59 protein-coding genes (1 of these 59 running past the window's edge) are annotated in these 54379 nt (G+C 67.4%); 39 read left to right on the top strand and 20 right to left on the bottom strand.

Going from position 1 to position 54379, the window contains the following annotated elements; all coding sequences use genetic code 11:
- The first annotated feature begins 199 nt into the window (after window positions 1-199).
- The 17 genes from GD429_RS26910 (at window position 200) to GD429_RS26835 (ending at window position 20586) form a co-directional block, all read left to right on the top strand.
- Entirely contained in the window at window positions 200-1117 is a 918-nt protein-coding gene (locus GD429_RS26910) for a universal stress protein (RefSeq protein WP_152861447.1), read from the top strand.
- A gap of 18 nt (window positions 1118-1135) precedes the next feature.
- Window positions 1136-2116 (top strand): quinone oxidoreductase family protein, encoded by a 981-nt coding sequence (locus GD429_RS26905; RefSeq protein ID WP_152861445.1) that lies wholly within the window; start codon window positions 1136-1138, stop codon window positions 2114-2116.
- A 10-nt stretch (window positions 2117-2126) separates the two neighbouring features.
- Window positions 2127-2975, top strand: a complete 849-nt coding sequence (locus tag GD429_RS26900; RefSeq protein WP_152861443.1) for a TauD/TfdA dioxygenase family protein — start codon at window positions 2127-2129, stop codon at window positions 2973-2975.
- A 126-nt stretch (window positions 2976-3101) separates the two neighbouring features.
- Window positions 3102-4157, top strand: a complete 1056-nt coding sequence (locus tag GD429_RS26895; protein ID WP_152861441.1) for a 3-keto-5-aminohexanoate cleavage protein — start codon at window positions 3102-3104, stop codon at window positions 4155-4157.
- A gap of 156 nt (window positions 4158-4313) precedes the next feature.
- The gene (locus tag GD429_RS26890) at window positions 4314-5639 is read left to right on the top strand and encodes an MFS transporter (RefSeq protein ID WP_152861439.1); all 1326 of its coding nucleotides are present in this window, start codon (window positions 4314-4316) and stop codon (window positions 5637-5639) included.
- Window positions 5640-5656: 17 nt separating this feature from the next.
- Window positions 5657-6241, top strand: a complete 585-nt coding sequence (locus tag GD429_RS26885; RefSeq protein WP_152861437.1) for an RBBP9/YdeN family alpha/beta hydrolase — start codon at window positions 5657-5659, stop codon at window positions 6239-6241.
- 128 nt (window positions 6242-6369) lie between these two features.
- Window positions 6370-6543: a hypothetical protein gene (locus GD429_RS40640; protein ID WP_167347848.1), complete on the top strand. Its 174-nt coding sequence runs from the start codon at window positions 6370-6372 to the stop codon at window positions 6541-6543.
- Window position 6544: 1 nt separating this feature from the next.
- The gene (locus GD429_RS26880) at window positions 6545-6931 is read left to right on the top strand and encodes a type II toxin-antitoxin system death-on-curing family toxin (protein WP_152861435.1); all 387 of its coding nucleotides are present in this window, start codon (window positions 6545-6547) and stop codon (window positions 6929-6931) included.
- 372 nt (window positions 6932-7303) lie between these two features.
- Entirely contained in the window at window positions 7304-8479 is a 1176-nt protein-coding gene (locus tag GD429_RS26875) for an ABC transporter substrate-binding protein (RefSeq protein WP_152861433.1), read from the top strand.
- A gap of 49 nt (window positions 8480-8528) precedes the next feature.
- The gene (locus GD429_RS26870) at window positions 8529-9608 is read left to right on the top strand and encodes an ABC transporter ATP-binding protein (protein WP_152861431.1); all 1080 of its coding nucleotides are present in this window, start codon (window positions 8529-8531) and stop codon (window positions 9606-9608) included.
- Between the two features lie 37 nt (window positions 9609-9645).
- Entirely contained in the window at window positions 9646-10515 is an 870-nt protein-coding gene (locus GD429_RS26865; RefSeq protein ID WP_152861429.1) for an ABC transporter permease, read from the top strand.
- Window positions 10515-11438, top strand: coding sequence for an ABC transporter permease (locus tag GD429_RS26860; protein WP_034184196.1), 924 nt, complete (start codon window positions 10515-10517; stop codon window positions 11436-11438). Before GD429_RS26865 ends, GD429_RS26860 begins: the two co-directional genes overlap by 1 nt.
- Window positions 11439-11599: 161 nt before the next feature.
- A complete protein-coding gene (locus GD429_RS26855; protein ID WP_152861427.1) occupies window positions 11600-12037 on the top strand; it encodes a hypothetical protein in 438 nt (145 codons plus the stop codon).
- Between the two features lie 662 nt (window positions 12038-12699).
- Window positions 12700-13839, top strand: a complete 1140-nt coding sequence (locus tag GD429_RS26850) for an ABC transporter substrate-binding protein (RefSeq protein WP_227791752.1) — start codon at window positions 12700-12702, stop codon at window positions 13837-13839.
- A gap of 45 nt (window positions 13840-13884) precedes the next feature.
- Window positions 13885-17565, top strand: a complete 3681-nt coding sequence (locus GD429_RS26845) for a response regulator (protein ID WP_152861423.1) — start codon at window positions 13885-13887, stop codon at window positions 17563-17565.
- Window positions 17566-17622: 57 nt separating this feature from the next.
- On the top strand, window positions 17623-20205 hold the full coding sequence (locus GD429_RS26840; protein WP_152861421.1) for an EAL domain-containing protein: 2583 nt from the start codon (window positions 17623-17625) through the stop codon (window positions 20203-20205).
- 168 nt (window positions 20206-20373) lie between these two features.
- Entirely contained in the window at window positions 20374-20586 is a 213-nt protein-coding gene (locus GD429_RS26835) for a hypothetical protein (protein WP_039354966.1), read from the top strand.
- Between the two features lie 299 nt (window positions 20587-20885).
- On the opposite strand, the gene GD429_RS26830 is transcribed toward GD429_RS26835, so the two are convergent.
- Window positions 20886-21851, bottom strand: a complete 966-nt coding sequence (locus GD429_RS26830; protein ID WP_152861419.1) for a D-2-hydroxyacid dehydrogenase — start codon at window positions 21849-21851, stop codon at window positions 20886-20888.
- A 277-nt stretch (window positions 21852-22128) separates the two neighbouring features.
- On the opposite strand from GD429_RS26830, the gene GD429_RS26825 reads away from it, so the two are divergent.
- The 9 genes from GD429_RS26825 (at window position 22129) to GD429_RS26785 (ending at window position 29300) form a co-directional block, all read left to right on the top strand.
- Window positions 22129-23319 (top strand): CaiB/BaiF CoA transferase family protein, encoded by a 1191-nt coding sequence (locus GD429_RS26825; RefSeq protein WP_152861416.1) that lies wholly within the window; start codon window positions 22129-22131, stop codon window positions 23317-23319.
- 19 nt (window positions 23320-23338) lie between these two features.
- Window positions 23339-24301, top strand: coding sequence for a hydroxymethylglutaryl-CoA lyase (locus GD429_RS26820; RefSeq protein ID WP_152861414.1), 963 nt, complete (start codon window positions 23339-23341; stop codon window positions 24299-24301).
- Between the two features lie 23 nt (window positions 24302-24324).
- Window positions 24325-24708 carry a VOC family protein gene (locus GD429_RS26815; protein ID WP_152861412.1) on the top strand — a complete coding sequence of 128 codons (384 nt, stop codon included), beginning with the start codon at window positions 24325-24327 and terminating at the stop codon, window positions 24706-24708.
- Window positions 24709-24985: 277 nt separating this feature from the next.
- Window positions 24986-25813: an alpha/beta hydrolase gene (locus GD429_RS26810; protein WP_152861410.1), complete on the top strand. Its 828-nt coding sequence runs from the start codon at window positions 24986-24988 to the stop codon at window positions 25811-25813.
- Between the two features lie 95 nt (window positions 25814-25908).
- Window positions 25909-26802, top strand: a complete 894-nt coding sequence (locus GD429_RS26805; protein ID WP_047900702.1) for a LysR family transcriptional regulator — start codon at window positions 25909-25911, stop codon at window positions 26800-26802.
- A gap of 427 nt (window positions 26803-27229) precedes the next feature.
- Window positions 27230-27814, top strand: a complete 585-nt coding sequence (locus GD429_RS26800) for an RNA polymerase sigma factor (RefSeq protein WP_193727200.1) — start codon at window positions 27230-27232, stop codon at window positions 27812-27814.
- A 12-nt stretch (window positions 27815-27826) separates the two neighbouring features.
- Window positions 27827-28135 (top strand): hypothetical protein, encoded by a 309-nt coding sequence (locus tag GD429_RS26795; protein ID WP_152861406.1) that lies wholly within the window; start codon window positions 27827-27829, stop codon window positions 28133-28135.
- A gap of 2 nt (window positions 28136-28137) precedes the next feature.
- The gene (locus GD429_RS26790) at window positions 28138-28434 is read left to right on the top strand and encodes a 4Fe-4S dicluster domain-containing protein (RefSeq protein WP_321574883.1); all 297 of its coding nucleotides are present in this window, start codon (window positions 28138-28140) and stop codon (window positions 28432-28434) included.
- Between the two features lie 104 nt (window positions 28435-28538).
- Window positions 28539-29300, top strand: coding sequence for an O-methyltransferase (locus tag GD429_RS26785; protein WP_152861404.1), 762 nt, complete (start codon window positions 28539-28541; stop codon window positions 29298-29300).
- Window positions 29301-29497: 197 nt separating this feature from the next.
- Here GD429_RS26785 and GD429_RS26780 read toward each other — a convergent pair whose 3' ends face one another.
- A complete protein-coding gene (locus GD429_RS26780; RefSeq protein WP_152861402.1) occupies window positions 29498-30961 on the bottom strand; it encodes an MFS transporter in 1464 nt (487 codons plus the stop codon).
- A 443-nt stretch (window positions 30962-31404) separates the two neighbouring features.
- On the opposite strand from GD429_RS26780, the gene GD429_RS26770 reads away from it, so the two are divergent.
- The 4 genes from GD429_RS26770 (at window position 31405) to GD429_RS26760 (ending at window position 33779) form a co-directional block, all read left to right on the top strand.
- Window positions 31405-32505, top strand: coding sequence for an NAD(P)H-dependent flavin oxidoreductase (locus GD429_RS26770; protein WP_152861398.1), 1101 nt, complete (start codon window positions 31405-31407; stop codon window positions 32503-32505).
- Window positions 32506-32698: 193 nt separating this feature from the next.
- The gene (locus GD429_RS26765; RefSeq protein ID WP_152861396.1) at window positions 32699-33070 is read left to right on the top strand and encodes a GFA family protein; all 372 of its coding nucleotides are present in this window, start codon (window positions 32699-32701) and stop codon (window positions 33068-33070) included.
- Window positions 33067-33195, top strand: a complete 129-nt coding sequence (locus GD429_RS41675) for a hypothetical protein (protein ID WP_265334691.1) — start codon at window positions 33067-33069, stop codon at window positions 33193-33195. The genes GD429_RS26765 and GD429_RS41675 overlap by 4 nt, the downstream gene beginning before the upstream one ends.
- A gap of 128 nt (window positions 33196-33323) precedes the next feature.
- Window positions 33324-33779, top strand: a complete 456-nt coding sequence (locus tag GD429_RS26760) for a MarR family winged helix-turn-helix transcriptional regulator (RefSeq protein WP_034184210.1) — start codon at window positions 33324-33326, stop codon at window positions 33777-33779.
- A 48-nt stretch (window positions 33780-33827) separates the two neighbouring features.
- On the opposite strand, the gene GD429_RS26755 is transcribed toward GD429_RS26760, so the two are convergent.
- The 5 genes from GD429_RS26755 to GD429_RS26735 all read right to left on the bottom strand — a co-directional run bounded on the left by GD429_RS26755 (window position 33828) and on the right by GD429_RS26735 (window position 36738).
- On the bottom strand, window positions 33828-34544 hold the full coding sequence (locus GD429_RS26755) for a GNAT family N-acetyltransferase (RefSeq protein WP_152861394.1): 717 nt from the start codon (window positions 34542-34544) through the stop codon (window positions 33828-33830).
- 246 nt (window positions 34545-34790) lie between these two features.
- Window positions 34791-35120 carry a DUF4148 domain-containing protein gene (locus GD429_RS26750; RefSeq protein ID WP_152861392.1) on the bottom strand — a complete coding sequence of 110 codons (330 nt, stop codon included), beginning with the start codon at window positions 35118-35120 and terminating at the stop codon, window positions 34791-34793.
- Window positions 35121-35193: 73 nt separating this feature from the next.
- Window positions 35194-35520 (bottom strand): DUF4148 domain-containing protein, encoded by a 327-nt coding sequence (locus tag GD429_RS26745; RefSeq protein WP_152861390.1) that lies wholly within the window; start codon window positions 35518-35520, stop codon window positions 35194-35196.
- Between the two features lie 66 nt (window positions 35521-35586).
- Window positions 35587-36006, bottom strand: a complete 420-nt coding sequence (locus tag GD429_RS26740; protein WP_152861388.1) for an organic hydroperoxide resistance protein — start codon at window positions 36004-36006, stop codon at window positions 35587-35589.
- A 267-nt stretch (window positions 36007-36273) separates the two neighbouring features.
- A complete protein-coding gene (locus tag GD429_RS26735; RefSeq protein WP_152861386.1) occupies window positions 36274-36738 on the bottom strand; it encodes a RidA family protein in 465 nt (154 codons plus the stop codon).
- 215 nt (window positions 36739-36953) lie between these two features.
- Between GD429_RS26735 and GD429_RS26730 the strand changes: the two genes are divergently transcribed.
- Window positions 36954-37919, top strand: coding sequence for a LysR family transcriptional regulator (locus GD429_RS26730; RefSeq protein WP_152861384.1), 966 nt, complete (start codon window positions 36954-36956; stop codon window positions 37917-37919).
- A gap of 31 nt (window positions 37920-37950) precedes the next feature.
- Here the strand turns inward: GD429_RS26730 and GD429_RS26725 are convergent, their stop codons facing one another.
- Both GD429_RS26725 and GD429_RS26720 read right to left on the bottom strand, forming a co-directional pair.
- On the bottom strand, window positions 37951-38658 hold the full coding sequence (locus GD429_RS26725) for an SDR family NAD(P)-dependent oxidoreductase (RefSeq protein WP_152861382.1): 708 nt from the start codon (window positions 38656-38658) through the stop codon (window positions 37951-37953).
- Between the two features lie 669 nt (window positions 38659-39327).
- Entirely contained in the window at window positions 39328-40203 is an 876-nt protein-coding gene (locus GD429_RS26720) for a lipid A biosynthesis lauroyl acyltransferase (protein WP_152861380.1), read from the bottom strand.
- A 140-nt stretch (window positions 40204-40343) separates the two neighbouring features.
- Between GD429_RS26720 and GD429_RS42130 the strand changes: the two genes are divergently transcribed.
- From GD429_RS42130 to GD429_RS26700, 4 genes are all read left to right on the top strand, one after another.
- Entirely contained in the window at window positions 40344-40595 is a 252-nt protein-coding gene (locus GD429_RS42130; protein WP_193727199.1) for a hypothetical protein, read from the top strand.
- 351 nt (window positions 40596-40946) lie between these two features.
- A complete protein-coding gene (locus tag GD429_RS26710) occupies window positions 40947-41420 on the top strand; it encodes a universal stress protein (RefSeq protein ID WP_152861461.1) in 474 nt (157 codons plus the stop codon).
- A gap of 49 nt (window positions 41421-41469) precedes the next feature.
- Entirely contained in the window at window positions 41470-41745 is a 276-nt protein-coding gene (locus tag GD429_RS26705) for a DUF1488 domain-containing protein (RefSeq protein WP_152861378.1), read from the top strand.
- 187 nt (window positions 41746-41932) lie between these two features.
- Window positions 41933-42367, top strand: a complete 435-nt coding sequence (locus tag GD429_RS26700; protein ID WP_152861376.1) for an Hsp20/alpha crystallin family protein — start codon at window positions 41933-41935, stop codon at window positions 42365-42367.
- Window positions 42368-42468: 101 nt separating this feature from the next.
- On the opposite strand, the gene GD429_RS26695 is transcribed toward GD429_RS26700, so the two are convergent.
- Window positions 42469-43143: a nitroreductase family protein gene (locus GD429_RS26695; protein ID WP_152861374.1), complete on the bottom strand. Its 675-nt coding sequence runs from the start codon at window positions 43141-43143 to the stop codon at window positions 42469-42471.
- A 230-nt stretch (window positions 43144-43373) separates the two neighbouring features.
- On the opposite strand from GD429_RS26695, the gene GD429_RS26690 reads away from it, so the two are divergent.
- Both GD429_RS26690 and GD429_RS26685 read left to right on the top strand, forming a co-directional pair.
- Entirely contained in the window at window positions 43374-44024 is a 651-nt protein-coding gene (locus tag GD429_RS26690) for a BON domain-containing protein (protein ID WP_152861372.1), read from the top strand.
- A gap of 55 nt (window positions 44025-44079) precedes the next feature.
- Window positions 44080-44319, top strand: a complete 240-nt coding sequence (locus GD429_RS26685) for a hypothetical protein (protein ID WP_152861370.1) — start codon at window positions 44080-44082, stop codon at window positions 44317-44319.
- Between the two features lie 86 nt (window positions 44320-44405).
- Here the strand turns inward: GD429_RS26685 and GD429_RS26680 are convergent, their stop codons facing one another.
- The 5 genes from GD429_RS26680 to GD429_RS26660 form a co-directional block, all read right to left on the bottom strand.
- Window positions 44406-46172, bottom strand: a complete 1767-nt coding sequence (locus tag GD429_RS26680; protein ID WP_152861368.1) for a SulP family inorganic anion transporter — start codon at window positions 46170-46172, stop codon at window positions 44406-44408.
- A 186-nt stretch (window positions 46173-46358) separates the two neighbouring features.
- Window positions 46359-46619: a hypothetical protein gene (locus GD429_RS26675; RefSeq protein ID WP_152861366.1), complete on the bottom strand. Its 261-nt coding sequence runs from the start codon at window positions 46617-46619 to the stop codon at window positions 46359-46361.
- A gap of 144 nt (window positions 46620-46763) precedes the next feature.
- Window positions 46764-47702: an LOG family protein gene (locus GD429_RS26670; RefSeq protein WP_152861364.1), complete on the bottom strand. Its 939-nt coding sequence runs from the start codon at window positions 47700-47702 to the stop codon at window positions 46764-46766.
- Between the two features lie 27 nt (window positions 47703-47729).
- Complete coding sequence (locus GD429_RS26665; RefSeq protein WP_152861362.1) at window positions 47730-48065, bottom strand: c-type cytochrome; 336 nt, start codon at window positions 48063-48065, stop codon at window positions 47730-47732.
- 40 nt (window positions 48066-48105) lie between these two features.
- The gene (locus GD429_RS26660) at window positions 48106-49107 is read right to left on the bottom strand and encodes an Acg family FMN-binding oxidoreductase (RefSeq protein WP_152861360.1); all 1002 of its coding nucleotides are present in this window, start codon (window positions 49105-49107) and stop codon (window positions 48106-48108) included.
- Between the two features lie 176 nt (window positions 49108-49283).
- Here GD429_RS26660 and GD429_RS26655 point away from each other — a divergent pair, with 176 nt between their 5' ends.
- Complete coding sequence (locus GD429_RS26655; RefSeq protein ID WP_152861459.1) at window positions 49284-50273, top strand: zinc-dependent alcohol dehydrogenase family protein; 990 nt, start codon at window positions 49284-49286, stop codon at window positions 50271-50273.
- 34 nt (window positions 50274-50307) lie between these two features.
- Here GD429_RS26655 and fnr read toward each other — a convergent pair whose 3' ends face one another.
- Entirely contained in the window at window positions 50308-51081 is a 774-nt protein-coding gene (gene fnr / locus GD429_RS26650; RefSeq protein ID WP_152861358.1) for a fumarate/nitrate reduction transcriptional regulator Fnr, read from the bottom strand.
- 299 nt (window positions 51082-51380) lie between these two features.
- On the bottom strand, window positions 51381-52028 hold the full coding sequence (locus GD429_RS26645; protein ID WP_152861457.1) for a response regulator transcription factor: 648 nt from the start codon (window positions 52026-52028) through the stop codon (window positions 51381-51383).
- Window positions 52029-52374: 346 nt separating this feature from the next.
- On the opposite strand from GD429_RS26645, the gene GD429_RS26640 reads away from it, so the two are divergent.
- Window positions 52375-52833 carry a universal stress protein gene (locus GD429_RS26640; protein ID WP_152861356.1) on the top strand — a complete coding sequence of 153 codons (459 nt, stop codon included), beginning with the start codon at window positions 52375-52377 and terminating at the stop codon, window positions 52831-52833.
- Window positions 52834-52885: 52 nt separating this feature from the next.
- On the opposite strand, the gene GD429_RS26635 is transcribed toward GD429_RS26640, so the two are convergent.
- From GD429_RS26635 to GD429_RS26625, 3 genes are all read right to left on the bottom strand, one after another.
- On the bottom strand, window positions 52886-53719 hold the full coding sequence (locus GD429_RS26635) for a universal stress protein (protein ID WP_152861354.1): 834 nt from the start codon (window positions 53717-53719) through the stop codon (window positions 52886-52888).
- On the bottom strand, window positions 53716-54219 hold the full coding sequence (locus tag GD429_RS26630) for a universal stress protein (RefSeq protein WP_152861352.1): 504 nt from the start codon (window positions 54217-54219) through the stop codon (window positions 53716-53718). Before GD429_RS26630 ends, GD429_RS26635 begins: the two co-directional genes overlap by 4 nt.
- A gap of 70 nt (window positions 54220-54289) precedes the next feature.
- Window positions 54290-54379: the final stretch of an acetate/propionate family kinase gene (locus GD429_RS26625; protein WP_152861351.1), read on the bottom strand. The gene runs 1110 nt beyond the window's last position; the window shows 90 of its 1200 coding nt (coding positions 1111-1200); its start codon lies off the right edge, out of view; the stop codon is at window positions 54290-54292.

The following is a 54379-nucleotide window of genomic DNA, read 5'->3' as shown; positions in this document are numbered from 1 at the left end:
GGCGTGGGGGGAAGGATCGTTCGAACCGCGCTCGCGCGTCAATCCCCCCCGCGACGAGTGGGGCCGCACCGGCGTCGCGCCGATAGCATGGGTTCCGATGCATGACGAATGACGAACGCCACGAGGAGGGCACCCATGAAGATCGTATCGACCGGCGCGCGGCGCAGCGCGCCGACCGCCGGATAAGCGGAGCGGCGCAATGTACCGCCATCTGCTCGTGACGGTCGACGGCGCGCCCGGCGGCATCGACGCGATCGGCCATGCGCTCGAACTGGCCCGTGCGGTCGGCGCGCGGGTCACGTTCGTGCTGCCCGGCACCGCGCCGGACTCGCGTTTATCCGGAGCGCGGCTGCCGGAACACGGTGCGAAAGTGGAAGCCGCCGCCCGGGCGCAGGGTTTGTCCCATGCGATCGCGGGGGCCGGCCATCCGGGGGCCGGCGACGCATCGCCCGGCACGCTTGCCGGCGAGCTCGGCTGCGACCTGATCGGCGTCGCGGCGCTGCCGCACGATGCCGATGCGGCAACCTGCGCGCAGCGGCAGCAGCTGCTGGCGACGAGCGGCGTGCCGGTGCTCGTGTGCCCGTCGCAGCGCTCGTCGGCCGAGGCGCGCGTGATGGCGCGCTGCCTCGATGCGCATCGCGCGGTCGGCGTGCTGCTGCAAGCGCTGATGGCGTGCGGCGAAGCCGCGAACGGGCCGCAGCGGCAAGCAGTCGACGCGCAGGGTGTGCTGGCCTCGCTCGCCGCGCTGCAGAACGCACGTTTCGGTACGGCTGCCGAAGCTCGCCTCTTCGCGGCATTGCGCGCCCGTGCGGAGTGCGTCGCGGCCGAACTGGACGAACTCGACCGCCAGCGGCAGCGCGACGCGCAAGCGCTCGACGCACTGGCGCGGACCGCCGAGGACGGGCTGCCGTCGGCCGCATTCGACACGGCGCTCGCCCGCTATGCACACGGCGCGTTCGAGCAGATGGGGCGGATGGAAGGCGTGATTTTCCCGGCCGCGCGGCGCTACCTGGGCGACGCCGACTGGGCCGAACTGGACGAGCCGCAGGCGGGCGGCGCAGCCGCGACGCCGCCGGGCGCGAACGAACCCGACGATGCGCGACGCGCATCCGACTGACACCATACGGAGAACAAGATGGCACATGCAGTGCGATTCCACGAAACCGGCGGCCCCGACGTGCTGCGCTGGGAAGCAGTCGACGTCGGCGACCCGGGCCCCGGCCAGGTGCGCCTGCGGCACGAGGCGGTCGGCCTGAACTTCGCCGATACCTATTTCCGCAGCGGCCTGTATCCGGTGCCGCTGCCGTCCGGCATCGGCGTCGAGGCGGCCGGCGTGGTCGAGGCCGTCGGCCCCGGCGTGACGAACGTCGCCGCCGGCGATCGCGTGACCTACACCGGCTTCATCAATACGCTCGGCGCGTACAGCACCGAACGGCTGATCCCGGCCGCGCCGCTGATCCGGCTGCCGGACGGCATCGCGTGCGACACCGCCGCGGCGATGACGATGCGCGGCCTGACCTCCGCCTACCTGCTGCGCCGCATCCACGCGTTCGCGCCGGGCGACACGCTGCTGCTGCACGCGGCCGCCGGCGGTGTCGGGCTGATCGTGTCGCAATGGGCGAAGCTGCTCGGGCTCAAGGTGATCGGCACCGTGTCCAGCGAACACAAGGCCGGCATCGCCCGCGCGCACGGCTGCGACCATACGATCGACTACAGCCGCGAGGATGTCGCGAAACGCGTGCGCGAACTGACGGACGGCGCCGGTGTCGACGTCGTGTTCGACAGCGTCGGCCGGGACACCTTCGAAGGCTCGCTCGATTCGCTGAAGCGGCGCGGGCTGATGGTGTGCGTCGGCACCGCGTCGGGCCCGATCCCGCCGTTCGATCCGCAACGCCTCGCGATGAAGGGCTCGCTGTACCTCACGCGCCCGGCGCTGGCCGACTACATCGCGGACCCGGCCGAGAAGAACGACCTGGCCGGCGAACTGTTCGCGCATGTCGCGGCCGGCCGCATCCGGATCGAGATCAACCAGCGTTATGCGCTGCAGGACGCCGCGCAGGCGCACCGCGATCTGGAATCGCGCAAGACGACCGGTTCGTCGGTGTTCATCGTCTGAGGAGACGCGCATGCGAGTCGAACCCCTGACCTGCGCGATCGGCGCGGAACTGCTGGACGTGAGCCTCGCCGACGCCATGCACGACGACGGCCTGTTCGCCGAGATCCGCGCGCAGCTGCTCCGGCATCGCGTGCTGTTCCTGCGCGACCAGGACATCACGCGCGCCGAGCACGTCGCATTCGCGCGGCGCTTCGGCGAGCTCGAGGATCATCCGGTCGCCGGCAGCGATCCCGAGCACCCGGGGCTCGTGCGGATCTACAAGTCGCCCGACCAGCCGAACGACCGCTACGAGAATGCGTGGCACAGCGATGCGAGCTGGCGCGTGGCGCCGCCGTTCGGCTGCGTGCTGCGCTGCATCGAAGGTCCGCCGGTTGGCGGCGACACGATGTGGGCGAACATGGTGCTCGCGTACGAAAACCTGCCGGAACACGTGAAGCAGCAGATCGACGGGCTGCGCGCGCGCCACAGCATCGAGGCGAGCTTCGGCGCGGCGATGCCGATCGACAAGCGCCTCGCGCTGAAGGCGCAGTATCCGGACGCCGAGCATCCGGTCGTGCGCACGCATCCGGAAACCGGCGAGAAGGTGCTGTACGTGAATGCGTTCGCGACGCATTTCACGAACTTCCACACGCCGCAGCGCGTGCGCTTCGGGCAGGACGCGAACCCCGGCGCCGGCCAGTTGCTGCAATACCTGATCAGCCAGGCCTATATCCCCGAATACCAGGTGCGCTGGCGCTGGAAGAAAAACAGCGTCGCGATCTGGGACAACCGCAGCACCCAGCATTACGCGGTGATGGACTACCCGCCGTGCGTGCGCAAGATGGAGCGCGCGGGCATCGTCGGCGACGTGCCGTTCTGAGCGCCCGCACCGTAACCCCGCCGTAACCGATCCGCAACCCCAAACAACGCGCCGAGCCCGCCGCCCGGCGCGGCGGGATACGCACGCCCGTACGCCCGAATACAACGATTTCCACTGGAGGACGACATGCAATTTCTCGACGATTCGCTGCACCCGGAAAACCAGGACAAGGTAGTCATCACGGTCGCACCGTACGGCCCCGAATGGATGCCCGCCGATTTTCCGGAAGACATTCCGGTGACGATGGACGAGCACGTCCAGAAGGCCGTCGACTGCTACAACGCGGGCGCGACGGTGCTGCACCTGCATGTGCGCGAGCTCGACGGCAAGGGCAGCAAGCGGCTGTCGAAGTTCAACGAGCTGCTCGGCCGGCTGCGCGAAGCCGTGCCCGACATGATCCTGCAGGTGGGCGGCTCGATCTCGTTCGCGCCGGAAGGCGACGGCGCGGAAGCGAAATGGCTGTCCGACGACACGCGGCACATGCTCGCCGAGCTGAGCCCGAAGCCCGACCAGGTGACGGTCGCGATCAACACCGTGCAGATGAACATCACCGAGCTGATGAACCGCAAGGACATCGCCGGCACGTCGCTGAACGAAACCGCGTTGTGGGACGCGTACCGCGAGATGACCGTGCCGGCCGGCCCCGGCTGGGTCGACGAACACCTGCGCCGCCTGCAGGCGGCCGGCATCCAGCCGCATTTCCAGCTCACCGGCATGCACGCGCTCGAAACGCTCGAACGGATCATCCGCCGCGGCGTCTATCGCGGCCCGCTGAACGTCACGTGGGTCGGCATCGGCGGCGGCTTCGACGGCCCGAATCCGTACAACTTCATGGAATTCGTGCGGCGTTGCCCGGACGGCGCGTGCATCACGCTCGAATCGCTGATGAAGAACGTGCTGCCGATCAACACGATCGCGATGGCGCTGGGCCTGCATCCGCGCTGCGGGATCGAGGACACGATCATCGACCAGAAGGGCAACCGGATGACGTCGGTGCAGCAGGTCGAGCAGTGCGCGCGAATCGCGCGGGAACTCGGCCGCGACATCGCGACCGGCAAGGAAGCGAAGGCGATCTACCGGATCGGCGTGCAGTACGACGGTATCGACGAAACGCTCGCACAGCTCGGGATGGCGCCGAACCGCCGCTCGGGCCAGGTGAACGTGCCGCTGCGCGCGGCCTGACACGCCGCGCATCCGGGCGGCTCGCGAGCGCCGCCCGCCGATCGATGTGGTGCGGCACCCACCCTCGCGCAGCGCGCGAGGCAAGCTCCGACGAACGGAGCGGGGCCGCGCAAGCCGCGCCGGCGCGTTGCCGCACCGGTGCCGGAGGAGACACGCATGTTGATTCATCATGTCGAGCCGTCGCTGCAGGATCTGGCGGCCACCGAGCGGCGCGCGCCTGCGTACGCGTGGCTCGTGTTCGGGCTGACCGTCGGCCTGCTGCTGTCGGACTACATGTCTCGGCAGGTGCTCAACGCGGTGTTTCCGCTGCTCAAGCACGCGTGGAACCTGTCGGACACGCAACTCGGTTCGCTATCCGGCGTCGTCGCGCTGCTGGTCGGCCTGCTGACGTTTCCGCTGTCGGTCCTTGCCGACCGCTTCGGCCGCGTGCGCAGCATCGTGCTGATGGCCGCGTTGTGGAGCATCGCGACGCTCGGCTGCGCGCTGTCGACCAACTACGCCGAAATGCTGGTGGCGCGCGGCCTCGTCGGGCTCGGTGAAGCCGCGTACGGCAGCGTCGGCGTCGCGCTGATCCTCAGCATCTTTCCGGCCCGCCTGCGTGCGACGCTGACCGGCGCGTTCATGGCCGGCGGCGCGTTCGGCTCCGTGTTCGGGATGGCGCTCGGCGGGCTGGTCGGCGCGCATCTCGGCTGGCGCTGGTCGTTCGGCGTGATGGCCGCGCTCGGCATCGTGCTGCTCGTCGCGTATCGCTGCGCGGTGACCGAACGGCGGCTCGCCGTGTGCCGCGTCGAGCCGTGCCGGCGCGATGCCGGGCCGCGCGACCTGCGCGGCAGCGTGCGCGCGCTGATGTCCGGGCTGTTCGCGTCGCGCTCGGTGATCTGCGCGTATCTCGGCAGCGGGCTGCACCTGTTCGTGCCGGGCGCGCTGTTCGCATGGCTGCCGAGCTACCTGAACCGCTACTACGCGATGGCGCCCGACCGTGCCGCCGTGCTCGCGGCCGGCTTCGTGCTGCTCGCGGGCGTCGGGATGGTCGGCTGCGGCATCGTCACCGACCGCGTCGGCCGCGCCGACGGTTCGCGCAAATGGCTGACCGCGATCGCGTATTGCGTGCTGACGGGCGTCTGCCTCGCGGTCGCGTTCCGGCTGCCGCCCGGGCCGCTGCAGCTCGCGCTGATCTGCGCGGGCATGCTGGTCGGCGCGGGCGCGTCCGGCGCATCGGGCGCGATGGTCGCGAACCTGACGCCGGCCGCGATCCACGCATCGGCGTTCGCGACGCTCACGCTCGCCAACAACCTGCTCGGCATGGCGCCGGGCCCGCTGCTGACGGGTTGGGTGGCCGATCGCGCCGGGCTGGTCGGCGCACTGCAATGGATTCCCGTCGTGCCGCTCGCGGCCGCCGTGCTGTTCGCGATCGGACGCGCGAGCTACGCGGCCGATGTCGTGCGTGTCGAACGCGAACGGCGCGCGACACACCTTTCCTGAACCCTCCCGGAGGCTGCATGACCCTGGCGACCACGCCCACCATCCTGATCGTGCCCGGCTTGCGCGATCACGTCGAAGACCACTGGCAGACGCACCTCGAACGACGCCTGCCGAACGCACGCTCCGTCGCGCCGCTGGAAGCCGACAAACTGAGCCGCGCCGCGCGCGTCGCGGCGCTCGACGCGGCGCTGGCCGCGATCGACGGCCCCGTGATTCTCGTCGCGCACAGCGCGGGCGTGATGATCACCGTGCACTGGGCGCTGCAGGCCACGCGTGAGATCCACGGCGCGCTGCTCGCGGCGCCGGCCGATCTCGATACGCCGATGCCGGCCGGCTATCCGGCGCCCGATGCGATCGATGCGCACGGCTGGACGCCCGTGCCGACCGCGCGGCTGCCGTTCCCGAGCCTCGTCGCCGCGAGCCGCAACGATCCGCTCGCGCGCTTCGAACGCGTCGAGGCGCTGGCGGCCGGGTGGGGCAGCAGGCTCGTCGATCTTGGCGAGGTCGGGCACCTGAACCCGGCGTCCGGATATGGGGAGTGGCATGACGCGGAACGGCTGATCGGCGAAGTCGTGGCGCTCGGCGAAAGCGCTCTGAAGTGACGGATTGACAAGCCGGTATCGTTTGTCCGTGCAGGCATCCTGAGGCGGCTCGTTGGATGCTATGGTTATCGGTAGTGTGGCCGCGGATAAGTGGCTGATTACCATTATCTTTTTATCGGAAATCTGTCATGGCTCCCAAAAGGAAAACGCTGTACGGAGTCGAGCTGAAACCCCGCACGATCATTCGCCCCACGACGGAGGTCAAGGTTTCGACCGAAACCGAGAAAGGCGACGTGCTGCGCGCAGCACGAAAGGTCATTACCGAACACCGGGACGTGCTGATCGCGCTGAAGGATCGCTGATTTGCTGGATCTGGATTACGTCATCACCATTCACGACGAGATCATTCGGGATCTCGGCGGCCTAAGCGGCTTCGCTCATGCCGGCCGAGGCGGTGTCGGGGCCGCCCTGCATCGCGTCGAAAATCATGTTCATTACGCGGGGCTTGATGACGTGTTCGGTATTGCCGCGACCTATGCCGTCGCAATCGCGCGCGGCCATGTGTTCAATGATGCAAACAAGCGTACCCGCCTCACTTGTGCCTTGACGTATATGGAGCGGCAGGGCATCTCGATTCCACGCCTTGCCGATCTCGAAGACCTCATGGTCGATGTCGCCGACGGCAGCGTCACGAGTGAGGAACTGGCTGAGTATTTCAGTGCGGTCTGGGAATTGTCCCTGTCCCGTTGAAACCCCGCCTCAAACAATCATTCTCTGCGGCATCGTTCTGATGACCACGCGCCAATAACCCGTACCTGCTCGATACGTCTTCCGGGTTTCCGGCCGACGTTGCATCTCCCTCTCTAAACACGCCGGCCGGGCGTTCCCGACACACCAGCCTGATTCGGCCTCGGGTCGACATACGATGTCCTAACACACTCCATCCAACCCGCCGCAACGCGCCCTATATCTGTTCAGCCTCTCGAATCACGTTATTGCGGAAGGTTTTTGTCAGGGAAAGTCCCGCCCCGCACTTCGTGGTTTTTTGTTGACCGACATCGTATAACGCCGTCATGATTTCCTGAAAAGAAAGGTCCCATCCACCGACCGAAGTGAGGAGACATGAACACAACCACGATCGCGCGCCGTGCGCGCCGGATTGCCGTCGCGCTGGGCTTCACGCTGACGGCGGCGGGGGCCGCGACGGCCGTTGCCGCGCCCGTGTCGCTGAATATCGTCGACGTCGCGGGCAACCTGCAGCTCACGCAGAAGGCCATCGAGGCGTTCAAGGACAAGAACCCGAACCTCGTATCGAACGTCACGTTCACGAATGCGCCGGCGCCGCAGTTGCCGGGCAAGATCAAGGCGATGCAGGCGGCAGGGCGCTCGGACATCGACCTCGTGCTGACGGGCACCGACGCGCTGGCCGCCGGCATCGAACAGAACCTGTGGCAGAAACTGCTGCCCGACGACGCGGCCGCGTTCCCCGGCGTGCTCGACAGGTACGCGCCCGGCCCGCGCAAGATGCAGGATCTCGCGCAAGGCTTCGGCCTCGCCGTCACCTACATGCCGGCCGGCCCGCTGCTCGAATACAACCCGGCGAAGGTGAGCAACCCGCCGAAGACGCCCGACCAGTTGCTCGCATGGTGCAAGGCGCACCCGAACAAGCTGATCTACGCGCGCCCGGCGAACTCCGGCCCCGGCCGTACGTTCCTGATGGGGCTGCCGTACGTGCTCGGCGACAAGAACCCGCAGGACCCGATCAACGGCTGGGACAAGACCTGGGCGTTCCTGAAGGCGCTGAACGACTGCGTCCCGTACTACCCGGGCGGCACGTCGGCCGTGATGAAGGAGCTCGGCGAGGGCACCCGCGACATGACCGTGACCGTCACCGGCTGGGACCTCAACCCGCGCGCGCTCGGCATCGTGCCGGCCGAGTTCCGGGTCCAGGCGTTCGACAACATGACGTGGGTCAACGACGCGCACTACATGGTGATCCCGAAGGGCGTGCCGAAGGAAAAGCTCGACGTGCTGTTCAAGCTGATGAACTTCCTGCTCGAACCGGCGCAGCAGGCGATGACCTACGACGACGGCTATTTCTATCCGGGCCCGGCGGTGAAGGGCGTGACGCTCGAGATGGCGCCCGCGCACAGCCAGGAGGTGATCCGCAAGTTCGGCCGCCCCGAATACGCGAAGCTGCTCGCGGATCGCCCGCACGTGCAGCCGCTCAGCGCGCAGGCGATGGTCGCCGCGTTCCAGAAGTGGGATCGCGAGATCGGTTCGCAGAAATCGAAGTGACGCATGAACCGGCGGGCGCCGCGGCGCCCGCGTGCATGGAGTTCGCGCAATGAAGCACAGTTTCGAACGCTTGCGGCTCGACGGCGTATGCCGCAGCTTCACCAATGCGGAGGGCGCGCAGGTCGCCGCGCTGGACGGGCTCGACCTCGAGATCCGGCGCGGCGAGTTCATCGCGCTGCTCGGCCCGTCGGGCTGCGGCAAGTCGACCGCGCTGAACTGCATCGCGGGGCTGCAGCCGCTGACGAGCGGCAGCATCTGGCTCGACGACACGCGCATCGACGTGCTGCCGCCCGAGCACCGCGGCTTCGGCATGGTGTTCCAGAACTACGCGCTGTTTCCGCACATGTCGGTGCTCGACAACGTCGGCTTCGGCCTCAAGATGCGCGGCATGTCGAAGCAGGAAACGCGGCGACGCGCGCAGCAGGCGCTCGAACTCGTGCAGCTCGTCGGCCACGAGGGCAAGCTGCCCGGGCAGCTGTCGGGCGGGCAGCAGCAGCGCGTCGCGATCGCGCGCGCGATCGTCATCGAGCCGCCGCTCGTGCTGATGGACGAGCCGCTTTCGAACCTCGACACGAAGCTGCGCATCGAGATGCGCGCGGAGATCCGCCGCATCCACACGCAGCTCGAACGCGCGACGATCTACGTGACGCACGACCAGGACGAGGCGCTGTCGATGGCCGATCGCATCGTCGTGATGAAGGAAGGCGTCGTGCAACAGGTCGCGTCGCCGAAGGACGTCTACACGCGCCCGCACAACCTGCATGTCGCGCGCTTCATGGGCTATCGCAACGTGCTGCCGTTCACGCTCGAAGGGATGGCCGGCGACTGCGTGAACGTCGCGGCCGGCGGCGTGCGCTTAACGGGCGTGCCGATGGCCGGCTTCGACGCGAAGGACGTCGTGGTCGCGCTGCGCCCCGACGACATCGAGCGCGCGGACGACGCCGGCGACAACGCATTCGACGCGACGGTCGAAACGGTCGAGTACGGCGGCCGCGATTCGCTGATCCGCGCGGTCGCGCCGTTCGGCCCGATCTGGGCGCGCGTCGCCGGCGAATTCGCGGAAGGCGAGCGCTTGCGGCTGCGCGTCGCGCCGTCGCGCACGCTCGTCTATGCGGGAGAGCCGACATGAGCGGCCCGACCGCGGCGCCGTCCCGCCGGGAGGCCGCATGAGCACGCTCGCGGCCGGCACGCCGCGCGACGCGAAGGCCTGGCTCGTCACGCCCGCGCTCGGGTTCATCGTCGCGCTGTTCATCTATCCGTTCGCGTACGGCCTGGTGCTGTCGTTCCAGCCGATGAACGGCGGCAGCGCGCTCGCGAACTACGTGCAGTTCTTCACCGATACCGCGATGTGGCCGACCGTGCTCGTCACGCTGAAGCTCGCGGTGCCGGCCACGCTGATCAACGTCGGCGTCTCGGTGCCCGTCGCGTTTGCGCTGCGCCGCCATTCGCCGTACCAGAAGTTCGTCACGACGCTGCTCGTGATTCCCGTCACGCTCGGCACGGTGCTCGTCGCCGACGGGATGCTCACGTACTTCGGGCCGAACGGCTGGTTTCCGCAGGCGCTGCAGGGGCTGCACCTGTACACCGATGAAGTGCGCCTCACGCACAACTACTGGGGCGTGCTGCTGTCGCTGATCGTGTCGGGCTTTCCGTTCGCATTCCTGCTGATGCTGTCGTACATCAGCGGCATCGACCCGACGCTCGCGCGCGCGGCCGCGACGCTCGGCGCGAACCCGTGGCAGCAGTTCCGGCAGATCTACCTGCCGCTGCTCGTGCCGGGGCTCACGATGGCCGCGTGCCTGTCGTTCGTGCAGGCGTTCTCGGTGTTCCCGTCGGCCGTGCTGCTCGGCGCGCCGGCCGGGCCGACACGCGTGATCTCGATCGCGGCGGCCGAGGCCGCGTTCGAGAGCTACGACTATTCGCTCGCGTCGGCGATCGCGATCGTGATGGGCTTCGTGCAGTTGCTGGTGGTCGCATCGATGCTCGGCGCGCGCCGCTTCTTCTATACGGGGCCGGTGACGGGGGGCAAGGGCTGATGGCGACCGACAATCGTGCCGCGCCGGCGTGGCCGCCGAAGCAGGGCTCGCCCGACGCACGGCCCGTCAATGCGAGGCAACCGCAAAAGATGAGAAGCAACCTCGCCGGCCGTGCCTGGAAGGCGCTCGTCTGGGGGCTGATGGCGTTCTTCCTGCTGAACGTGATGCTGCTGATCGCGACCGTCGCGGTGAACTCGGTCGCGACACGCTGGTTCGGCACGCCGCTGCCGCAAGGCTTCACGCTGCGCTGGTATGCGAAGGCGTGGCAGGATTTCCAGCTCGCGAGCGTGCTGTGGGTGACCGTCGAGGTCGTCGGCGCGGTCGTGCTGCTGTCGATCGCGCTCGGCGTGCCGGCCGCCTATGCGCTCGCGCGCGTGCAGTTTCGCGGCAAGCGCTTCGCGCTGCTGGTGTTCCTGCTGCCGCTGATGGTGCCGCCCGTCACGTACGGGATCCCGATGGCGACCGTGATGTACAAGGTCGGGCTCGCGGGCACGCTGCCGGGCGTGATCCTCGCGAACCTCGTGCCGGCGCTGCCGTTCGTGATCCTCGTGATGACGCCGTTCATCGAGCAGATCGACCCGAATCTCGAAGCCGCCGCACGCATCTTCGGCGCGAACACGTGGCGCTACTTCCGCTACGTGCTGCTGCCGCTGCTCGTGCCCGGCATGCTCGCGGCGGCGCTGCTCGTGCTGGTGCGCACGATCGGGATGTTCGAGCTGACGTTCTTCACCGCGGGCCCGAGCACGCAGACGCTCGTCGTCGCGCTGTATTACGCGGTGTTCTCGACCGGCGTGCGTGCGCCGCAGTCGATCGACGCGATGGCGATGATCTATATGGCCATCACGCTCGTATGGGTCGTGATCGCGCTGCAGTTCGTGAGCCCGACGCAGCTCGTCAGCCGCGTGAAGCAGGAGCGGCAGTAGGCGGGGGCGCAGCAGAGGGGCGATCGCGTCGGTGCAATTGGTTACAAATGGATACCGCGAACGACACGCGGACGTTGCAGACTACGCGGCATACCGGCCCGGCGAGCGTGTTCCCGCACGTCGCCGCGCGCCACCCGACGCTCACCCGACAACGGATCTCCATGAAGTTTCAAACGCTGCTGACCCTCGGCTGTGCCTCGACGCTGCTGGCCGCCTGCAACCTGCTCCACGACGGCCCCGGATCGAGCGACGTCGATGCCGCGGTGCGCCGCGCGCTCGAAGCGGAAAACCACGGCGGCCTGAACGCGCTGTTCGGCCAGCCGCTGCCGGTGTCGGCCGATGTCGTGTCGGCGAAGCCGGACGGCGACTGCAAGAAGCTTGGCGATCGCACGTACTCGTGCGACGTCGTCGTCACGTGGCGCAACGCCGATTACTCGCCGTCGCGCGCGAACCTGACCTTCGTGAAGGCCGCCGACGGCTCGTGGCAGACGTCGGGCGTCGACGCGGCGCTCGCGACCGGCACCGCGAAATCGCTGATCGACCAGATCGGCAAGGCGTGGCATGGCGACTCGGCCAGCGGCGCGTCGGCGCCGAAGTGACGCCGCCGCGGCGTCGTTCGCCGTCTGTTCCGGCGCGCCGCGGACTCCAGTTTTCCATCCGGCGATCACCGCATTCGGGCCGTGCAGGCGAGCTTCCCGCCGCGTTGCAGATCGGCGGCCGGTTCCGTTTCAGAATCGGGACCGGATCGCGCCACCACGGCGCGTATTCACAGCGATTCGAATGAGCGAATTTAAGCAAAAAAATAGCGAATTAAAAATCGAATCGAAATTCTGAAAGCAAAACAAAATGCAGCCTCTGCTGCGATAACGTTCCCGCGCGTAAAGGGCAATGCTGTCGATAGACCGCGTTTATTCGCCCTCCGGCTTGCAGTCGCATTTGATGCAATCTATATATATGACTAATTGCATCGTGCCGCGTCGGTAATCCGGCATGCGGCGGGCATGACCGGATCAAGAAACCGGGGGCGGAAGGGGAACCCAGCATGGGCAATGGCGTGTTCGCCGCAAGAATGTGGTCGGGTACCCGGTTTCCGCATGTATTGCGCGCGCTTGCCCGTCCCGGGCGCCGGCCGTTTGCGCCGATCGTTCGATCGCCGAGCCCGCGCGGCTCGGGACGGATGGCGCATGCCGTCGAACCTGAACATGAACGCGCGGTTCGCCGGCCCGCGCGACGCGCGACGCTGCGCCGGACCTTGACGCTGATGGCCTGCGTCGCCGCGACGATCGGCGCCGGTGCCGGCACCTGCGTCGCGGCGGAGCCCGGCGTGACCGACGGCGCGATCCGCCTCGGCATGGTCAACGCGCAATCGGGCAATTCGGCTGGCCTCGGGCGCGGGCTGCTGACGGGCGCGCAGGCCGTGTTCGACGACGCGAACGCGCGCGGCGGCGTGCATGGCAGGAAGATCGACCTCGTGGTCGCCGACGATCGCTACGAGCCCGACAGGACCATCGACAGCACGCTGGAGATGATCGAACGGGGCAATGTGTTCGCGCTGTTCGGCTATGTCGGCACGCCGACGACCACCGCGGTGCTGCCGATCATCCGCGAGGCCGGCATTCCGCTCGTCGGCCCGTTCACCGGCGCGATGGCGCTGCGCAAGCCGGTCGTGCCGGAGGTCTTCAACATCCGCGCCAGCTATGAAGACGAGACCCGCGCGCTGGTCGACCATTTCATCGCGCACGACGGCGCGAAACGGTTCGCGGTGTTCTATCAGGACGACGGCTCCGGGCTCGCGGTGCTGGCGGGCACGCGGCTGGCGCTGCAGCGCCACGGCCTGGACGTCGTCGCGACCGGCACGTTCCGCCGCGGGACCACGGCGGTCGACACGGGCCTCGCGTCGCTGCTGGACAGCCAGCCGGACGTCGTCGTCATGGCCGGCCCCTATACGCCGATTGCCGCGTTCATTCGCGCGGCACGTCGCGAAGGCCTGAAGGCCCGGCTCGCATCGGTATCGTTCGTCGGCACCGACGACCTGCTGCGCCTGATCGGCGACGAAGGGAACGGCACGCTGATCTCGCAGGTCGTGCCGCTTCCCCAGAATGACCGGGACGTGATCCGCGACTGCGCGCGGCTGATCGAGCGGCGCTTTCCGGGAGAGCACGTGGGCGTGGTGCACATCGAGGGCTGCATCGACGCGAAGATCATGCTGATCGGCCTCGAGCGCGCCGGCCCGTCGCCGACTCGTGCGGCGCTGAAGCAAGCGCTCGAATCGATCAGGCATGTCGACCTGGGCGGCCTGGTCGCCGATCTGGGCGCGGACAATCACCAGGCGCTGAATGCGGTGTTCCTGTCGAAAATCGCGCACGGCCGCATCACGCCCCTGGACGCGTCGGCCAGATAACCAGCCGGATGGCCGCGCGCGGGCCGTCCCGATCCCGGAGGCTGCATGGACATCAAGGCCAAGCTCGTCACCGGCACCAGCCTGATGCTGCTGGGTGTGCTGGCGATTTCCGCGACCAGCCTGATCGCGGTGCACGGCATTGCCTCCGGTGTGAGCACGCTGACGACGGAATCGCTGCCGTTGCAGGTGCGCAGCAACGAACTCCAGCGCGCGTACGCGGAGCTCGCGGTGGATTTCAGCCGGCTCGAGCAGGCGCAAGACGCGTCCGAGCAGCAGCAGGCGACGTCGGAGATCGAAACGCAATTGCGGCGGGTTGCCGCCATCACGGCCGCCGTGCGCGCGATCGACGGGCACGGCATCGACGCGCCGTCCACCGACCTGCGCACGATGCTGCGCTCGATGAGCGAAGGCGTCGGCCAGCGTCTGCGGGACGATGCGCGTCTGGGTGACGAAAGCCGCCTGATCGAGCGCGTCCAGGCACTGGGCGACGCATTCCTGAGCACGATCCGCGCCGAGACCGAACGACTGGACAGCCAGGCCAACGCGGCGGTGAGCGATGCGCTGGCGGCCAACACCGCCTACAACCGGACGATTCATGCGCTCGACCAGGTCCGCATGAACGTCAAGGACATCGTCAGCGTTGCCGATCATGTCGACGACGTGCCGAACCGGTACCGGCTCGCCCCACTGCGGGAGCGCATGCACGCGGCCATCGACGGTGCGCGCAATGCGCTGGCGATCGCGGCGCCGAACCTCGAGGCCGCCACGGCGCAGGACGTCGCGAATGCGCTCGGGCGCGTGGCGGCCGACATCCTCGACGGCAACGACAGCCTGGTCGCGCTGCGCGGCAGGATGTTCGTGGAGCCGTCCGTCGCGACGCGCTACCACGCCAGGGAGGACAAGGTCCTGCAGTCCCTCGATGCGCTGGACACGACGCTGGCGGAAATCGCCGACCCGTTCGCGTTGCGGATCGTCAAGGCGCGACAGCGTCTCGACGAAACGATCGCGTTCCAGCGGCAAGCGGCGCGGATCAGGTACCTGTCGACCGTCGTCAACGGCGGCATCAAGGAACTGGCGGCCGACCTTCGCGTGGTCGCGCAAAGCAAAAGCACCGAACATCTCAAGCGCGCCGACAACGACGCCCGCGAGAATATCGGCAAGCTCGCCGCCGCCGCGGGCACGCTGCGCGATGCGCTCGTCGCCGGCGGGCAGCGCGAGTCGAGCCGCGCGCAGGATGTGATTCCGCTGGTCGCGGAACTGGCCGGATCCGCGCGCCGCATCCTCGCGGTGAGGTCGAACATGTTGTCCAACGACGCGAGCATGCAGCGCATCGTCGCGGATGTGGACACGACCGCGAACCGCCTCGCGGCCTATACGGAACAGGAGGCCGTGCGCGTCGATCTGCAGCAGCGGGGCATCGTGTCGCAGGTCAACCGCGCGGTGACGAGCGCCATCGCGATGATCGCCGTCGTGTCGTATTTGCTCGCGATCGGCAGTCTCGTGATCAGCCATCGCCTCGGCACGTCGATCTCCCGCCCGCTGGCGAACCTGACGCGCACCATGGCCCGCATCCGCAGCGGCAGCGATCTGTCGCTGCGCATGTCCCACAAGGGCCGCGACGAAGTCGCGACCCTGATCGCCGGCTTCAACACGATGCTCGACGAAATCGAACGCCGCGACATCGACCTGCAGGCGGCAATCGCCGCGGCCGAAACCGCTAATTCGGCGAAATCGGAATTTCTCGCGCGAATGAGCCACGAGATCCGCACGCCGATGAACGGCGTGCTGGGCATGACCGAGCTGCTGCAACGCACGCGCCTGACGTCGAAGCAACGCAAGTTCGTCGACACCGTGTATCGATCCGGCCAGACGCTGCTGATCATCATCGACGACATACTCGATTTTTCGAAGATCGAGGCCGGCAAGCTGACGCTGGAGCGCATCGATTTCAACCTGCATCAGCTGCTCGACGACGTCGTCGCGCTGCTGGAGCCCAATGCGCAGCGCAAGGAACTTGCGCTGGTGTTCCGCAAGGCGGATACCGTGCCGCAATGGATGCGCGGCGACCCGGTCCGGCTGCGCCAGATCCTGACGAACCTGATCGGCAATGCGATCAAGTTCACCGAGCGCGGGCAGGTCGAGCTGGCCGTGTCGTATGCGGGCGACGGCCGCATCGTGTTCGCGATCGCCGACAGCGGCATCGGCATCGCGCCGGACGTGGCCGCGCAGTTGTTCCGGCCGTTCCAGCAGGCCGACAGCTCGACCGCGCGCAAATACGGCGGAACCGGGCTGGGGCTCGTGATTTCCCGCCAGCTGGCCGAGATGATGGGCGGCACGCTCACGCTCGAATCGACGCCCGGCAAGGGTTCGGTGTTTACCGTGACCGCGCGGCTCGAGCCGGTGTCCGGCGTGGTCGACGTCGCGGCGGGCGCCCGGTCGTCGCTGGCGGGATTGAGGGTGCTGATCGTGGACGACAGCGAGACCGATCGCAGCGTGCTCGTCGAACATGCGATCGAATGGCAGCTGTGTGTCGCGACGGCCATCGGCGGCGACGATGCGCTGTCGCAGTTGCGGGCGGCCGTCGCCGACGGGGCGCCGTTCGATCTGGCCATCGTCGACGTGCGGATGCCGGGCATGGACGGCATCTCGCTCGTGCAGCACATCCGCCACGATCCGTCGCTGCGTGCGCTCAGGATCGTCACGCTGACCGCGTTCGAGATGATGGACAGCATCCAGGTCGCGCGCGAACTCGACATCGACGCCCGGTTGACGAAGCCGCTCCACGGCGCCGAGCTCTATACGGCCATCGCGTCCGCGATGCACGTGAGGCCGCCGCCGCTGCCGTTGGCCGCGCCGGTGTCCGACGAAGCCGGGCCGGACGCGGCGCCGCCGTCCGACACCGGATCGGCGCGCGTGCTGCTGGTCGAGGACAACGCGGTCAACCAGCAGATCGCGCTGGCGATGCTGGAGGACACGGGCTACCGGGTGGCCGTGGCCGAAGACGGCCGGCAGGCGCTGAAGATGCTGGCGGACGACGTGTTCGACGTGGTCCTGATGGATTGCCAGATGCCGCTGCTGGACGGCTTCGAGGCGACGCGGCTGCTGCGCCGGCACGAAGCGGAAGCCGGCGCGCCGCGCCTGCCGGTCATTGCACTGACGGCCAATGCGCTCAGCGGCGACCGCGAGCGCTGCCTGGCCGCCGGCATGGACGACTACCTGGGAAAACCGTTCCGTCGCGATGCGCTGCTGCAGGTGCTCGCGCGCCATGCCCACGGCGCGGCGTCCCGGCCGGCCATCACGAGCGGCGACGCGGGAACCCGCGCGGGCACCGAAGCGGGCGGGGCGGCCGCCGCCGATCCGGACGGCGACGCGAACGTGATCGACCGCAAGGCGCTCGACGCATTGCGCGCGCTGCAGCGGCCGGGCCGCCCCGATATCCTGACCCGCATCATCGATCAGTTCACGCTGGATGCGCCGCGGCTGATCCGCGACATGCGCGCGGCCGTCGAAGCGGGCGATGCCGATGCGCTGAGGCTGGCCGCCCATACGCTGAAATCGAGCAGTGCGAACGTCGGCGCGCACGTGCTGTCGGCCCGCTGCAAGGCGATCGAGCAACTGGCGCGCGCCGCCGACGTCGCCGCGGCAGCCGGCCTCGTCGCCGGCACGGACGCCGAATTCGGGCACGCGCAGGCCGCGTTGACAGCGGAACGCATGGTGGAGGGTTGAGCGGCCGCGGCACGATCGCGGTGGCGATCGCGGCGGGTCGGAAACAGGAGAACGGTCTTGAACCAGGAAAATGTCGATGCGCCGGTGATTCTGATCGTCGATGACGATGCGATGACGCGCCTGCTGGTCGTGGAGACCCTCGAGCCGGAGGGTTTTCGCGTCGAGGAAGCGACCGGGCCGCAGGAGGGCATCGACGCGTTCCTGCGTCATCGTCCTGCCGTGGTGTTGCTCGACGTCGAGATGCCCGGCGGCGACGGCTTCGCGTGCTGCCGCCGGCTGCGTGCGCTGCCGGAAGGCCGCCGCGTGCCGATCGTGATGCTCACGGGCAACGACGACGATGCATCGATCGCCAGCGCCTTCGACGCCGGCGCGACCGATTTCGTCTCCAAGCCGATGCGCTGGAAGCTGCTCGGCTACCGGATCCGCTACCTGCTGCGCGCCGCCGCGACGCTCGAAAAGCTCACGACCACCGAGATCAGCCTGACGCATGCGCAGGCGCTCGCGCATCTGGGCAACTGGGAGTATCAGGCCGGCCGGACGGACGGCAGCTGGTCGCCGGAGCTGTACCGGATCCTCGGCCTCGACCCCGAGCGCACGCCGCCGGCCTTCGATCGGCTGCTGCAAGCCGTTCCGGTCGACGAGCAGCCGCTTCTGATCCAGTCGTTCACGAGCCTGCGCACCGAGGGCGCCCCGTTCTCGCTCGAGCACCGGCTGATCCACCCGGACGGCACCGAGCGCCACGTGCTGCACCAGGCGGAGGCGGGGCGCGACCTGAGCCACGCGATCATCCTGCGCGGCATCGTGCAGGACATCACCGAGCGCAAGATGCAGCAGGGGCGCATCGAATACCTCGCCAACCACGATGCGCTGACCGGCCTGCCCAATCGCAACCTGCTGAGCGACCGCATGGAGCAGGCGATGTCGCAGGCGCGGCGCACCGGACACCTGGTCGCGGTGATGGTGCTCGACCTGGACCGCTTCAAGCACATCAACGACACCTTCGGCCATTCGGTCGGCGACGGTCTGCTGCGGGCCGTCTCGGCTCGGCTCAAGGCTTCCGTGCGCGACGGCGACACGGTCGCGCGGCTCGGCGGCGACGAGTTCGTCGTGATGCTGGTCAACCTGTCGACCGCGGCGGATGCGGACGCGGTCGCCCGCAAGGTCCTGGGCACCTTCGGCGCGCCGTTCGTGCTCGACGGACACGATCTGCACGTGACGACGAGCATCGGCGTCAGCGTCTGTCCGACCGACGGCGCCGATGCGGAGACGCTGCTGAAGACGGCCGACGCCGCGCTGTATTGCGCGAAGGAACGCGGGCGAAATGGCTACAGCTTCTACACGCGCGAGCTGGGTGCCCGTGTGGAAGAACAGGCCGAACTCGAAAACGCGCTGCACGAGGCCGTCGCGAACGGCGAACTGGAGCTGTACTACCAGCCGAAGGTCGACCTGAAGACCGGCCAGATCAGCGGCGTCGAGGCGCTGATTCGCTGGCGCCGCCCCGGCATCGGCGTGATTCCGCCCGACCGCTTCATTCCGATCGCCGAGGAAACCGGGCTGATTCTGCCGATCGGCGAATGGGTGCTGCGCACGGCCTGCACGCAGGCCGTCGCGTGGCGCCAGGACGGGCATCCGCCGCTACGGATCGCCGTGAATCTGTCGGCACGCCAGTTCCGGCAGCAGAACATGGCCGACGTGGTGCGCAGGACGCTGCGCGATACCGGCCTGGAACCGGCCTGGCTCGAACTCGAGCTGACCGAAAGCGTGCTGATGCAGGACTGCAACGCGATCGCGCACACGCTGCGCGAACTGAAGGCGCTCGGCGTCGTGCTGTCGCTGGACGACTTCGGCACCGGCTATTCCAGCCTGTCGTACCTGAAGGACCTGCCCATCGATGTCGTCAAGATCGACAAGTCGTTCCTGAGCGACGTCACCACGAGCGCGGAAGGCGCGTCGCTGACGCGCTCGATCATCGCGATGGCGGAATCGCTGCACATGGAAACGGTGGCCGAGGGCGTGGAGACGGAAGCGCAGCTTTCGTTCCTGAACCGGCACCGCTGCCATGCGATGCAGGGCTATTACTTCAGCCATCCGGTCACCGGGGCGGAAATCTCCGACATGCTCTCCGCCGGCTCGGAGCTTCCCGAGCATTGCCGGCAGCGCGAGCTGCTGCACCGGACGCTGCTGCTGGTCGACCACGACCCGGCCGTCCTGCAGACGCTCAGGCAGGCGCTGGGCCGAGACGGCTACGAGGTGCTCGGCACGACCGATCCCGCCGACGCGCTCGACCTGCTCGCGCAACATCGCGTCGGCGTGATCGTGTCGGACTTCCGCATGCCGAACCTGTCCGGGATCGACCTGTTGCAGCGCGTCAAGGCGCTTTATCCGGACATCGTGCGCATCCTGCTGTCCGGCTATGGCGAAGGGCAGTCGATCGCGGCCGCGTCCGGCGACGGATCGGTCCAGAAGCTGCTGATCAAACCGTGGGATGTCGCACTGTTGCGCCAGCACATTGCCGAGTCGTTCAAGCGCTTCGAGCGCAGCACGTTGCACAACCGGATAGGCCTCGACGCCGCCCGCATCGGCATGCGCCCATCCTCCCTCGGGCCGGTCGAAGCGGCCGCTCCCCGCGATCCGGCTTGAGGGAGGCTGCGCTTGAGGGAGGCTGCGACGGTCGCGCGGGCGCGAATCGGCGGGCGACACGACGACGAAAAGGGGGGGGCGATCACGTCGATCCCCGGCATGCGGCCGGCGGTATAGGGAAAACCCTTATCTCGGGGTATAATCACAGGCTGAGAGAAAGGTCGAACCATGCCTGAACGTTTCCAAACCATTGAAAAATTTGTGTTTTCCCTCGTCGTGATGTCCGCGGTCGTGTGCTCGGCATTCCTCGCGTACGAGCGTCACCCCGAGATCAAGATCGCGCTGCACGAAGGCGAAGCGCTGATGCGCGAGAGCGCCAAGTACTCAGTCATCTGCTCGCCGTCCAAGGTCGATCCTTGCGTCGAGATGTCCGCTTACTGAAATTTGCGTCGGGGTCGGTGCGCCGAGCGGTGCGCGGCAGCCGAAACGGACGTTTTTCATGATTCGTCCCGTTCGGTTTCAGACTGGCCCTACAGCGTCGGCGGTTCGAATTCCTTGAAGTAGTTTGTGCCCGTCTAGCGTTCAGAAACCGGCCGCAAGACAGGGCGGATGCACGAGCCCGTCACGTGCCGAGTCGCTGGCGTAAGCAGCCCCGGATTCAGTCGGCCCCGCTTCGAGCAATCGAGCGGGGCCGTTCCGTTTGCGCGCGTGAATCACACGACATGCTGCGGCAGCGTGAATCACACGACATGCCGCGGCTCGCCGCGCGCAAACGCGGCGACGTTGTCGACGAGCTGATCGGCGAGCGCCTGCATCGCCTCGTCGCTTGCCCATGCGACGTGCGGCGTCAGGATGAACGCCGGATGCGACAGGATCGCGTGGAACGGATGCGCGGCCGGCAGCGGTTCCTGCGTCACCACGTCGAACCCGGCGCCCACGATCTGCCCCGACTGCAACGCATCGACCAGCGCACTTTCGTCCACGAGCCCGCCGCGCGCGGTATTGATCAGCAGCGGCCGGCGCGCCATCCGCGCGAACGCGGCCGCGTCGATCAGGTGCCGCGTCGCGGGCGTGAGCGGGCAGTGCAGCGTGATCACGTCGCTGTCGCGCAGCAGCGTGTCGAGCGGCGCGTAGTCGTTACCTGCGGCATCGCCGTGCGCCGCGAACAGCACGCGCATGTCGAGCGCACGCGCGATGCCGGCCACCGCGCGCCCGAGCACGCCGTCGCCGACGATCCCGAGCGTCGAGCCGGCCAGGTCGCGGATCGGATGATCGAAGAAGCAGAACTGCCCGCTGTCGAGCCAGCGCCCGGCGCGCACCGCGTCGCGGTAAGCCACGAGACTGCGGCGCAGCGCGAAGATCAGCGCGAACGTATGCTCGGGCACCGTGCGGACCGCATAACCGCGAATGTTGCTCACGACGATCCCGCGTGACGCGCACGCGTCGAGATCGACGATGTCGGTACCGGTCGCGGCGATCGCGATCATTCGCAGACGGCGCGCGGCGGCGAGTGTCGAAGCATCGAGCCGCACCTTGTTGGTCACGACGATGTCGGCGTCGGCGATGCGCGCGGCCACCTCATGCGCGGCTGTCCGGTCGAACGTCTGCAACACGTGCGGAAACGGGAACGGCTTCAGCACGGTTTGCGGCGACAGCGTCGCGCGGTCGAGAAACACGATCTGCGCGGGAGAGGAAACGGAAAACATGGCGGGTCTCGCTGACGGTGACGGGGTGACAGGCGCCCGGTGGGCGCGCAACGGCTTCGATTCTGCCGGCGGCGCGCGCCGCTTCGTTTGACCGTTGCGCGAGCGCGCTTTCCCGGATGGAAAGGCTGGCACATTCCGCGCGGGAACGAATGCAGCGATCGCGTCGACGCACGCCTTTCCGTTTCGGAAAGGCTGGTTGAGCATCGATCGATTTTCGCCATGCGCGAACGCCGTCATGATCGCCGTCATCGACAACACGATTTCATCGGAGACAGCCATGACGCGCCCCCTGGACGGCATCCGCGTGCTGGAACTCGGCCAACTGATCGCCGGGCCGTTCGCGGGCCGGATGCTCGCCGAATTCGGCGCGGACGTGATCAAGGTCGAGCCGCCCGGCCTCGGCGACCCGCTGCGCAAATGGCGGCTGCTGCACGACGGCACGTCGGTGTGGTGGGCCGCGCAGTCGCGCAACAAGACCTCGCTCACGCTCGACCTGCGCACGGCCGAAGGGCAGGACGTCGTGCGCCGCCTCGTCGCCGAGACCGACGTGCTTATCGAGAACTTCCGGCCCGGCACGCTCGAGGGCTGGGGGCTCGGCTGGGACGCGCTGTCCGCGATCAATCCGGGGCTCGTGATGCTGCGCGTGTCGGGCTTCGGGCAAACCGGCCCGTACCGCGACCGTCCCGGCTTCGGCGTGATCGCCGAGGCGATGGGCGGCCTGCGGCACCTGACCGGCGAACCCGGCCGCACGCCGGTGCGCGTCGGCATCTCGCTCGGCGATTCGCTGTCGGCGCTGCATGGCGTGATCGGCGTGCTGCTCGCGCTGCGGCATCGCGAGCAGCAGGGCGGCAACGGGCAGGTCGTCGACGTCGCGCTGTACGAATCGGTGTTCAACATGATGGAAAGCCTGCTGCCCGAATATTCGGCGTTCGGCGCGGTGCGCGAGGCGGCCGGCAGCAGCCTGCCCGGCATCGCGCCGACCAACGCGTATCGCTGCCGCGACGGCAGGTACGCGTTGATCGCCGGCAACGGCGACAGCATCTTCCGGCGCCTGATGGAGCTGATCGGCCGGCCCGATCTCGGCAACGATCCCGCGCTCGCGCACAACGACGGCCGCGTCGCGCAGGTCGAGCGCATCGACGCGGCGATCGGCGAGTGGAGCGTGCGCCACGACCTCGACGACGTGCTGGCCGCGCTGAACGACGCGCGCATCCCGTCCGGGCGCATCTACGACGTCGCGGACATCGCGGCCGATCCGCACTACCGCGCGCGCGACATGATCGTCGACGCCGCGCTGCCCGACGGCACGCCCGTGCAGGTGCCGGGCATCGTGCCGAAACTCGGCGCGACGCCCGGGCGCATCGAACGCGCGGCGCCCGCGCTCGGCGCGGATACCGATGCGGTACTCGAATCGATCGGCATCGATGCGGCGACGCGCGGCGACTGGCGCACGCGCGGCGTGATCTGAACCGGCAACAGGAGACGACATGGGCACTCGAAGCAAACGGCTCTACATCCACGAAGTCGCGACGCGCGACGGTTTCCAGAACGAAGCGGCATTCGTCGACACCGACGACAAGATCGCGCTCGTCGATGCATTGAGCGCATGCGGCTACGCGAAGATCGAAGTCACGTCGTTCACGTCGCCGAAGGCGATCCCCGCATTGCGCGACGCGGAGGCCGTGATGCACGGCATCGCGCGCGCACCGGGCGTCGTCTATACGGTGCTCGTGCCGAACGTGCGCGGCGCCGAGCGCGCGCTGTCGTGCGGCGTCGACGAAGCGAACCTCGTGATGTCGATCAGCGAGAGCCACAACCGCACGAACCTGCGGATGACGCGCGAGCAGTCGTTCGCGCAGCTGCGCGGCGTGATCGACGCGGTGCGCGGCACGGGTGTCGCGATCAACGTGTCGCTGTCGACCGCGATGGGCTGTCCGATGGAAGGCGACGTGCCGGCCGAAACGGTGCTCGCGTGGATGCAGCGCTTCGCGGATCTCGGCGTGCACGGCTTCACGTTGTGCGACACGACCGGCATGGCGTTTCCGTCGCAAGTGCGCGATCTGTCCGGGCGTGCACGCGAGCGCTTCGGCGCGCTGCAGCTCACGCTGCATTTCCACAACACGCGCGGAATGGCGCTCGCGAATACGCTCGCGGCGCTCGACGCGGGCATCGACCGCTTCGACGCGTCGCTCGGCGGGCTCGGCGGCTGCCCGTATGCGCCGGGCGCGACCGGCAACGCGTGTACCGAGGAACTCGTGCACATGCTCGAACTGGACGGCTACGATACGGGCATCGACCTCGCGGCCGTCCTCTCTGCGTCGGCACAGCTGCCCGCGCTGATCGGGCATGACGTCCCGAGCCAGATCCTGAAGGCCGGGCGCCGCTCGGATCTTCATCCGCCGCCGTGCGCCGACGCCGGCGACATGCCCGCGCAGCGCGCATTCTCATGAACAGGAAAACAGGAGCGAATCCCATGGCGCTGATCGATCACCTCGACCATCTCGTGCTGACCTGCGTCGATCCCCACCGGACGAAGCATTTCTACACGGAGGTGCTGCAGATGCAGCTCGAAACCTTCGGCGCCGGTCGGCTCGCGTTCCGCTTCGGCAACCAGAAGATCAACCTGCACGTGCGCGGCGCGGAGTTCGAACCGAAAGCGCATGTGCCGGTGCCCGGCGCGCTCGACCTGTGCTTCATCGCGTCGGTGCCGCTCGACGACGTGATCGCGCACCTGAAGCGCGTCGAATGGCCGATCGTCGAAGGGCCGGTCGAACGCACGGGTGCGACGCAGAAGATCCGTTCGGTCTACGTGCGCGACCCCGACCTGAACCTGATCGAGATCTCCGAGTTGATCTGACCGGCGGCGGCCGGCCTGTCGCGCCACCGGCCCGCGCCGCTTCGGCGTATCGATCGGCCCGGTCGGCGCGGTCGCGCGGGCACCGGCACGATGCGCGCACGGCGTCGCAGTCTTTCGCCGAAAGCGGACAGGCCCGCGCCGCACCCGCCGAATCCGGATAGCCGCACCCGGCCGCGCTGCGGATAATGGCGCTAACGCGTCGGTTCGGCCGACGCACTCGCAGCGGACATGGCAAACCTGCCCCGCACCTCCGCAACCCGCCCCGGACACTCCCCGAATGACGATCCTCTATCGCGGCATGGACCGCGCGGCGCTCGACGCCGCCTACCTGAACACGAAGGCCGTTCCCGATTTCCCGGCATTGCTCGCATCGTGCCAGGCGCGCAGCGCGGCGCTTTACGATGCGACACCCGGCCGCCGCGACCTGCGTTACGGCGCGCAACCGGCACAGCGCTTCGACTGGCTGCCGTGCGGGCAGCCCGGCGCGCCGCTGTTCGTGTTCATTCATGGCGGCTACTGGCAACACTGCACGAAAGAGGACTTCGCGTACGCGGCGAGCGGCCCGCTCGCACGCGGTTTCGACGTCGTGCTCGCCGAATACACGCTCGCGCCGGTCGCGACGATGACCGACATCGTCGGCGAGATCGGCGCGCTGCTCGATTATCTTGCGAACGATCCCGACGGCCTCGGCACCGCGCGGCGGCCGATCCACCTGAGCGGCCATTCGGCGGGCGGCCACCTGACGGCCATGCATCGCGCGCATCCGGCCGTCGTTTCGGCGCTCGCGATCAGCCCGCTCGTCGATCTCGAACCGATTTCGCTGTGCTGCCTGAACGACAAGCTGCAGCTCACCGCGCAAGAGGTCGACGCATGCAGCCCGCTGCGTCACATCGGGCCGGGTGCGCCGACGGTCGTCGCGGTCGGCGACGCCGAACTGCCCGAACTCATCCGGCAAGCGCATGAATACGCGTCGGCGTGCGAAGCGGCCGGCGAACGGATCGCGCGCACCTGGCTGCCCGGCATGCAGCACTTCGCGGTGCTCGACGATCTCGCGAGGCCGGACGGTGCGATGCTCGCCGCGTTGCAGGCGATCGCGCCGCGCTAGCCGCGCGATATCGCGCGCGCACGGCCGGGCGTATGATCGGCGTCAGGCCGCCGCGATGATGGCGCGCGCCGTACGGCCTTCCCAGGACCCACGACATGGTGAACCCGCTTCATTTCGATCTGCAGTCGCTGCGCGTGTTCGCGCTCGTCGCCGAGCACGGTAGCCTGACGAAGGCGGCCGAACACGGCCAGCTCACGCTGTCCGCGGTCAGCAAGCGCATCGCCGAACTCGAAAGCGTGACCGGCAGCGCACTGTTCGTCCGGCATGCGCGCGGCGTCGAGCTGACGCCCGCGGGCCGCGCGCTGCTCGACCATGCGGCGAAGGTGATCGAGCAGGTCAACCGGATGGCGCACGAGATGAGCGACTACGTCGCCGGCGTGCGCGGCCATATCCACGTGTGGACCAATACGTCCGCGATCGTCCAGTTCCTGCCCGCCGATCTCGCCGCGTTCCTCACCGACAACCCGGGCATCAAGGTGAGTCTCGAGGAGCGGCTGAGCCACGAGATCGTCGATGCGCTCGGGTCCGGCAAGGCCGATCTCGGCGTGTTCGCGGACAACGTGCCGGCGCCCGGCATCGAACGGCGGCTGTACCGGCGCGACGAGCTCGTGCTGCTCGTGCCGCGTGCGCATCGCTTCGCCGCACGCGACAGCATTCGTTTCGCGGAAACGCTCGACGAGGATTACGTCGGCTTGAGCGACGGCAGTTCGCTGCTCGCGCGCATGACCGACGCCGCGTTCGCGGCCGAGCGCTCGCTGAAAGTGCGGATCCAGGTATCGAATTTCGACGGCGTGAGCCGGATGATCGAGGCCGGGCTCGGCATCGGCGTGCTGCCGCGCGATGCGGTGACCGGCGAGCGCGCCGCGCGGCTCGGGGTCGTGAAGCTCGACGATGCGTGGGCGACGCGCACGCTGTGGGTCGGCGTCAAGGCCGGCACCGTGCTGACGACCGACATCGCGAAGCTGTTCGATTTCATGTCGGCGCGTTGAGGCCAGCCCGCAAGCGGTAGAAGTTAGCGCGGTGCGGCTTCGAGGAAGGGCGATCATCGGTGCGCGTTCAGCCCACCGCTGCAGGAAGCCGATTCGACGCATCCGCACCGGACCGACCGGCAGACGACCGCGAACTACCGTCGCGTAGTACGGTTCGACTGCAGCCGACAATCGCGGGCACGGCACGCGCCTGCCGCCCGCACGTTTCGCGGCCGCGAAGCGCATTTTCCGCCTTATCGTCGCGGGTTCGTTCCTTGCACTTTCTTTACATCGTTCCCGGCTGTGTCGGCGATGATCTCCGGGCCGGACAAATGGGTGTTCCCCTGGCTTCGCAGCGTGATCAACATCCCCACGTGAAGCCGACGCGTTCGGCAGTCATTTTTCGCACTCGACACAATATTCGCGCGCCTGAAACGTCTTCAGGCACATGGAATCGCCACCCACTTCACGCACGATGACCGACCCAGACCGCGACATCACCGCGATAGTGATGCGTGAACGAACGAGACTCGTGAGCTTTATCCGACGTCGGATACGCGACCCGGACGATGCCGAGGACATTCTGCAGGATGTGTTTCACGAATTCGTTCAGGCTTACCGGCTTCCCGCGCCAATTGAACAGGCGAGCGCATGGCTTTTCCGTGCCGCGCGCAACCGTATCGTCGATCGCTTTCGCAAGAAGAAGGAGCAGCCGCTGACCGACCTGTACGAGGCCGAAGATGACGCAGACAGCGCGTATCGCCTGGACCTCGTGCTCCCGGCGCATGATGCCGGTCCCGAAGCACGCTACGCTCGCACGCTCTTGCTCGAGGCCTTGCAGGATGCGCTCGACGAGTTGCCGGCGAATCAGCGCGAGGTATTTGTCGCGCACGAACTGGAGGGCCGGCCCTTCAAGGAGATGGCCGCGCAAAGCGGTGTCGCGCTCAATACGCTGCTCGCTCGCAAACGCTATGCGGTCTTGCATCTGCGTGCCCGACTGCAGCTCGTTTATGACGAATTGGACAATACCTAGAGGAGTCGACAGATGAATTTTCGAATCAGATGTGCGGGCAAGGCGCTGCTCGTCGTGATCGCCATAGGCGTGCTCGGATGGGTCGTCATGATGTTATGGAACTGGGTGATTCCGGCGCTGTTCGTCGGCGCCCGTACGATCGACTTCACCCATGCGCTCGGCCTGCTCGTGTTGAGCCGCATCCTGTTCGGCGGATTCCGCGGACACCACGGCTGGCGCGGCCGGCGCCACTGGCGCAAGTGGGAATCCATGACCCCCGAAGAACGCGAGCATTTCCGGACCGCGTGGCGATCCGACAGCAACCGGCCCACGGGAGAGTGAACGTGCGCGAAAAAACAACGGGCGACTGCAAACAGAAACCGGGCGTGATAGCGCCGGTCGTCGATCTGAAGCGTTGCGAAGGCAAAGCGGATTGCGTCGCGGTTTGCCCTGAGAACGTGTTCAAGATCCGGCGCATCGACAAGGCCGATTACATCGGCCTTGATCTGATGCATCGCTTGAAGCTGCGCGTGCATGGAATGAAAGTCGCCTACACGCCGAACGCGCATGCCTGCCGGTCATGCGGACTGTGTGTGACGGCGTGCCCCGAGCGCGCCATCACGCTCGCCCGAACGGCATAGCAACCCCGTGTATCGCCGCGACCGAGCGACAGCGCAGAAACCCCGACGGGAGGCGCAGTCGCTGGATACCGCGTCGACGTGATCAATTTCGTCCAGGAATGCACATGGCTTCACCCACCATCGTTCTTCTGCAACGGCTCCACGAAGAGAGCCGGACCGAAATCATCGCCCGCGCCCGCGCGCAGTTCCGGGGATCGAACGAGGATTTCCTGTCGTTAGCCGAGGAATACGAAGCGATCGCCCCCCGCCTGCGGGGACGGTTTCTCGAAACGCTCGGGCTGTCCACCGACGACTTCGAGTCCTCGCAAGGCAGTCCGCTATCGTTGGCCGTGTCGCCGGAAACGGGAGGTTTTTTACGCAACATGGTGCTCTCGCAACGGCCGGCCAGAATCCTCGAACTCGGCAGTTCATGCGGCGTGTCCACGCTGTATTTCGCCGAGGCGCTGCGCACGTTGGGCCGTGGCGTGGTCGTAGCGACCGAACGCGATGCGCTCAAGTGCGCACGATTGCGCGATCACGTCAGGACGGCGGGCCTGGACGCCTATGTCGACCTGCGGGAGGGCGATGTATTCGAGACCGTTGCCGAACTGGACGGTCGCTTCGACATGGTATTCATCGACGTATGGGCCGACGCCTATCTGAAGTTGTTCAAGGGGATCGAGCGCCTGCTACGCCCGGGATCGATCGTCCTCGCCGACAACATGTTCACGGCCGAGGACGCCGTTCGACCGTACAAGCACTACCTCGATGACGATCCGCGGTTCTCGACCATGACACTGGATTTCGAATCGGGGATCGAATTCACGGTCGTCGTTTCTCGAGCGGGAATGTCGTCGACGGATCCTTGCCGCGGAGGCTCCGACTGAAGGACGCAGCCATCGACCGACAAGCATCTCGCTTCGGACTGCGCCCGCCATCGGTTGGTACGCGCGGGCGTTGCGCGATCGTTTGTGGAACATGCGAACGTCTGCCTCGATCGTCAGGCGACAGATAGCCCGGCAAGCCGCGAAGCATCGAGAATGATGCGGGAGCGCGTTCCTGCGCCCCCCGCATCGACACACGCTCAAACCGGATTGATTTCGTCCTGACTGCGCCGCGTGGTCAGCGGCCCGAGCACGCGCAGCGTGATGGCGACGATCCCGAGCGCGACCGAGATCACGCCGAACATCGCGCCAGCGCCGTAGCTGCCGAGCACCGGCAGCAGCACGAACGGCAGCCCGCCGCTGACGATGCGCGACAGCGAGTATGTGCTGCCGATCGCCGTCGAGCGCACGCGCGCCGGGAAAATCTCGGCCTGGTACACGTGATACGCATTGCTGAACACGTTCGATGCGCAGGTCGTCAGCAATCCGAAGCCGACGATCAGCGCGGTGTTGCCCGAGTACGCGAAGCACAGCCCGAATACGGCGATCGACAGGATCGACGCGATCACGAGCGTGCGGCGTTCGATCCAGTTGAGCAGCGGGATCGACAGCAGCGAGCCGATCGGATAACCGACGAACGATAGCGCGATGAACAGCGTGCTGTCCGTCACGTCGAAGCCGCGGCTCTTCACGACCGTGCCGGCCAGCGTGCCGAAGCCGTAGTAGCCGAAGCCCTGGAACAGGTGAAAGATCGCGAGCATCAGGTAGCGCGCGCCGTAGGGCTCGCGGCGCAGCAGCGCGATGCGCTCGCCGAGCCCGAGCGGCCGTTGCGGCTCCGCCGATTCCGCGAAGTGCTCGGGCACGCGCACGCCGGTGCCTTCCGCGAAGCACCGCAGCGCCGCGTGCGCGTCGGCGGTGCGGCCTTGCGCGAGCAGCCAGCGCGGGCTCTCCGGCAGGCGGTGCTGGACGAGCAGCACGTACACGGCGCCGAGGCTGCCGATCGCGAGGATGATGCGCCAGCCGGCCACGCCGGCCACATGCAGCGGGTTCAGCCACAGCGCGAGGAAGCCGACGAGCGGCACCGCGACATAGGAAGTCGTATAGGCCCACGCGGCGAGCCGCCCGCGCTTTTCCTTCGGCAGGATCTCGGACAGGAAGCTGTCGGCGACCGGATAGATCGCACCGACGCCGATGCCGGTCAGGAAGCGGCATGCGACGAGCATGTCGGCATTCACCGAAAACGCGCCGACCAGCGAGAACGCGCTGTACCACACCAGCGTCAGCAGGAATGCCTTGCGCCGGCCGATGCGATCGGCGAGGCTGCCGAGGCACATCGCGCCGACGAACATCCCGATGAACGCCGATGCCAGCAGCAGCTTGAAATCGGTGCTCTGCCGACTCAACCCGTATTCGTTCTGCAACGCGGAGCCGATCGTGCTGACCAGGAAGATCTCGTACATGTCGAAGAACAGCCCGATGCCGATCACCCAGACGACGAACCGGTGCAACGCACCGACCGGCAGGTCGTCCATGAAATCGCCGAGCGTGACGCGGCGTGCGGTGAGGGCCGCCGCGTCGGCGCCGGCGCCGGTGGATGCGGCCGGCGGTCGCGCGGACGCGGGGCCACCCGCGTTGCCGCCCAGATCGAGGGATTGGCTGTTCATCGTGTCTCCTGATTATCGATATGCCGTGGCGCGCGGCCCGGGCGTTTGCGGCCGGCGTGAGGCGTCCGGTCACACGACAGGGCGGCACGCACCGCAAGGCCCGTGGAAGGGCCGGCTACGCGGGCTGTGCCGATCGTCCGACACATGGTGGGCGAATCCGCGGCACGCGATAATTGCGGATGTTTCAAGCGTCCTTTCCCGCTCAGAAAGGGTACGAACGCGCGGCGGGCGGCATTCGCGGAGAAGGCCGGTGCGGCCTGAGCGGCGCGCGGTTGCGCACCGGATCAGGTTCGCTCCCGCGCGGCCGGGCGGGCCGGGAAAACCATGAGGCCCGTTGCGTGGGCGCCGGCACGAATGCCGCCCCATGAAACACGTGCACGGGGTTATCGTGCTCTGACAATGCGGCACGTTCGCGATTCGACCGCCACCAGGAGGCAACCGACATGAATCACCCGACCGATAACCGGACGCTGTTGCGCTCGCTCGGCATTCGCGCGCCGATCGTCCAGGCGCCGATGGCCGGCGTCAGCACGCCGGCGCTCGCTGCCGCCGTGTCGAACGCGGGCGGGCTAGGCTCGCTCGGCGTCGGCGCGACGAACGCCGACGGCGCGCGCAAGATGATTCGCGACACACGCGCGCTTACCGACCGGCCGTTCAACATCAACGTGTTCTGCCATCGTCCGGCCCGCGCCGACGCGACCGTCGAACGCGCGTGGCTCGACTGGCTCGCGCCGGCGTTCCGCGCATACGGTGCAACGCCGCCCGCGTCGCTGTCGGAGATCTATACGAGCTTCGTCGCGGACGACGCGATGCAGGCGATGCTCGCCGAAGAAAAGCCGGCCGTCGTCAGCTTTCATTTCGGGCTGCCGTCCGCGGAGGTGATCGCCACGCTGAAGCGTGCGGGCATCACGCTGTTCGCGACCGCGACGAATCTCGACGAAGCGCGGCAGATCGCCGCCGCCGGCATCGACGCGATCGTCGCGCAGGGCGTCGAAGCCGGCGGGCACCGCGGCGTGTTCGATTCGACCGCCCACGACGATCGCCTCGGCACGTTCGCGCTGACGCGCCTGATCGTGCGCGAATGCGCGCTGCCCGTGATCGCCGCCGGCGGCATCATGGACGGCGAAGGCATCGCCGCCGCGCTCGCGCTCGGCGCGCAGGCCGCGCAGCTCGGCACCGCGTTCGTCGCATGCCCGGAGACGTCGATCGACGACGGTTATCGCCGCGCGATCCTCGGCGACGCGGCGCGCCGCACGACGTTCACGTCCGCGATCTCGGGCCGGCTCGCGCGCGGCATCGCGAACCGGCTGACCGCGCTCGGCGACGACCCGCACGCGCCGGCCACGCCCGCGTATCCGATCGCGTACGACGCGGGCAAGGCGCTGCATGCGGCCGCGAAAGCGCGGGGCGAATTCGGCTACGGCGCGCAGTGGGCCGGGCAGGCGGCGCCGCTCGTCCGCTCGCTGCCGGCCGCCGAGCTGTTCGCGACGCTCGAACGCGAAACGCGGGCCGCGATCGAGCGCCTGCAGCACGCGCTGGACTGATCGCGCTCGTCCGGCAAGCCGTACGCAAGTGCCAACGATCATGCCGCGGATCGCCGCGCCGAACGTGCCGAACGTGCGCCACCCACCATCGATTTGCAATGCTCTGTATCTGCGCGGACCGCGGATACAGAGCGATACAACGCAGGTTCGAGCGTCCGCTATAAAGCAGGCATGACTTCTTCGAGGGCACATCATGTCTGCCACCTGGTTCAAAGGGTCCTGCCATTGCGGGGCCGTCAAATTCGAAGTGAAAGCGGCCATTGCGCCGGCGGTTCGCTGCAACTGCAGCCTGTGCCGCCGGCGCGGCGCGCTGATGAGCCCGATGTTCGCCGCTGCCGACCTGAAGATCGTCGAAGGCGAGGGCGCACTGACGTGCTACCGCTTCAACACGCGCACGGCCCGCCACTATTTCTGCAGCCATTGCGGCGTCTATCCGTTCCACCAGACGCGCCTGGACCCCGCATGCTGGCGCGTCAATCTCGGCTGCCTCGACGGCGTCGATCCGTATGCGCTCGACGCAACGGTCGCGAACGGCGCGAGCCTCTCGGTCGTGGAGGACGCATGAAACGCTGGCTGATGATCCTGCTGTTTGCCGCAGGCGGGCTCGCGACCGAAATCGCGCATCCGGTGCAATGCTCGCTGCTGTCGGAAAGCCGGTTGCAAACCGGCAAGCGACGCAGGCGGGACTGACGGCGTCGATCCGGCCGCGTTGCGCCATCCCGCCGGTTCATCGACACCGATTTATCATGCTTCCGATAAGATCGCACGCGATATATAATGCGCTTATCTGCGACCGTTCGCGTCGCTGGAGGAAGTTCATGAAACCGACCGAAGCACCATCGCCCGCCGCGCCGAAGCTGTCAGAATTCCTGTGCTTTGCGATCTACTCGGCGAACCTCGCGTTCGGCAAGGCCTACAAGCCGATCCTCGACGAGCTCGGCCTCACGTATACGCAATACATCACGATCATTGCGTTGTGGGAGCAGGACAACCAGACGGTCGGCCAGCTCGGCGAGAAGCTGTTCCTCGAATCCAATACGCTGACGCCGATCCTGAAGAAGCTCGAGGCGATGGGTTATCTGGAGCGGCACCGCGATCCGTCGGACGAACGCCAGGTGCTCGTCAGCCTGACGAAAAGCGGCCGGCGCGTGCGCGAGAAGGGGCTCGACATGAACCTGGTCGAAGCCACCGGGTTGAAGCCGGACGAATTCGCGAAGGTGCAGAAGGCGATCGTCACGCTGCGGGGCAACCTGATCCGGTCGACCGAAGACTAAACACACTGGCGACAAGCGGCCGACGCGCGTATCGCGTCGGCCGCGTCGTCATGCATGCTCGTCGCCCAGCACCAGCAGGTTCATCTCGCGGCGGACGACGAAACCAAGCGCAAGATAGCGTTCGATCGCGACCCGGTTCGACGTGAGGACGTGCAGGAACGGCGTTTCCGATCGCGCGCCGATGGCCGCGATCAACGCCCGGATCAGCCGCGCCGCAAGCCCTTGCCGCCGAAACGCGGCATCCACGCAGACGGCGCTGATCTCGGTATACCCGTCGACCCGCATCCGCTCGCCGGCCATCGCGGCCAGCCGGCCTTCGCTGCGCACACCGATATAGTCGCCGAGTTCGATCGTGCGCGGGCCGAACGGGCCGGGCTGCGCGGCCGTGGTCAGTGCGAGCATGTCCGGCACGTCGGCTTCGGCGAGTGCGACATGCTCCGATGCATGCGCCGGATCGGGCGCCCCTTGCCAGATCATTTGAAGCAACGTCGCGCGCCGGATCACCGACAATCCCGCCGGCGGCGGGATCTCGTCCGGCGTGACCAGCGCCGCCGGCCCGTGCGCGGCGATCAGTTCGCGCAACGCATCGAAAGATGCCGGGCTCGTATCGGCGATCGCGGCGAACGGCGCAATGGCCGCGGGAAACCGCAGCGCGCGGTCGTTGCCGAGCGCAAAGCGGCGCTGTTTGCCCGTGAGCGCGTTCCAGACGACATGGTCGAGCGGGTGTGCATCGCCTGTCGCGTTTCCGGTTGTGGCTTCCGGCATCGGCTGCTCCTCGATTGAAGATTTCGTGCCGCACAGAATAGACCGGATCGACCGGGCGGGTAGCCCCGCAACGACATGGATTGCGTCATTGGCCTGACGCGCGTGCGCTGGCCTTCTTCGTTCTCGATGATCCATATCCGGAAAACGTCGATGCAAATCCGGTCGCCTCAAATAGAAAAACGCACGCGATTAAATCGCATGCGCTTTATATGGTGGACGTGGACGGCCGATTCCGTCGTGCAATGCTCAATGACCGAAATAGATCGAGCGCTCGGCCGTGCGAACCGCGCTGCGGCTGCCGGACTGCGTCGCACCGTCGGCGTCATTGCCGTAACCGGACGCCATCGTATCGGCCGCGGTTGCACCGTTGTCGCGAATCCGGCTCAGCGCCGCCTGGAGATTGTCCGGGTAGTTCGGGTCGTTGGGACGGTTCGGCAAGTAGCCTGCCTGCTGCAGCGCGGCCAGTTCCGCACGCACCTGCGCACGCGTCACGGTGTTTTCGCTCGCGTTCGCCGGCGCGACGACGGCAGCCGACACGGCAACGAGGAGGGCGGCAATCAGTTGGGTCTTCATCATTTACCTCGACAAGAAAAAGGGAATTCAGGAGTGCGCACCGCACGCCGGCAACCGGCGCCGTTCGCGGTTTCGTTCAATGACCGAAGTAGATCGAGCGCTCGGCGATGCGCGTCGCGGGCCGGCTGCCCGACTGCGTGGCGGCGGCGGCTTCGCGGCCATAACCGGATGCCGCTGCATCGGCCGCCACGGCGTCGTTCGCGTGAACGCGCGTCAGTGCGGCCTGCAGGTCGTCCGGATAGTGCGGATCGTTCGCGCGGCCCGGCCGATAGCCGGCTTGTTCGAGCTGCACGAGTTCGGCACGCACTTGCGCGCGGGACACGACGGCATCATCGGCAAACGCCGGGGCGGCAACGGCGGCCGAAACGGCGACGAGAAGGGCGGCGATCAATCGGGTATTCATCATTCACCTCGATAAGAAAAGAGTCGGGAATTCGGCAGGGCGGCGCTCGGCCGCCCGATGCAACGTTCAGGCGATACGGATGTCGACGTCGATGTTGCCGCGCGTCGCCTTCGAATACGGGCAGGTCTGGTGCGCGGCATCGACGATGCGCTGCGTGACCTCCCGGTCGAGCCCCGGCACGCTCACGTTCAGCCGGGCCTGCAGGAAGTACGCGTTGTCGGCCGTGCCGAGATCCACTTCGGCGTCGACGGCGAGATCGGCCGGCAGCGTCACCTTCGCAGCGCGCGCCGCAAGCTGTATCGCACCGATGAAGCAGGCCGACCAGCCGGCCGCGAACAGTTGTTCCGGATTGGTGCCGGTGCCGGCGCTGCCCGGCGACGACAACTGGATGTCGAGGCGGCCGTCGGAACTGCGAGCCGTACCGTCGCGGCCGCCCGAAGTCGTATGCGTCTTGCCCGTGTACAGCACTGTTTCGATCTTGCTCATCATTTGCTCCGTCAGTTGGCAGGTTTTTTCAGATGCGATTCGATCGCATGCGATGGAGTTTCGTCGAGCCGATCGGCCATGTCAAGCGCGTTCGATTAAATCGTATGCGATATTTTGTATTTCAATGTATCCGGAACGTGTCGCGCTTTGCCGGGCAAGGCTTTCGGCCGATCGAGCCCCGATATCCACGGTAACGGGGCAGGCGACGAACTCCGGGCAGGGCGGGCGGAAACGCCCGCGGGAATGGATTGCCGCTTTCCAAGGACGTCACGCCGGATCGATCTCGGCGATCACGACGAGGATGACGGCCGCGTCGGCCGGCAACTGGCGCTGGGAGAACGCCGAGCGCGCGTGTCCCGCCTTGCCGCCGAGCACGTCGGCGAACAGGTCGGACGCGCCGTCGATCACGGCCGGCTGCCCGTAAAAACCGTCGGCCGAGCTCACGTGCCCCTCGACGCGCACGATCTTGCGCAGGCGGTCGAACCCGCCCAGATGCCTGCGGATCTGCGCGAGCACGTTCAGCGCCGCGAGCCGCGCGGCATCGCGGCCTTCGTCGACGCTCAACTGCTCGCCGACGCGGCCGGTATAGGCGATCCTGCCGTCGACGAGCGGCAGTTGTCCCGAAACGAACAGCAGGTTGCCGGCTTCGCTTGCGGCCGTATAGCTGCCGAGCGGGTTCGGCGGTTCGGGTAACGCGAGGCCGAGTTCGGCCAGTTTCTGTTCGACGGTCATGTCTTGCTCCTTGCGGGAAAATGGATCGGGCGATCGGTGTTGCCTGTCGGTCACTCTAGTCATGCGGCCGAAGCCGGTAAATGTCAGCGGCGCAATTGATTCGGGACACGATGTAACGAATCACGCCACGCGCGCCGGCTGGTTTCCCGCGCGATATTCATGCACACTCGTTGCTTCATCGCGCGCCCCACACCGGAGACGGCAGGAACCGCACCATGCAACGACAATTCGACGATCTGCTGCTGGGCAGCATCGAGCTGTTCTGTCTCGCCGCCGAACTCGGCAGCTTCACGCTGGCGGCAACCGCGGCGAGCGTCACGCCGGCCGCGGTCAGCCGATCGGTGGCGCGGCTCGAGGAGCGTCTCGGCGTGCGCCTGTTCGTGCGTACGACACGGCAGATCCGCCTGACCGATTCCGGCCGGCGCTATTTCGAGCAATGCCGCGATGCGCTGTCGCAGCTCGTCGACGCGGAACGCGAAGCGACCGGCCAGCAGGCAACGCCCGCCGGCGTGCTCCGGATCAGCATGCCGACGCCGTACGGGCACTACCGCGTGCTGCCGCTGCTGCCCGCGTTTCGCGAGCGCTATCCGGACGTGCGCGTCGAAACCCACCTGAGCAATCGCAACATCGATTTCGCCGAAGAAGGCTTCGATCTCGCGATCCGCGGCCGCGCGCCGGCCGATTCGAACCTGGTCGCGCGCAAGCTTGAGGACGCCGCGCTCGTGATCGTCGCGACGCCCGGTTATCTGAAGCGCGCGGGCACGCCGACCGCCGTCGACGATCTGCATGCGCACGAATGCATCCAGTTCGAGCTGCCGAGCAGCGGGCGGCCGATTCCCTGGCTGTTCCACGACGGATCGGACGAGATCGATATCGCGACGACCGGCAGCTACAGTACGTCGGGCGACGTCCTCGCCCGCGTGACGCTCGCGCGCAGCGGTGCGGGCCTGTTCCAGACCTACCGCTTCATCGTCGAACAGGATCTGCGCACCGGTACGCTCGTGGAGGTGCTGCCCGGCCTTGGCGGCCGGTCGCGGCCGTTCATGCTGCTGTATCCGCATGCGCGTTTTCTGTCGTCGCGCGTGCGCGTGTTCGTCGACTTTCTCGTCGAGCATCTGGAGCGCGCGCCCGCCAGGCAGGCGCGCGGCACACGCACCAAACGAGCCGCCGCATCGCGCTAGGCACGCCGGCTCGTTCTTTCGATGTCGATGCTCAATGTCCGGCGCTCTGGCCGCCGTCGACGTGCAGGATCTCGCCGGTGACGAACGGCGCCGAATCGAGATACAGGATCGCGTCGACGATGTCGCTCATCTCGCCCATGCGGCCGACCGGGTGCAGCGACGCGAGCGTCGCATGCGTTTCGGGCGCATGCATCGGCGACTTGATGATGCCCGGCGACACCGCATTGACGCGGATGCCGGCCTTTGCGTACTCGATCGCTAGCGATTTCGTCGCCGCATTCAATCCGCCTTTCGTCAGCGATGCGAGCACCGACGGCACGTTGCTGTTCGCGTGATCGACGAGGCTCGTCGTGATGCTGACCACGTGCCCGCTGCCGTGCTGCTGCATCGCTGCGATCGCGCGCTGCGTGACGTGGAAGAAACCGTTCAGGTTGACGCTCGTGACCTGCGCGTAGTCGTCCGCGGTGTACTGCGTGAACGGCTTCGCGATGAACACGCCGGCGTTGTTGACGAGCGTGTCGACGCGGCCGAAGCGTTCGATTGCCGCGTCGACCACGCGACGCGCGACGGCCGGATCGCCGATGTCTCCCGCGACGGTGACGAGATCGGGATCGTTCGACGGCCCGATCGAACGGGAAGTCGCGACGACGCGATGGCCGCGTGCGCGGAACGCGTTGACCGTTTCCGCACCGATGCCTTGCGATGCGCCGGTGACGATGATGACTTTGGATGTGCTCATGACATGCCTCGACAGGTGAATGGTGTTCGGCTGCAGTGCCGACCGGATCGATGAATCCGATGGGCAAACTGTAGGCGCGCCGATCACGATTTCGAACACCCGCCGTGGAGCAACAGTCTTGCGTCGCGGGAACAAATGCGGGGGAGGGTGGGGTTGACGCGTGGCGCTTTCATCGAGGAGAGCGATTCCCCCTTGGCCCGACGGGTGAGCCGATGAAGCAGGGGTGGTTACTGCGCGATGGCGATCGCCAGCACCGCCGTTCGCGGCAACATGGTTGGAATACGGCCAACACTGCATTCAGATTTGTCTGCCTTGGAACACGCAGTTGGATAAATTCATACATCTATCCGGATAACTTTTCTTATCACAACAGCATTGTCGCAAATCAAATCTCGACGTTTCAGAAACGTGCCTGACGGCACCGTCCGGACCATTCCGATGTGACTCGCCATCGATTCGAGGGCAGGGGAGCAGTCGCAAAAAGTGCGGCTGCCCCGGCCGGCAACGGTCTTGAGGCGAACGTTCGCATTCAACCCCAGGTGCTCATCCGCGCATGCAAATGGACTACGCAGCCGCATTCGCTCAATCGCGCACGGGCACGCGGGCACGGAAAATATCCATCAAGTTCGCATCCGTGCCCCAACGCCGTATTTCGCCGCCCCTGCATCGTCAATAGACGCCTGGCTCGCCCGCCGGACGATGCTTGAACCGTCGGTGCACCCAGTAGTACTGCTCGGGAAATCGAAGGATCTGCTCTTCGAGAAAGGAATTCATCGTGCGCGCGTCGGACGACTCGCTGCCTGTCGGATAGCTGTCGAGCGGTTCGAAGATGGTCAGCTTGTAGCCGCGGAATGCCGGCAGCACTTCAGTCACGAACGGTACGACCCGCGCGCCGCTCAGCTTCGCCAGCCGCGATACCGACGTCAATGTGCAGGCCTGCACGCCGAACAGCGGCGCAAACACCGAACCCGTCGTGCCGTGATCCATGTCCGCGGCTAGCATCACCGGGGTGCCCGCGCGCAGAAGCCGGACGAGGTGTTTCGCGCTTGCGCTGCGTTCGATCATCTCGGCGCCGAAGCGTCCGCGCTGACGCTTGGCGAGATCGCACAAACGGCGGTTCGACATGCGCGTGTAGAGTGCCGCCACGGGCAGCGACGACGAATAGAGCATGCAGCCCACCTCGATGCCGACGAAGTGAAAACCCATGAAGATCGTCGGCGGCGCATCCGGATCGTGGAGATCGATGCGGCTGTCGAGCTCGACCAGCCGACCGAGCGACCGCGCGCTACCGAACCACTGGAACCCGCGCTCCAGGTAGCTCCGGACGACGTGTTCGAAATGGGCACGCGCGAGCACGTCGCGTTCCTCGTCGGTCTTCAGCGGAAAGCAGAGCTGCAGGTTGACATGCACCACGTGCTTGCGTCGGCTCGGTATCCGGTAGAGCGCAGCGCCGATGCCGCTGCCGGTTCTCGCGACCAGCGCGTACGGAAGGATGGACAGGAACCGTAGGAGGCCGAACAGCAGCCAATACCCGAGAGCGTTCATGATGATGGACTTCCGTCTGTTGACTGCCCGGCGCCGCTCGAGTCGAGTGATGGGGTACGGGGAAATCGGGTTGTGTCGAGAGCGTGCAAGGCAGGTGCATCCGCGACCGCCTCTGACGGCGGCCGCGCGCCGGGCCGTTGATGGCCGACCGCTTCGATCCGACGTTCGAAGCGATACGCGATGGCGGGTGGAAAGTTCATCCGCGCGATGCCGGCTCGGACGGCGCGGATGCGCATGGCCTCCAGATAGCGCGCCGGGAGCGGGCAGCGCGGCACATACGTGAATCGATGGAACGCGCCACCGGCAGCCTGGTGGCGCGCGAAGGCGCAGTGAACGGTCGCGGCGGCCTGTTCGGCCGGCATCGCGACGATGTGGCAATCCGCTTACGATAACACGTGCGCGCTCCCCGCCGAAGAAGTCTCTCCGGCGTGCCAAGCCGGGCCGCATCCATCCGCATGATCCGCAACGCGGGAAACCGATGCCGAAGGGCGTTCGCGAAAGCGGGTCGGCTCCCCGTGAAACTCGCGGCCGTCCTCGTCGGCTATCGCCAATCCATCGTCATCAACGCCGCTCGCCGCTGGGTGCCGCATCTCATTCGGCAGCCCTGCCTCGTTTCGCGACCCTCATTCCTTTTTGTCGATTTTCGCACCGTTGATTTCGGTCAACGTCCGATCCCGGCGAGCGCTGATGATGGAGACAAGTCCAAACGTCGCATGCACGCCTGCCCATCCCGCGAGGTCCGTATGTACACGAATATCATGGTCGCCTTAGACGGTAGCGCTTCATCCAGACAAGCGCTCGACGAAGGCCTGAAGATGGCCCGCTTGTACCAGGCCCGCCTGTTTGCCGTTTTCGTCGTCGACAAATCCATCTTGCTCAGCTATGCCGGACGACTCGACCCGAATGCATTGATCGAGGAGGTCAGGCACGACGGTGTGACGGTGCTGCGAGATGCCGAACGGGCGATCGCGCGCGCGGGGGTGAACGGCGATACGGAAATCGTCGAAACGGAGCTCGGCCAGGATGTTGCGGAACGCCTGCAGCGCCATGTCGCCGAACATGCGATCGATCTGGCCGTACTCGGCACGCATGGGCGCCGCGGCATCCGGCGCGTGATGCTCGGCAGCGTCGCGGAACGCTTCCTGCGCACGTCGAGTTGCCCGGTTCTGCTCGTGCGCGGCGACGACGCGGCGCGTGCAGCCGCTGCGGCCGCTTAGCACGACCGCGCAAGCACCGGTCGGTGCGTCATTCCGTCAGGAGACCGTCATGGAAATCTCGTTTCCCGTCGAACCACCGGCGTATTCCGGGCAGGAGCCCGCGCTGGCCTTTCCCGCGCTGGTCGAAGGCCGGCGCGTGCAATGCGCGATCACGGCCGCGGCGCTGGAAGACCATTTCCTCGCCGCATCGCCTCGGGAGCCGGATCTCGTGGCCGCGTTCTCGTGCAATCGTCCCGCCATCGAACGCGCGGCGCGCCGCATGCTCGAGGAACTCGGCGGCCGGCCGATCCTGCTCCACAGCGGATTTTTCCGGTTCTGCACGTGACCGGCTCGCGCCGTTGACGCGTATCAAGCCGCAGCCGGCCCGCGCGTCTACGCTGAATTCCTGACAGGATGGTTCGTTCCCCGCGCGACAGGCGCATGTCGCAGCGACGCGTCCCGCATTCCGGTCCGGCACCGTCAGGACGAACGCGCCGGGCCGACCCAACTCAACCGTTCGAGGAGTGCACATCATGAGCAATCTGACTCGCTACGATCCGTTTTCGATGGACCCCGTCTCCGACCTGTTTCAGGGGCTGTTCAGGCCGTTGCGAGGCATGACGCTGACGGACGAACCCGATCTCGCGTCGGTGAAGATCGACGTCACGGAAAGCGATGACGCCTATAAGGTCAACGCGGAACTGCCGGGCGTCGCGAAGGACGACATCGACGTCCAGGTGACGGGCCGAACCGTATCGATCAACGCGAAGATCGAACGCAACAACGAGCAGAAGGAAGGCGAGCGCGTGATCCGGCGCGAGCGCTACAGCGGCGCGATCAGCCGCTCGTTCTCGCTGCCTGGCGAGATCGACGACGCGAAAGCGACGGCAGCGTATCAGGACGGCGTCCTGACGCTGTCGCTGCCGAAGAAGACGCCGGCCGGGCAGAAGAAGCTGACGATCGGCTGATCGGGCGGCAGGCGCCGGGCGATGCATGCATCGCCCGAAGCGGGAAACCGGCGCGCGGGCAATCCGCGCGCCGTTTCATCGTGTAGCGGCCGCAGGTCCGCTCACGCACCCGGCACCGTACCACTCGCACCACCGAGCCGGTATCCGACGGTCTGCGCGAGGATCGGGAGTTCGTCCTCGTTCAGGCGCAGCGCGTCGGCGAGCGCGCGATGGTTGATCCAGCCGCGCACGACCGTCCCGAGGCCGGCCGCCGCGCAGTAGAGCGAAACGTTCTGCGCGATGGCCCCGGCCGCGATCGCCGAGAATACGTCGCGTTGTTGCGGCGGCATGGCGAGTATCGCGGCGGTCCGGACGACGTAGACGAGATCCAGCGGCGCGCGTCCGACGAAATCCTGGTAACCCGTCAGATTGCGCGCATCGACCGCGTGTTTGAGCACGAGTCGATGCGCGGGCGCGTCGTAGCGATAGACGCCGTGCGGCAGCGCGACATAGATGTCGATTTCATTGAATGCATGCGCGGACGGCGCCGTACGACCGCCGCTCGCCGGCCGGTTGATGCCGTTCGCGGCCCACAGCATCGTGCCGAGCGTCGTGGGCGGGAGCGGCGTGGCGGCGAATTCGCGGGAACTCATTCTTGCCGCGAGCGCCATCGTCAAGGGCATGCCGTCGTCGAGGTTCGGGCGCGGCAGATCGACGATGGCGGGCGACTCCCCTAGTGGCGCCGCCGGCAGTGCCGGGGGCGCCGGCGAATAGGTCAACAGTTGCTGTTCCGACATTTGAGTCTCCTTCGAGCAACGCTGCGCGTGCCTGGAACGTCGCGCATCGGCGATCTCACGATAAGGCGGCCGGGCCGCCCCGGCTTGACCTTCGTCAAGCGCCGCATGCGCAGCCTGCAACGTGCGGCGCGAGATATCCGTTGACCTGCATCAGCGATCGGGCGCCGCGCGTGTGCAAATCTGGCTGCATGCGGCGGACGGGCACGCCGCGGCTCACAGGAGTGCACGCGATGAAAACCGACAAGCAGTTGAAGCAGGACGTTCAGGATGAACTGGAGTCAGACCCGGCGATTGACGCGACACGCATCGGTGTCGAGGTAGCCGACCGGATCGTGACGATATCGGGTCACCCGCCAAGCTACGCGGAGAAACTGGCGATCGAGCGCGCGGCGAACCGCGTGGCCGGCGTCAAGGCGCTGGTCGTCGACATGACCGTGCATCTGCCGAACGACGACGTCCGCACCGACGAGGACATTGCCAACGCAGTGCGTTCGGTGCTGCACTGGACGGTCGGGCTGAACGACGATGCGGTCAAGGTGCAGGTCGAGCACGGCTGGATCACGCTGTCCGGCAAGGTCGACTGGGCATACCAGAGCCATGCGGCCGTGCGCGCGATCTCGCAGATGCGCAGCGTGACCGGCGTGACCGACCACATCAGCGTGGAGGGGGTGGTCGGATCGGCCGACATCGGCGGCAACATCAAGCGCGCGATCATGCGTCACGCGGAGCGCGAGGCGAAGCACATCGCGATCGAGGTGCGCGACGGCACCGTGCGGCTTTCCGGCAAGGTCGGCTCGTTCTCCGAGCGCAAGGCCGTGCGCGGCGCCGCGTGGTCCGCACGAGGCGTGCGTGCCGTCGTCGACGACCTGGTCGTCGAGTGAATCCGGGCAGCGGCGGCCGGACATGCCGTCCGCGCGGATGAAGGAGGGAAGCGAGATGACAGTGTCAGGCGAGGTACATGACGCGGACTGGTCGGTGGCGATCGAGACGAGCGCCGCCGAAACGGGCGGCTATCGTTGCAGGATCCATGTGACGCTCACGTCGCCGGATGGCGCGTGCGAACACACGTTCGCGCATAACAGGACCCACGCCACCGAGCGCGAGGCCGCGGTCGAAGGGCTGCGAGCCGGGATGACGTGGGTCGAGATGCGGAAATCGAACACCTTCACGGTCTGAATCGCCGGCTGTCGCGGGCGTGTCGCATCGATGCCGAGTTCGTGGGGCATGCGATGCGACACGCGCCATCGCACGCATTCGCGTGGCTAGCCGTCCGCCCGATCTTCAGCGGGGCCCGACGACGACGGACGCACGACGTGTTCGCCGGCGCGCGCATGTTTGTCATGTCGCTGGACATGATGCGCGACGGCGTCGGCCACGGTCGGAAAGAAGCTGGCTGATCCGAATACGTCGAACAAGCCGTAAGCGCGCAGGCGATCCTTCACCGGGCCCTTCATTTCCGCGAAATCCAGCGCGATGCCTTGCTCGCCGAGCTCCTCGCGAAGCGCCACGAGCCGGTCCGCCGCGCTGACATCGATATCGGTGACGGGTTCTGCCGCGACGACGATTCGATCGACCGGGCCCGCCGCTCGCGTGAGCGCGGCATGCAGATGCTCGCAGAAGATCTCGACATTGGCGTAGAAAAGCGGCGCATCCCAGCGGAACAGCACGAGCCCGGGCGTTTGCACGGCGTCCGGATGGCGCGCGATGTCGTGATAACCGCGAACGCCCGCCAGCCGGCCAAGCACCGCATCGTACGGATGCCAGGCGCGCCAGACGAACGACAGCAGCGACAGCGCGCTTGCGAGCAGGACGCCGGGTACGACACCCATGCCGATGACGCCTGCAAAGCACAGCACTGAAATCAGGCATTCGCCGCGACGCATCCGATACAGTCGGACCACGCTGCGGACGTCGGCGATGCCGAACGCGGCATAGATCACGACGGCAGCCAGCGCCGCGCGCGGGACGAGCGTCAGCAGCGCCGGCGCGGCAATCAGCAGCAACGCGATGCAGCCCGCCGCGACGAGATTCGTGACCTGGCTTTGCGCGCCCGCGGCAATCGCGACGGGCGTGCGGGACGCGCTGCTGCTGACCGCGCAGCCCTGCATCACGCCGGCCAGCAGATTCGCCGCCCCCAATGCGACCAGTTCCTGGTTGCGGTCCGGCGTGTCGCCCGCACGAGCGGAAAGGGCACGCGACAACATGCTGATGTCGGCGAACGACACCAGTGCCACGGCGACCGCGCCGGACGCAAGCGCGGTCAGGTCGGCGAGCGACACGACCGGAAGATGGGGCGTGGGCGCGCCGGCGGGCAATGCGCCGACCGTCACGACCCCGTGCAACGGCGCCACGCGTGCGGCCAGGGTCGCCGCCAGCACGGCGATCAATACGCCGGGCCAACGCGGCATCATGCGCTTCATGGCCGCAATCGCCGCCAGAACGCCCACGCCCAGCAAACAGGCATCGGGAGAAAACCGCTGCTCGAAGAGGGCTCGCACGATGTGCGACAGGCCGGAGAACACGTCGTTGCCGGAGACGGACATGCCGAGCAGCTCGGGCAGCCTGCCGACTGCAAGTGCGATGGCGATGCCGTTCAGGTAACCGTACTGGATCGGGCGCGACAGCAGATCGGTGACGAAACCGAGGCGGAGCGTACCGAGCAGGATGCAGATCGTTCCGGCCGACAGTGCCAGCGCGCCGGACAGCGCGATGGCCCGCTGCGGATCATGGTCGGCGAGCGGTGCGATGGCCCCCGCGATCAACGCCGCCAGCGCGGAATCCGGGCCCAGGACGAGGATCCGGCTCGGGCCGAGCACCGCGTAGGCGAGCAACGCGGCGATCGACGCATAGAGCCCGGTGACGGCGGGCAGGCCGGCCGCCTCCGCGTAGCTCATGCCGACCGGCACCAGCACCGCCGACAGCGCCATGCCCGCATACAGGTCGTGCGAGAGCCATGCACGCCGGTAGTTCGCGAGCAGCGCGATGCCCGGGAGCATGCGCGCGACGCGTCCGGAAAGAGGCCGGTTCATCGCGGTTTCGTCACGGAACAGCCGCGGCGACGTGAATGGCTTGCTCCGGCAAGCGTGGATTCGACTGGATGCCGCCGGACCGTAACAGGCGCGCGAAATGCTGGAGCGGGAAGCGCCATCGAGCCGAATGACGGGGCCGCGGCCGCCTGATCAGGTACCGGCGCCGCGACACGACGGCGCTCGACATCACGCCGCGTCGAGCACCGAAAGCTGCAGCGCCTGCGCGAATCGGGCCAGCGCGGCAAGCGATCCTGTCACGCTTTCGTAGCGTTCGCGCCCGATCTGGGCGTCGAGCATGACCATCATGCCGGCTTCGCGCGCAAGTGCGAGGAGCGCCTGCCTATCGGGTACCGCGCATCCCTGCGCGGTGGGCGCGGCGGGCCTGGAGGTGCCGGTGCGGCCGGCTGCCCGGTTTCCCGGTTCGAAACAAGACATCGCGTGTGGCATGACGGCTCTCCTGAACGAACGACCGGGAATCGGTGTGCCGTACAAGCGGTCGTCGTGCATCCAGTATCGGTTCCGCTCTTGCGGGATTCAATCAGGCGGCCCCGAACCGCGTGTAGGAAATGGGCAAATGAAATCGGCCGATTCCTACATCGCGCGGTTCGCCCGTGAAGTCACGCGCCGTGGCGGCCGCGATCGCCGCTGCGCATACCAGCAGCCGATTGCGTGCCAGATGTCCTGCGCCGATTCGCAATAGACGAACAAGTCGAGATCGCTGCGATCGATCATCCCGTCGTCCGCGAGAAAGGCGAAATCGACGACGCGGCGCCAGTATGCCTCGCCGACGAGGATGACCGGAAGCGGCGCGATCTTCCGGGTTTGCAGCAGCGTCAGCACCTCGAACAACTCGTCGCAGGTGCCGTACCCGCCCGGGAAGAACACGGCGGCTTTCGCGCGCTCGAGCAGATGCAGCTTGCGGATCGCGAAATAGTGAAAGCGGAAGCACAGGGCCGGCGTGAGGTAGGGATTGGGCGCCTGTTCGCGCGGAAGTTCGATGTTCAAGCCGATGCTCGGTGCGCCCCTTTCGTATGCGCCTCGATTGGCGGCCTCCATGATGCCCGGGCCGCCGCCGGTGATCACGGCGAGCCTTGCCGTGCGGGTGCGCCGGTCGGCACGGCCGACGATGCGCCCGAATTCGCGCGCGACGCGATAGTAGACGCTGTATTTGACCAGACGGCTCGCCGTCGCGACGGCGCGGCGCCGGCGAGCGTCGTGCGGCCGCTCCGCCAGCGCACGGCTCGCTTCGCGCAGCCGCGCATTGGCTTCGGCGGGCGCGACGATGCGCGTGCTGCCGTAGATCACGATGGTGTGGCCGATGCGTTCCTGCTGCAGGCGCTCCTCGGCTTTCCAGTAGTCGAGTTGCAGCCGGATGCCACGCATGCCGGGGCGCTTCAGGAGCGTCGTGTCTTCATCGGCCTGTATGCAGTTCGCGGTCTCGGCCCGGCGCCGGATCGGCCGTGAAAGGGCGCGCGAGGGTCGCGCGCGACGTTGCCGGGCCCTGACGGCGGTCGGTTTGACTACGCTCATGGTGGAAGGGGTGGCTGACAAGGCCGGTTACTGACTCAGGACCCATTGCACCAGTTGACGGGCGTCGTCACGCGATAGCGGGCCGCCGCGCTCGGCGGCGGACGGCATCGGCGTATCGCCCCAATGCGCGCGGCCGCCGTGGCGCAGCTTGATTTCGAGTTGCTCCTGGGCGTGCGGCACGCCCCGGTAGCGTTCCGCGATCTGGTGGAACGATGGCGCGAGGAACGGCATGTCGGATGTATGGCAAAACATGCAGTGCTGGGCATCGACGAGCGCGGTCGGTTCGGGCACCGCCGTCTGGGCGGCCGCGATGCCGGCCGTCGCGGCGAACATGCAGGCGGCGAGTAGGCGTGTGACGTTCATGGTTTTTTTCCTCGTCAGGACGAAAGCGGGCGCAGCGCGATCAGGAAATCACTTCATCGAGCGGTCGGCGCGGCGAATGCGGCACATGCGGGCCGCGCCCGATGCGCAGCAGCAGTTGCGGATGCCCGCGCAGCGCGAGCATGTCGCACAGCTGCGCGCGCAACCCGGCCGTCTCGATCGGCTGGTTCAGGTACGACGCCGTGTAGCCCGCACGCGTCGCGACCAGCAGCATGCGCTCGAGCGCTTGCCCGGCGGCGAGCCAGGCCTCGCGATCGTCGCGAGCCGTCGCGATGCAGACGATCAGCGGCGACGCACCGACGAGCTGGTGGTGCAGCGCGGCCAGGCCGTTGCCGAGATCGAACGTGCGCACCGCGGTCGTCACGATCGGCGCCGCGAAATCCAGCAGCGCCGGCACGCCGGCCGCGAAGGCGGGCATGCCGTCGACGTGCCGCCGCGGATCGATCCAGCTCGCCAGTTCGCGCCGGAACCGCGGGTCCGCAAACTGCTGGCGATCCGCGTCGGCGATCACCTCGGCCACCCGGGCGCGCCGCGCGATCGAGTCGGCACAGGCCACGTCCGCGCCTTCCGCGGCGCCCGCCGCGATCAGCGCGTGCTGGAGCGCGTCCGGAACGGGTTCGGATTCGAACGGGGTGCGCGTCGTGACGCGCTCGGGGATCGCGGCGAACAGCGTACCCAGTTCCGCATCGGTGTAGCCGTCGTCGCACACGCGCACGAGCGCCAGGACGTCGGGATCGATGTCGGACGGGAACGCGCTGATCGTATGCGCGATTCCGGCGTGATTGAGCGCGACGCGGAGGTTGAGCAGCGCCGCGCCGCAACTGATGATCAGTTCGCGATCGTACGGATCGACCACGGGCAGCGCGCGAACCCGGTCCGCGCAGATAGCAATCGTCGTGCCGTCGACGATGAACCGCCACGGCTGGGAATTGTGGCTCGACGGCGCCAGCACCGCGTAGCCCAGCAGCGACCGCAGTCGATCGTCGAGACGGGGGCTTGCAGCAATGGGGGTAACGGATGTCATTCGGCAATCTCCAGGGAGCCGGCCAGCGGCGGTACGCCATTTCATCCTGTCAGTAACCGGCCGGCGGCCGTTGACCCACGTCAAGCCCGCGTTACCGAGTCGTACGGATGCGGTTCCATGCGGCTACGCTTGGAACAGGCGAAGCGCGCGAGGCCGATCGCGCGGGGGAGATCCAGATGCTTGCGATGATGTTCGACGGGACGACACCGGAGTTGCGCGAGGCACACGTGCCGGACCCGCGGCCCGCGGCGGGCCAGCTGCTGATCGACGTGCACGCATGCGGCGTATGCCGTACCGATCTCCACGTCGTCGACGGCGATCTCGCGCATCCGAAGCTGCCGCTGATTCCGGGGCATGAAATCGTCGGGACGGTGCGCTCGCTGGGCGCTGGCGTGACGGGTTTCGCGGTCGGCGACCGGGTTGGCGTGCCATGGCTCGGCCAGACCTGCGGGCATTGCGCGTATTGCGCCGCCGGGCGGGAGAATCTGTGCGACAGCCCCGGATTCACCGGCTATACGATCGACGGCGGTTATGCCGAGCGCACCGTCGCGGACCACCGTTATTGCGTGCACCTGCCGCGGCGCTACGCCGACCAGGAGGCCGCACCGCTGCTTTGCGCCGGGCTGATCGGCTACCGTACGTTGCGCATGGCCGGCGACGCACGGCGAATCGGGATCTACGGGTTCGGCGCGGCAGCGCATCTCGTCGCGCAGATCGCACACCATGAAGGACGCCGGGTGTTCGCGCTGACGAAACCCGGCGACACCGCCGCGCAGCAGCTTGCGCTGTCGCTGGGGGCGGCATGGGCGGGCGGCAGCGACGAATCGCCGCCCGAGACGCTCGACGCCGCGCTGATTTTCGCGCCGGTCGGCGCACTGGTGCCGGCGGCGCTGCGCGCAGTCGACAAGGGCGGGATCGTCGTGTGCGGCGGCATTCACATGAGCGACATCCCGGCTTTTCCGTACGCGTGGCTGTGGGGCGAGCGCCGCATCGCATCGGTGGCCAACCTGACGCGCGAGGATGCCGTCGCGTTCATGCGGATCGCCGACGCGACGCCGCTGCGGGTCGAAGCAACGCGCTATGCGCTGACCGACGCGAATCGCGCGCTGTCGGACCTGCGCACGGGGCATCTGTCGGGCGCCGCCGTGCTCGACACGCGCGGCTGAACCGCGCGATGTGCGAGCCGGGAAATCCGCGGCGTCAGATGCGCGCGAGCCCTTCCGAATCGACGATGCGGATCTGCTTGCCCTGCGCCGCGAGCAGCCCTTTCTGCTGGAACTTCGACAGCATGCGGCTGACCGTCTCGAGTTTCATGCCGAGATACTCGCCAATTTCGTCGCGGGTCATCCGCAGCACGAATTCCGCGGCCGAGTAGCCGCGCGCCTTGAAACGCGTGGACAGATTCAGCAGGAACGCGGCCACGCGCTGTTCCGCGCTCATCGTACCGAGCAGCAGCATCAGCGCGGACTCGCGGACAATCTCGCCGCTCATCATCTGGTAGACGTGGTGTTGCATCGTCCGTACCTCGCGGCACATCTGTTCGAGCTGGCTGAACGGAATGATGCAGACGGTGCTGTCTTCGAGCGCGACCGCATCGCCGTTGTGATGGCCGGTGTGCACGCCCTCCAGCCCGAGCGATTCGCCGACGATCTGGAAGCCGGTTACCTGCTCGTCGCCGTCGCGATGCATGACGACGGTCTTGAACGATCCGGTTCTCACCGCGTAGATGCTGTTGAAGGTATCGCCGGCCCGATACAGGGTGTCGCCACGCTTGATGTGACGCGTCGTGCAGATCATCGCGTCGACCCGCGCGAAATCGTCGGGGGTCAGCTCCTGGGGCAGGCAAACGGCGCGCAGCGCGCACGACGAACAGCGGGACGACGCGCGCTTCGGCTGGTCCGACCGCTCGACGGCGTGCAACGGAATAAAGGGGCGCGACTGCGGCGGCATCGACACTTCGGCATGGCTCTGCATGATCTGCTCCGGTTTGTTGGGCGGCGGCGAATCGCGTGGGCACGGTCGCGCTGGCCGCTACGGACGGCGTGAAACTCCGCCGCCTTCGTCAAGGACGTGCCGCATCGGGGGCGGGACGACGATGCAGTCGATGCAGGACTGCGCCGCCTGCCGCGCCGGGAGGCACGCGTGTTTGTTTTTCTTGACCGGGAGTATGGACAGCCGGACGCGAGAGCGAAATCAGCGAAATTGGAAGATTAAGTAGGTGATGAAGAAGCGCTGTAGGGAAATTCCTACAAGCGCGCGACATCTTGTCGCGCTCAGAGTTCGTCCGCGTCGTCGAAGAGCTTGTGGCGTACGGCGTAACGCACGAGCGCCGCATCGTTCGGCATCTGCATTTTCTCGAGGATGCGCGTCTTGTAGGTGCTCACGGTCTTGACGCTGACGCACAGCGCCTGCGCGATTTCGGAGATCGATTCGCCGCAGGTCATGCGCCGGAACACGTCGAACTCACGATCGGACAAGCGCTGGTGCGGCTGCAGCTCCGCCGGCTCGTTGAGGCTTTGCGCGAACTGCTCCGCCATCGCGAGGCTGACGTAGACGCCGCCGGATGCGATCTTGGTCAGCGCGGCCACCAGCTCCGCGCTCGCGCTTTCCTTGGTCATGTAGCCGGACGCGCCGGCGCGGAACGCACGCACCGCATATTGCTGTTCGGCGTGCATCGTCAGCACGAGGATATGCAGGGCCGGCTGTTCGTCCTTGATCTGCCGGATCAGCTCGATGCCGTTGCGGCCGGGCATCGACAGATCGAGCACCAGCACCTGTGCAGGGGTGCCGCGGATCAGCGCAACGGTCGAAGCGCTGTCGCACGCCTCGCCCGCGACCTCGAAATCGTTGGCGTTCTGCAGGATGTGCCGCAGGCCGTCCCGGACCAGCGCGTGGTCGTCGGCGATGAGTACCCTGATCATGCGACATGCCCCTTGCCGGATCGCGTGGAACGGCTGCGCGGCGGCGATCGTTGATCCTGCCCCGATTCGAACATCCCGATCGTCCGGCGTCTGGCTGCGGTCATGACGACCGCCTTCGACGCCCGGACGCCGTTCCGGCAAATGCGCTTGCATGCGCCGATCCGCCGTTGCGGACGTTGAATGGAATTGTGCGCGTTTTGCAGGGGTTCGCCAATCGGCGCACATGCACCGTGCCGCCGTGCCTGGCGCGAGGCCCGCTTGATCGGTGTCAACCGGCCGGGCCGCGGCGGGCCCAGACTGAAGATCCCGATCCGGCCGGAACGGGATGGAGAAACCGGGAGGCGCCATGTATGAACGGATCTTCGCCGCGCTCGACGACAGTCGCGGCGCGCGGCTCGCGCTCGACGAGGCGATAACGCTCGCCCGCGCGTCGGGCGGCCTCGTGGTCGCCGTGTGCGTCGTGACGGATATGCCGCCGCGGACGAATATCGGCAGCGCTTATGTCGATCGGATCGCCCCGGGCGGGGTAGATGCAAACCGCGCAGCGGTGGCGGTCGCCGATGCCGAGACCGCATTCCGGCTGTGCGGGGTGCGCGGCACCGCTCAAATGATCGACGCGTGCGGCGAGAGCGTGCCGTCGGTGCTGGCGCGCGCGGCCGCCGACTGCGATGCCGACCTGATCGTGATGGGCACCCACGGCCGGCGCGGTGTTCGCAGGGCGTTGCTCGGCAGCGTCGCCGAGTTGCTGCTACGCACCGCGGACCGGCCCGTGCTGCTGGTCCGCGACGATCCGGGCGCGGCGTGACCGGCCGGGAAGACGGGGCGGCCGACCGAGGCCGCGCCGTGCGCGTTCATGCTCAGTGCGACAGCAGCACCGGCACCGTCATGGTTTCGAGGATCGTGCGCGTCGCGCCGCCGAGTACGCGCTCGTGCATCCGGGTATGGCTGTACAGGCCCATCACGATCAAGTCCGCGTGAAGGTCGGTGGCCCGGTTCAGCAGCGTCGCGCCGACGCCGACCGTGCCTGGGCGTGTCGTCGTCGAGAACGAGGCGCGGATGCCGTGGCGCTCCAGGTACGCGGCGACGTCCACGCCTGCCGGCGTCTTGTCCGGATCGGGTTGCCCGTGGCTGACCGTTTCGACGTTGACGAAGCGCGCACGCGCGAGCAGCGGCAGCGCGTCGGCCATCGCGCGCGCGGCTTCGCGCCCGCCGTCCCAGCCGATCAGCACGTTCTCGCCGAGCGTGCGCACGTCGCCCGCGTACGGCACGACGAGCGCCGGACGGCCGCTGCCCATCACGACGTCCTCGATGAAATGGCGCGCGACGTACGTCAGGCGGTCGTCGGGATCCTCCTGGCCGAGCACGAGCAGGTCGGCATGACGCGCATGCAGGATCGCGGCGTCGGTCGCGGAGCCGGCGGGCGCCTGCCATTCGACGCTGCGCCCGGCGCGCTCGGCGGCTTCGAGGAATTTCTCCTCCGCGTCCTTGCGCCGCTGTTCGCACAGGCGCTCGTACACCGCGAGCTTGAGCGGCTCGTCGGGCCGCCGCAACGGTTCGAAGAGATCCTGGCAGACCACGTAGAGGCCGATCAGGTGCGCGTTCCAGCGTCCCGCGAGTTCGAGTGCCAGTTCGACGCGCGTCGCGCAACGATCGCTATCGTCGAGATGGACGAGCAGGGTCTTGTAGCTCATGACGGCTCCTTTTCGGTCGATGCAGCGGCGGGCGCCGCGGCGGGTACCGGCGCGCAACTCGCCGGAATCATCAGAACGGGGCACGCGGCGTAGCGCAGCACGCGCTCGGCGACGCTGCCCAGGACGAGGCGGCTGAAGCCGCGCCGGCCGTGGGTGCCCATCACGATCAGGTCGGCGCCGGCTTCCTTCGCGACGATCAGGATCCGCTGCGCGACGTCTTCGCCGGCCGGCTCGACATTGGCGATCCGCGGCGTGCCGGTGACGCCGCGCGCAGCCATGCGCTTCGCCGCGTCGTCGGTGACACGCAACCCTTCCTCGCGGAACGCGTCGATCAGGATCGACGGATCGTAGCCGTACATGTCGTAGGCCGGCACCAGGAAATCGACGACGTAGACGGGCGTGAGCCGCGCGCCCGATTCCGACGCAAGCGTCAGTGCGGCGTCGAGCGCGCGGGACGACGTTTCGCTGCCGTCGAGCGCGACCAGGATGTTCGAGTACATGGCGGTTCCCTCTGAACGCGTGTCAACGATTTCATCATCGGCGCACGCGCGCCGATCGCGCTGATCTGGATCAAGCGGCGCCATCGCCTCGCAGCAGCCGCACCGCATCGCGTGCCGCGATCCACGCTTCGTTGGTCGGCTCGACGACGACCGTCACCGC

The organism is Burkholderia sp. BE17, from assembly GCF_009362305.1.
Classification (GTDB): Bacteria; Pseudomonadota; Gammaproteobacteria; order Burkholderiales; family Burkholderiaceae; genus Burkholderia; species Burkholderia pyrrocinia_C.
This window is presented reverse-complemented; position numbering and strand designations above follow the sequence as displayed.

Coding starts and splice junctions, on each gene's coding strand:
- GD429_RS26910 (WP_152861447.1), top strand. CDS start 200: ATGTACCGCCATCTGCTCGTGACGGTCGACGGCGCGCCCGGCGGCATC.
- GD429_RS26905 (WP_152861445.1), top strand. CDS start 1,136: ATGGCACATGCAGTGCGATTCCACGAAACCGGCGGCCCCGACGTGCTG.
- GD429_RS26900 (WP_152861443.1), top strand. CDS start 2,127: ATGCGAGTCGAACCCCTGACCTGCGCGATCGGCGCGGAACTGCTGGAC.
- GD429_RS26895 (WP_152861441.1), top strand. CDS start 3,102: ATGCAATTTCTCGACGATTCGCTGCACCCGGAAAACCAGGACAAGGTA.
- GD429_RS26890 (WP_152861439.1), top strand. CDS start 4,314: ATGTTGATTCATCATGTCGAGCCGTCGCTGCAGGATCTGGCGGCCACC.
- GD429_RS26885 (WP_152861437.1), top strand. CDS start 5,657: ATGACCCTGGCGACCACGCCCACCATCCTGATCGTGCCCGGCTTGCGC.
- GD429_RS40640 (WP_167347848.1), top strand. CDS start 6,370: ATGGCTCCCAAAAGGAAAACGCTGTACGGAGTCGAGCTGAAACCCCGC.
- GD429_RS26875 (WP_152861433.1), top strand. CDS start 7,304: ATGAACACAACCACGATCGCGCGCCGTGCGCGCCGGATTGCCGTCGCG.
- GD429_RS26870 (WP_152861431.1), top strand. CDS start 8,529: ATGAAGCACAGTTTCGAACGCTTGCGGCTCGACGGCGTATGCCGCAGC.
- GD429_RS26865 (WP_152861429.1), top strand. CDS start 9,646: ATGAGCACGCTCGCGGCCGGCACGCCGCGCGACGCGAAGGCCTGGCTC.
- GD429_RS26860 (WP_034184196.1), top strand. CDS start 10,515: ATGGCGACCGACAATCGTGCCGCGCCGGCGTGGCCGCCGAAGCAGGGC.
- GD429_RS26855 (WP_152861427.1), top strand. CDS start 11,600: ATGAAGTTTCAAACGCTGCTGACCCTCGGCTGTGCCTCGACGCTGCTG.
- GD429_RS26850 (WP_227791752.1), top strand. CDS start 12,700: ATGGCCTGCGTCGCCGCGACGATCGGCGCCGGTGCCGGCACCTGCGTC.
- GD429_RS26845 (WP_152861423.1), top strand. CDS start 13,885: ATGGACATCAAGGCCAAGCTCGTCACCGGCACCAGCCTGATGCTGCTG.
- GD429_RS26835 (WP_039354966.1), top strand. CDS start 20,374: ATGCCTGAACGTTTCCAAACCATTGAAAAATTTGTGTTTTCCCTCGTC.
- GD429_RS26830 (WP_152861419.1), bottom strand. CDS start 21,851: ATGTTTTCCGTTTCCTCTCCCGCGCAGATCGTGTTTCTCGACCGCGCG.
- GD429_RS26825 (WP_152861416.1), top strand. CDS start 22,129: ATGACGCGCCCCCTGGACGGCATCCGCGTGCTGGAACTCGGCCAACTG.
- GD429_RS26820 (WP_152861414.1), top strand. CDS start 23,339: ATGGGCACTCGAAGCAAACGGCTCTACATCCACGAAGTCGCGACGCGC.
- GD429_RS26815 (WP_152861412.1), top strand. CDS start 24,325: ATGGCGCTGATCGATCACCTCGACCATCTCGTGCTGACCTGCGTCGAT.
- GD429_RS26810 (WP_152861410.1), top strand. CDS start 24,986: ATGACGATCCTCTATCGCGGCATGGACCGCGCGGCGCTCGACGCCGCC.
- GD429_RS26805 (WP_047900702.1), top strand. CDS start 25,909: ATGGTGAACCCGCTTCATTTCGATCTGCAGTCGCTGCGCGTGTTCGCG.
- GD429_RS26800 (WP_193727200.1), top strand. CDS start 27,230: ATGGAATCGCCACCCACTTCACGCACGATGACCGACCCAGACCGCGAC.
- GD429_RS26795 (WP_152861406.1), top strand. CDS start 27,827: ATGAATTTTCGAATCAGATGTGCGGGCAAGGCGCTGCTCGTCGTGATC.
- GD429_RS26785 (WP_152861404.1), top strand. CDS start 28,539: ATGGCTTCACCCACCATCGTTCTTCTGCAACGGCTCCACGAAGAGAGC.
- GD429_RS26780 (WP_152861402.1), bottom strand. CDS start 30,961: ATGAACAGCCAATCCCTCGATCTGGGCGGCAACGCGGGTGGCCCCGCG.
- GD429_RS26770 (WP_152861398.1), top strand. CDS start 31,405: ATGAATCACCCGACCGATAACCGGACGCTGTTGCGCTCGCTCGGCATT.
- GD429_RS26765 (WP_152861396.1), top strand. CDS start 32,699: ATGTCTGCCACCTGGTTCAAAGGGTCCTGCCATTGCGGGGCCGTCAAA.
- GD429_RS41675 (WP_265334691.1), top strand. CDS start 33,067: ATGAAACGCTGGCTGATGATCCTGCTGTTTGCCGCAGGCGGGCTCGCG.
- GD429_RS26760 (WP_034184210.1), top strand. CDS start 33,324: ATGAAACCGACCGAAGCACCATCGCCCGCCGCGCCGAAGCTGTCAGAA.
- GD429_RS26755 (WP_152861394.1), bottom strand. CDS start 34,544: ATGCCGGAAGCCACAACCGGAAACGCGACAGGCGATGCACACCCGCTC.
- GD429_RS26750 (WP_152861392.1), bottom strand. CDS start 35,120: ATGATGAAGACCCAACTGATTGCCGCCCTCCTCGTTGCCGTGTCGGCT.
- GD429_RS26745 (WP_152861390.1), bottom strand. CDS start 35,520: ATGAATACCCGATTGATCGCCGCCCTTCTCGTCGCCGTTTCGGCCGCC.
- GD429_RS26740 (WP_152861388.1), bottom strand. CDS start 36,006: ATGAGCAAGATCGAAACAGTGCTGTACACGGGCAAGACGCATACGACT.
- GD429_RS26735 (WP_152861386.1), bottom strand. CDS start 36,738: ATGACCGTCGAACAGAAACTGGCCGAACTCGGCCTCGCGTTACCCGAA.
- GD429_RS26730 (WP_152861384.1), top strand. CDS start 36,954: ATGCAACGACAATTCGACGATCTGCTGCTGGGCAGCATCGAGCTGTTC.
- GD429_RS26725 (WP_152861382.1), bottom strand. CDS start 38,658: ATGAGCACATCCAAAGTCATCATCGTCACCGGCGCATCGCAAGGCATC.
- GD429_RS26720 (WP_152861380.1), bottom strand. CDS start 40,203: ATGAACGCTCTCGGGTATTGGCTGCTGTTCGGCCTCCTACGGTTCCTG.
- GD429_RS42130 (WP_193727199.1), top strand. CDS start 40,344: ATGGCCGACCGCTTCGATCCGACGTTCGAAGCGATACGCGATGGCGGG.
- GD429_RS26710 (WP_152861461.1), top strand. CDS start 40,947: ATGTACACGAATATCATGGTCGCCTTAGACGGTAGCGCTTCATCCAGA.
- GD429_RS26705 (WP_152861378.1), top strand. CDS start 41,470: ATGGAAATCTCGTTTCCCGTCGAACCACCGGCGTATTCCGGGCAGGAG.
- GD429_RS26700 (WP_152861376.1), top strand. CDS start 41,933: ATGAGCAATCTGACTCGCTACGATCCGTTTTCGATGGACCCCGTCTCC.
- GD429_RS26695 (WP_152861374.1), bottom strand. CDS start 43,143: ATGTCGGAACAGCAACTGTTGACCTATTCGCCGGCGCCCCCGGCACTG.
- GD429_RS26690 (WP_152861372.1), top strand. CDS start 43,374: ATGAAAACCGACAAGCAGTTGAAGCAGGACGTTCAGGATGAACTGGAG.
- GD429_RS26685 (WP_152861370.1), top strand. CDS start 44,080: ATGACAGTGTCAGGCGAGGTACATGACGCGGACTGGTCGGTGGCGATC.
- GD429_RS26680 (WP_152861368.1), bottom strand. CDS start 46,172: ATGAACCGGCCTCTTTCCGGACGCGTCGCGCGCATGCTCCCGGGCATC.
- GD429_RS26675 (WP_152861366.1), bottom strand. CDS start 46,619: ATGCCACACGCGATGTCTTGTTTCGAACCGGGAAACCGGGCAGCCGGC.
- GD429_RS26670 (WP_152861364.1), bottom strand. CDS start 47,702: ATGAGCGTAGTCAAACCGACCGCCGTCAGGGCCCGGCAACGTCGCGCG.
- GD429_RS26665 (WP_152861362.1), bottom strand. CDS start 48,065: ATGAACGTCACACGCCTACTCGCCGCCTGCATGTTCGCCGCGACGGCC.
- GD429_RS26660 (WP_152861360.1), bottom strand. CDS start 49,107: ATGACATCCGTTACCCCCATTGCTGCAAGCCCCCGTCTCGACGATCGA.
- GD429_RS26655 (WP_152861459.1), top strand. CDS start 49,284: ATGCTTGCGATGATGTTCGACGGGACGACACCGGAGTTGCGCGAGGCA.
- fnr (WP_152861358.1), bottom strand. CDS start 51,081: ATGCAGAGCCATGCCGAAGTGTCGATGCCGCCGCAGTCGCGCCCCTTT.
- GD429_RS26645 (WP_152861457.1), bottom strand. CDS start 52,028: ATGATCAGGGTACTCATCGCCGACGACCACGCGCTGGTCCGGGACGGC.
- GD429_RS26640 (WP_152861356.1), top strand. CDS start 52,375: ATGTATGAACGGATCTTCGCCGCGCTCGACGACAGTCGCGGCGCGCGG.
- GD429_RS26635 (WP_152861354.1), bottom strand. CDS start 53,719: ATGAGCTACAAGACCCTGCTCGTCCATCTCGACGATAGCGATCGTTGC.
- GD429_RS26630 (WP_152861352.1), bottom strand. CDS start 54,219: ATGTACTCGAACATCCTGGTCGCGCTCGACGGCAGCGAAACGTCGTCC.